The sequence below is a fragment of the Candidatus Nitrosotalea bavarica genome, assembly GCF_900167955.1.
GTDB lineage: Archaea > Thermoproteota > Nitrososphaeria > Nitrososphaerales > Nitrosopumilaceae > Nitrosotalea > Nitrosotalea bavarica.
The window spans coordinates 1-55,929 of record NZ_FUYK01000010.1; the positions used below are offsets into that span (position 1 = coordinate 1).

The window sequence follows — 55,929 nt, forward strand, 5'->3', positions numbered from 1 at the left end:
TGATCATATACCATTCTCAATCTAGGAGCCATCTTTCTGGTTATAGTTCCCATGACAACAATAAGATCACATTGTCTGAGAGAACCAAATGCTTCGATAATACCAAATCTTTCAACGTCATATCTAGGACTAGATGCGGCACCAAATTCTACACTACAACATGCAGTCTCAAGATGAACTGGCCATAAAGAGTAAATTCTGCCCCAGTTTATTGCCATGTCAAATGGTTTTCCGACTGCCTTGATAAGTACATCACCAAGCTTTCCAAGTAAAACATTAGTTGCGTGCGGTGCCGTATCTTGATTAAGTAATTCTTTTAACATTATTCTTCCCTATCCCGAATCTTTTCCGTATTCGATTTAAAAGTTACCAAATGTCTTTTCTCCCTGCCTGATATAGTGCAAAGGCAAAAGCTGCAAAGATTATTGCAAGAAACCCTATAATTGGAAGAGTTTCAGACTTTGGCAAATTAAGTATACTGCTTCCCCAGGCATACAAAAAGATCGATGCCACATCAAATACAACAAACATCAAAACATACGAGTAATACTGCATCATGAAATGAGTACGTCCTTCACCTTGTGGAACTTGACCAGATTCCATTGGAAGGAATTTCACAGGATTTGGAGTACGTCTGGGCGCAATCATCCTAGAAAGAATTAGGGTTGGCCCTGTTGCTACGATTGCAAATATGAACAATAGTAAAATTGGGCTGAAACTACTAGCAGCTTCTCCTACCAAAGTAGCTATCAACCCAGTCGCAGAGTATAAAAATCTATTCACATTATACGATCAAAATTTTCATTGCTAGTAAATTTTTCAACAATTTCTTTGAAATTAAGTAATATCTTCAATTTTTAATAACAATAGCTTTTAACCATTTTAAAATTCCAAAATGATTGATATATGTCAATAATGAAACTTTATCATGGTAAATGTAGGACAAAAGGCACCGCCGTTTACTTTAGTAGATACAGAATTGAAAATGCGAAGCTTGGATGAGTTTAAAGGCAAAAAAGTAGTCCTCTCATTCTTTGTAGCAGCAAGTTCTCCTGTATGTACAAAAGAAATGTGTACCTTCAGAGACGAATGGGATCAGATATCAAAACTTGGAGCTCAAGTAATAGGAATTAGTAATGATGGTCCGTTTGCAAATAAAGCATTTGCAGAAGCACAACATCTCAATTTTCCTGTACTTGGAGACTACAAAAGTCAGACAATAAGAGATTATGACATTTTAATGCCTGACTTGTTGCATGTGAAAGGTTATGATGCAGCCAAGAGATCTGTATTCATCGTAGATGCAAGTGGATCAATAGTCTACAAATGGGTTTCAGATAATCCGTTGATAGAGCCAAACTATCAAGAAATTATAGACTTTCTCAAAAAAGGAAATTAAATTCCTTTTAATTTATTTTTAAAAATATTTATTCAATCTCTGCGAGCACATCATTTTTTGCAACGGATGCACCCTGTTTCAATTTCATTGATTTTACAACACCATCTTTATGAGATTTTATTGAGATTTGCATTTTCATAGATTCCAAGACACATACCACATCTCCTTTCTTGATATTATCTCCAGTAGCCACATTTATCGATACAACTCTACCTGGAATTTGACTTTTGAGATTTATTTGAGAATCTGCAGATGAATCAGCTCCGGAGTTTTTGTATACAATTTTGTCCATCTCGGGGCGTTTGTTAAATGTAAGCTTTACTCCGTCAATAACTAGTGTTATTCGATTAGTACTATTTTCAAGATATTTCGTAATGTGATAAACACTATCTAGCATAAACTCAACTTTATCGTGAGTCATTGTAATTACTTTGAGGTCACGTTCTTTTCCCTGAATTTTCAAGAGAAATTCGTTATTTCCAACTGACTTTATAATTTCTCCATCCAAGTTTTCATCAGTATTTTCTAGTTTGAATTTCATGTCAATGTCTATCCACTTGTGTTTTCCATCTAACACTGTGTTCTTTATGCGATTTTATCCTGTTTTTGAGAAATTCTGAGTGTATCAAGGTTGCAGCTAATGCAGCTTCTGATTTACCTGATGCCTCTTTTTTCATATCAGCGCGTAGTCTGTCAAGAATTTTGAATCTGTCAAGAAAGTCAGTTGATAAATCACCACTAATGAATTCTTTACTATCCAAAATAGTCTTGTATAACGGAATTGCAGTTTCAACTCCTTCGATATAGAAATCAGATAGTGCAAGTGTCATTCTCTGTCTAGCTTCTTCAAAGTTCTGTCCCCATGTGATAAGTTTGCCCATAAGTGAGTCGTAATAAGGCGAAACTGTACATCCCGGATAGAGATAAGTGTCTACTCTAACTCCTGGACCTGAAGGAATATTGACGTCAAAGATTTTTCCTGTTGACGGAGCAAAGTCTAGAAATGTATCCTCTGCATTAATTCTACATTCTATAGAACAACCATTTACTTTTAGATCTTTTTGTTTGAAAGGAATTTCTTTTCCATTTGCGATATCAATTTGTAATTTTACAAGATCAAGCCCTGAAACTAATTCAGTAACAGGGTGTTCAACTTGTAATCTGGCGTTTATTTCTATAAAGTAGAAAGCTCCATCATCTAATCTTAGAAATTCTGCAGTTCCAGCATTATGATAATCTACAGCTACCGCGGCTTTTACTGCAAGTTCCCCAATTTCATCACGTATCTTTTGGTCAACAACTGGAGATGGCGACATTTCTATGAGTTTTTGATGTCTTCTCTGGATAGAACATTCTCGCTCAAAAATATGTACTGCATTTCCATGTTTATCACGTGCTAGCTGAAATTCAATATGACGAATTTTTGGAAGGAATTTCTCAACAAATAGTGCAGACTTGCCAAATGCCGCTTTTGATTCTCCAGAAGCAATCTCAAAAGCTTCTCGTAGTTCTTTTTCATTATGTACTAGTCTGATTCCTCTACCTCCTCCTCCAAAAACTGACTTTAGTAAAACAGGATAACCAATACTATGAGCAACATCTAGTGCTTTCTCAACTTCTTCAACAATTCCCAAACTTCCTGGTACGGTTGGTACTTTAGCTTTTATCATTACATCTTTACATTCCATTTTATCACCACACAGTCTCATTGATTTTCCAGAAGGTCCAATGAAGTTGATTTTCTTTTTCTCACAAAGATCTGCAAATTCTGCGTTTTCAGAAAGAAAACCATATCCAGGATGAATTGCATCAGCTCCAGAGCTAATTGCAGTCTCTGCTATTTTTTCCATGTTAAGATAACTTTGTGAAGGAGATGCCGCACCAATGTGATATGCTTCAGAAGCCATCTTGACATGCTTTGAATTTACATCCTCATCAGAATAGACTGCAACTGATTTTATTCCTAATGCATTACATGTCTTGATGACACGTATTGCGATTTCTCCCCTGTTTGCGATTAAAATTTTCTTGATCATATCATTCTAAAGATTAATGTTCCCATGCTTTCGCGGAATTCTTCTCTCCCTCTTATTTGCTAAAGCATCCAAGGCACGTATTAGTGCAGGTCGTGTTTCAGCAGGATCTATTACTGAATCAATAGTACCATAAGATGCAGCTACGTATGGGTTGGCAAATTTTTCAGTGAAATTATCTACAAGTTGTTTTTTTAGTGCAGCAGAATCTTTTGCAGCATCAAGTTCTTTTCTATTCATTATTCTTACCGCTGCTTCAGAACCTAGTACAGCTATCTGTGCAGTTGGCCATGCATAATTCATGTCTGTTCCTAAATTCTTGCTTGACATTGCGATGTAGGCTCCACCATAGGCTTTTCCTATGATTAGTGTTATCTTTGGAACTGTAGCCTCACAGTAGGCATACAAGAGTTTACTTCCATGACGGATGATTCCAGCATGTTCCTGTTGTGTTCCAGGCATATATCCAGGAGTATCTACAAGAGTTATAATTGGAACACTATAGCAGTCACAGAATCTGATAAATCTTGATGCCTTGTTAGATGAATCAATATCCAAGGCCCCTGCAAGTACCATCGGTTGGTTTGCAACAATTCCTATTGTTCTTCCATGCAGTCTGGCAAATCCAATTATGACATTTGGTGCAAATAATTCATGTATCTCAAAGAATACATGATTATCAACTATGGAATTTATGATTTCTTTCATATCATACGGTTGAAGAGGATTTTCTGGAATTATGTTTATGAGATTATTGTCTAGTCTGTTTGGATCATCACCAGTTTCTACAATCGGTGGTTCTTCCGTGCTATTTTGAGGAATATATGATAAGAGTGTCTTGACAATATCCATGCATTGATATTCATTCTTTGCAACAAAGTGTGCAACACCACTGTTCTTTCCATGTGACATTGCACCACCAAGCTCATCAAAAGATACGTCTTCACCAAGGACTGTCTTGACAACCTCTGGACCTGTTACAAACATTGTAGCAATCTTGTCAGCCATTATCACAAAGTCTGTCATTGCAGGTGAATATACTGCACCTCCTGCAGATGGTCCTACACTAACGGTAATTTGAGGAACTACTCCAGACGCAAGTTGATTATGATAAAAAATACTTGCAAAACCATCAAGACTTAGAATTCCTTCTTGAATTCTTGCTCCACCCGAATCAACTATTCCAATAATTGGAGAACCAACGTTTGTAGCATGCTCCATAACTTTTGTAATTTTCTTGGCACCCATCTCACTTAGTGTTCCACCAAGAACCGTAAAATCATAAGCAAAAAGAAAAACTTGTTTTCCGTGTATAGTTCCATATCCTGTAACAACTCCATCTCCAAAGAACTTTTTGTTTTGCATATCAAATTCATAATAATGATGAGTTGTCATAGCATCAATTTCATTAAAACTTCCTTCATCAAGAAGCAGATCAATTCGTTCTCTTGCCGTTAGCTTGCCTTTATCATGTTGACCCTGAACTCTTTCTTCTCCACCACTTTGTTCTGCCTGTCGCCTTTTATGTAAAAAATTTTTTATCTTTTCAGAATGCATGATTCGAATTAGAACTGTCTGCAACCTATATTAATTTAATCAGTTTTTACTTCTCGAATACCGTCTCGGCCACCCTTGGCGTTACGAAAAACATTCATGCCAATATGATAATTTTGCCACAGTCCATCTATGACTTGAAGTGCTTCTCTTGCAGACTGTAATGTTTCCGGACTAGTCTGTGGATCGGCTTCTAATTTTGCAATCAGATTTCTCCTCTCTGTAAGAAGATCTTCTAATCCTACTTCATAGTTTGATTCCCCATGAAAGGCTGGATCTAATGGTGCTATCTTTGTGGTAGGCTTTGCCATTGATTTCTCAATCTGAAGGGTTAGATTTTAAGGTTTTACAGTATGTTTTGGGTCTAAATTGCACTTTCAATAGCTATAGAATCTTAGAAACAGTGTCCTTTAGATCACTTGCTGCCTTTTTGCCTTTGGTGTTTGTATTTAGATTAACATGTTCTACAAGATCCTGAATTATTATTTCCATTGTACTATCAAGAGCTGCTCTAACCGCAGTAATCTGCTGTACAATATCAGGATAGCCCTTTCCCTCATCAATCATCTTGCTAATGCCTTTGACATGCCCCTCGATTCTTGCCAGTCTTTTCTTTATCTCAGGCAGTTTATGATGAGTCATGCGTTATTCTTCTTACAAGCTTGATATTTATCTAATCGGATGGTTTGTCCAACCTCCAAATAGATATATTTTATCGAATCAAAATTGCAATGAACCATAAAATCATCTTCACCGTACAACAAGAACGTAGATTCCAATAGCCATAATCACAAATCCCACCATTGAATCATTATATTTTTCTGGGATTTTTGCAAGTGTCTTTGCTAATCCTACAGTACCAAGCTGAACTAAAAGTAGAAGCGTAGTGATAGAAGCAACTGCAAAAACAACTGACAACTCTAATGCAAAGTAAAATCCAGCTGATATTGCAGAAAGATAAATTGGAATAATGCTCGGGTCTGGAGAAAGTGCAGCCCCAAGAATTGCAAAATATCCTACTTTCGAGGTAAGTTTGCCAAATTTCTTTTCTTCATTATGTTCGTGTTCATGATCATGATTATGAGGTGCACTCTTTCTTACTAGAGGCATGATTCCAACAACTAATCCTGCACCTACCATAACTAGTCCTATTCCAGTATCAAGATAGTATGAAATTAAATGAGAAAATACAAGTCCAATGACTACAACAATAAGTCCCAAAGCAACAGAAAGAGCTACATGACCGATAGCAGTCACAAATGATATTCCAAAGAGCTTTTTTGGGGCCCATTTTTTGTTTTTTGCAAGAACGCATAGGGTAAGCCAATGATCAGGGGCAGACATGTGTAATATTCCTACTAGAGCAGCTCCAATTACATAAGCAAAGAGATTAGCCATGCAATTACTCGTTCCCTATACTTGGATGAAAATTAGTTCCTAAAAAGCATATCCTCCCCCCCAGGATAGGGGATTCAAAGACATAGTAACTTGAATGTTAAACATGATGAAGTTCATTTTTAGAGATAGAATAAACAATTACAATCTAGTTTAAACTTCTGGGTTTACTTCTTTGTTCTAGTCATTTTGTAGCTTTCAATTATAGTTACTACAAAAGCGGCTGCAAACAAACCTAATGGCATTGACAACCACATTGCCTGTCTAAAAAATGCAAGATTTACTGTTTCTGCTGTAAGTATACATGCACTTTCTGCAGTAACTAAAATGTAAAGACTGGTCTTGATGATGTATTTTAGATTCGGTAACTCGTACAGATGCGGAATCATTTTCATTCCAATCCAGCAATAGCTAAAAGTATTCTTCAAATTTGAAACAAGGCTGATATTGCTTCCCTGCTCTATGGCAGAACAGCACGCACCCAATCCTTGTTTTGAACGGTATCTTCCCAAAATGGTACAAAATGTAGTCAGACTTGCAAGACCATAACCTAGAGTATATGACATGATTATTCCAAATAGATCATGATAACCAAATAGTACAAACGATATGCCTTGTCCTACCTGAGATGATAAAATGCACAGAACTATTATACCAACAGCAGAAGGATATGATTTTTTGATTTGATTGAAGAATAATGTAGATTTTTTTATCTTTGGGACTGGAGCACAACAACATGTTCCTGTAGGACAAATCTCACACATGGAATCTTCTGTGCATTTACAGTCAGTACATGAACAGTTTAGCAACGTATCACTATACTTGAAATTATGATTTAAGCAATTTCCAACAAATCACACTGTGTGAACTTCTAGATAGATGATGAAATTCCCTGTAAAAGGGGTTACATTTTTAGTTCAATACTCATGGTTTAAACTTCTAGATTTAGTAGAGAATATCGTTTCACTACAGAATTTTGATAGAGTGAAAAAGCATCTTTGCTATCGCTACATTTCTTACAAATACACATCTGAGAGACTTTCATCAGATCACAATTATCTGCAAATTCACAGTCAGGACAACCTGCTGGGCCTCCACAGACTAGACATTTTAGTTGCATAACTTCTGCACATGCCTGATGTTTAACACCTAATCCTTTGGCCCACAAGGCAACTTCATTGATTTCAATCTTTTTTTTACAGACTAGACATGTTCCAGGAAACTTCATAGGTATTGCACGCCAGCTCATTTCATCATCTCCAATTCTTTTTGTACAATTTCATAATCTGTCTCGTTTAGGTTCATTTCAAGAGATTTATTTTTTATACAAAAAAGAAGATATGGTAGATAGAAAGTTGAAAACACACTACGTGAAACGTGCATTTGTTTTGCAAGATTACCAGTTAGTCCCTTTATTGCTCTGCCATCCCATCTAATTCTATTAAGGGTAGGCCATGGAAGATTAAATTGAGAATACTTTATTGCTGTTCCTTGTTTGTATAATTTCAATAATATGTTATCTAGATATCGTAAGAGTCTCCATTCTTGATGCCTCATTATTTTTCCGTATAACATATCAGATTCAGAAAGTATTTCCAACATTTCTTTTAGAATATCTTTTGGAAGAGTACTTGTAATTACACTTGAATAAAATGCATTAATCTTTTCTCTAGGATCAATTCGTAAGGAATAAAGTATTATTTTTGCCTCCTCAGATGATTTAGCATTAAAAAATGAATTTATTGATTCTTCCACGTTAGCAGTTAGGTTAGATTTATCAAGTTGAGGCTCAAATCCCCCAGCCAATACTTGGGCAGAATTTAAAATTGATCTAATATCACCACGTGAATCTATAATCATCTTTATCATGCTACCAATTTTTATTGACGCATTTTCTCGCCTTAGAATTTCTTCAAGGTATAATCTCATTAACCTTGGAGGAAGAGGTCTAAGTTTTACAGTAGTTACAGCTTTTTTTATAGATTTCATTTTGTCAGATATATCAGAATTTGCTGCAAGAATTATTGGAACAGTTGGCTCTTTTAGTATGTCAATCAATGCTTCTACTCCACCAAAATCAGATCTTCCATGTATTCCATCCACTTCATCAACGAAGATCATAGGCTTTCCAAGTAGATTCCTATTACCAAGAATAGGATTAAGAATTTCTTGAATTTTCTGCTTGTTTCTTACATCACTTGCATTCATGCTGATTAAATCATAACCAAATTGTTTTGCACTTAGGATTGCCATAGTAGTTTTTCCAATTCCGGGCGGACCAACTAAAAGAAGAGGTTTTGTTCCCTTGATCCATTTTCCAAGCCATTTTACAAAAGATTCCTTTGCTTCTTCATTTCCGACCATTTCAAGTAAATTCTTTGGCCTATACTTATCAGACCACATCATTTCAAATCACTTTGGAATTTTGGATTCAAATTCTTTCCATAATTTTTCTTTTGAAAGTTGATTAAACCAATATAGATTGTAATGCTCTACTGTTAAAAAGAGAAACTCAAGAAAGTCTTTATGTGAGAAACTTTCTGGCAGTAGTTCCAAAGCAAGTCGTGCTTCACTTAGGTAAATGTCACTTTTTTTCATTGTAAAATCAAATCCTTTTTGAACATCACCTGTAAGAAATGTGTAATACAGAGGCCAGGAAGGAACTTTAACAAATTTGTTCTTAATAGAATCTTCAATTTCATTTCCACATCCAACTGATTCTGCAGCTTTTGCCATTCCAAGATAGAAAATTTCTCCAAGTGGAAATCTTGCAAGAGTCATATTTTTTCCTGCAGTTCCCATTACCGCCCTATATTTTTTGTAGCATTGAATCATCTCTTCTTCAGATATGCTCTTAGGATTCATTTTTAATTTAAAATCAACGTATTGCCCGATTCGTGCATCTTTGAAACCCCTCTCAAATTCTTCTAAAACTTCTTTACCACCAACAGAAATCTTGTCTCTTGCAAGCTTCAAGATATATGGATTCATCAACTTGTAATCATCTAGAAATTCTACATCTTCATCTTTGTCCATTATCCTATCCATTGGTTCACTTAGATCAATTGCGATAATATGACCATCAATGATATCTGTTTTTTTCTTACTATCTTCAACATCGCCAAAATATTGAGCTGAAGCATCGTATAATGCACTAAAAACTGGGAATGTCATTTTAACAAAATTAGAATTGAGTATTCTTGAGACTCTATCTAGAAGAGTCTCATAGTTTTCTAGTCTCTTTTTTACCTCGTCTATTTGTGATTTTTGTAGAATTATCTCTGTAGAGCCAACTTCTTTGGCAAATTTTTCCTGAGTTTCAAACGGATTAGGATCAGATTTGATCGCATTTAATAGATCTTCAGTAAATCTTTTGGTGAATTTTGGAAATTCGTCCTCTGCCTCCTTTTTGTACTTGTCAAATAATCGATATCCTTTGCTTTTGAATAATGCCTGCTTGACTATGTCCTTGCCTGGTTTAGTGGATAGAAGAGCCTCTTTACTAAAAATAGAATCATCTTTACTGCTCACACAATGGCACAACTTTTTTGCTATTTATGCATTCAGCCTACTTTTTTATTACTTAAAATAAATTAGGACATGGAAAAGAAAAACTTGTGAGAGTTATCGAAATTTTAGAAGAGGCTGCAAAAAGAGTATACAACAATGTAAAGCATCTTGCAGGAACAGAGGAATCTGGTGCGGATCATGGAATGGGAGCAGGCGGAGACATATCACGACGAATTGACATCGTAGCAGAAAAGACAGTTCTTGATTACCTGCGAGAGATAAATTTTGAGTGTACCGTTTTTGGAGAAGAGTGTGGCATGATAGAATTATCTCCAAATCCTAAAGGATTTGTAATAATGGATGCCATTGATGGCTCTACTAATGCAGTTAGGGGAATACCCTTCTTTTGCTGTTCGCTTGCATTTGCACCTGAAGATAATCTGAGTTCTGTGACAGATGGAGTAATTATCGATTTACATAACGGAGATTTGTATTCTGCGTCAAAAGGCAATGGTGCATACATGAATGGAAAAAAGATTCATGTTCACAAAGACAAACCAATTTACTTTGTTGTTGGGGTTGACATTTCAGGAATTTCGCCAGAGGCCCTACCTCAATTGGCGCCAATTCTTGCAGCATCAAATCATGTAAGACATTTTGGAGCAGTTGCTCTTGAACTTGCAATATTTGCCCGTGGACTAGTTGATGTATTTGTAGATCTTAGAAGGAAATTAAGGATAACAGATGTTGCTGCGGGATATCTCATAGCTTTAGAAGCTGGAGGATATGTGGTTGATGAAAATGGGATGCCACTTGACTCAAAATTAAGTTATGATAAGAGAATCTCATTCATAGCTGCTGCAAATAAGGAAACACTTGATGATGTAATGAAAAAACTTGGATTATCACCTAAGATTTGAGATTTAATTTCTGAGAAAAATTTATGGCGCCCTTGGCGGGATTTGAACACGCGTCGAGGCCGTGACAGGGCCCCATTCTAGACCGGGCTTTACGAGGATTGGAATTAACCGCATCCCCTCTATACTACAAGGGCGTTAAAATATTGTGGAAGAAAATCTGAGTTTAAAGCTTTCTTTTCTTCAAAAAATTTTGTAAAAGACTAAATTATACACAACTATGACGTTTTGCTATGGGTTCGTAGCTCAGCCAGGTAGAGTACCGGACTTTTAATCCGGCTGTCCGGGGTCCGAATCCCCGCGAACCCGCTTAAAATCAACAAATTAATCCAAGGTATGAAAATGTCAGATTTCTACTTGGAGTGTAACTTCAAAAAGAGAGGTTTTCTAACTACTTAGATGCAGTTCTGGAAACTCTGCTTGCTTGATTCCCAAATCATTCTGAAGTGTTCTGATCTTCTTTGCATATTCGGACATTCTGGTGTTGTCGCTCTGAACCTTTGCGATTTTGTATCCTCGCCAGGCTTTTTTGAGTGCACCCCATGTCTGACCTGCAGTGTAGTTAGGGTTTTTTGATTGCGGTTGTACGAATTGATACATACTGAGACGTAATGCGCGAAAATTCATTATTTGCCCATATGTTAAGTAAAATAAATATAAAAGTCAAATTTCCTACATTAAATTCAAGTAATTACAAGTTTTACCTGTAAAAATTTCGATTTTCCTATGTTTCCCACATATTTTAGGCTTTGTTTTTTCAAGAGTTGTTTTGAATGGTTGTTGAATCTTGGTTTGCTGATTAAGCCCAAATTTCACAGAGAAAAAGCTTAATCAATAGTACATTAGTAATTCACAAGAATAATGTTAGAAGCTGTGGATATACTTAGGCAAAGAATTTTCATAGATCATAGCTATAAAGCTAAAACATTCATCAAAGAAGAATTTACTTTCAGAACATTATTTGATGTTGTAACTAATGTATTCATAGTACAAGATCACTTCATGCCAAATCTACACATATACGACTCAGATGGTGAGGAGCTACCATTAGTTAGTAATGAACATACGTTTGCATTACTTACAGGTAGAATGAGAACTGCTGTAGGAACAGAAAGACAGGCAAAAGAGGATTTTTTACAAGAACTTAGAGATAAGAAAAAATTCATTTTATGGATAAGAATCCCCACGAAAAAAGCATTGACTAAAAATGAATTTAGGATAATAACATTAGAATATGATGCCCCAAAAGAAAAGCAAAAAAGTAATCAAATAACCACCGAATACAAGCGTAATGCATTACATTCAGTTTTTTACATAATAAGAAAACCTGAGGATTATGAATTTACTAGAAAACCAAGAATTGCTTGGACTGATAATAAAGATGATTATAAGATATTCACTGACTGGGAAATAAAAAAAGATGGAACTACACCAATGTATGTAAATGAAACTTCTGATACATTGTCTATAACAATTAGACCAGATGTGGTAAAATCTATGGATATTTCTTATTCATTTAGAGCAAACAAACATGTGGTTTTCTTTCCAGTTTTGGCTGCTACAGTTCTTGCTATTGCCACAATACCACTTTATTTTTCACATCAATGCGATTGGTTTAATGCATGCGGTTCTACTGTTCCACCCACAATACAGCAATTAATAGATCATAGATTTGATTTTGCCATAGGTATCATAGCCGCATCATTTGTGACAGCAGGCTTGATAAGAAATGAAGCAATTAGACATTCCCATAACATTCTATTCATAATCCCTCTAGCATTAGCGTTAATATCATTGATTTAATTTGTGCCTAAAATGGATACCAAATCCAGTAGACAAAATCAGTTAGCTTTATACTTTCATACGTTTATAACTTAAGTAAGAAGTGATTTCGTAATGACTCCAAAACCTGAAGAACAGATGATAAAAGAGGCAGAAGCGATTTTTGACTGCCCAAATGACCCTGAAAGCTATATGGTCATTCCAGACGGCAAAGTCAAATTGAGCTAAATCTCAATTTACTTTTTTCATACTAAACTCCAACAAGTCAATCCATTTTGCCCTCTCTTTCATAATCCCTATTTTTTGTGCTGGACTACGACCATCTAACGCCATGTGAGGCTTTACACAGTTCATGTGAATCCTAAGACCTTCAGGAATCATGGTATCCATTGATTTCCATCCTCTCTGAACCTTGATTCTTTCACGCTGTGTTCCATTGCTTCTTTCTAATCTGTTATTGTTGGCGTGTGGCTTGTTTATTCCAGTTCTAGCTTTGTGCCAAACTCCATTATCAAATGTTTTTTTAATTGCTGGAACATAACCATCCAAGCCATCTGTGTTTATGGTATTTGGCAAGTGACCATTGGCATTTTTGATTGCTTCTTGAAATGCTTGGATTGCACCATTAGTATCTCTGCGTTCTGAAAGCTTTGAAGCTAGAATATAGCGAGATTTGTAATCCATGACATTCCAAAGATAAGCTAGATGAGTTCCATCTCTTACTTCATTTCCATCTTTCATCTTGACAAAGACTTCATCTGCTGACCATGTTCTTAATGCTGTATCATTTGGCACAAGTGAATTAACATACTTGGAAATGATTGGCACGTATGTTTTGATCCAGTTGTAAATTGTTGAATGATCAAGCTCTAAACCAAAATGATCATTTACACTTCTTGCTACTTTTCGAAGCGAAAGACCAGAGAAATAGAGGTCTAGTGTAAGTGTAACAATCTTTGGATCATATCTTGCCTTCTTTAGCAAGCTTGGTTCTCTGAACTTGTGCTTACAATCTTTGCAGTAGAAGATCTGTTTGTCTGCACTTTTACCATAGTGAATAGTTCTGATTGAACTACATCTATCGCATTGGACTGAATCTTCTGCAAAGACTTTTGGTTTTGGCTTGTTGTTAAGAAATGTATTAGTTGCAATCCAGAACTTGCAGGCGTAGCCGTGCTTACATGTGTCAATTTTTCTAAAAGTAAAATCTGCACAGTTACAGACGAATTTATTCTCAACAATTTTTACTGTATAAACACCATTCCCCGTCTGAGAAGGGACAGCAAAACTACCATCCTCATTCTCTCTTATTGCTGAGGTTTCGGTTATTGCCATTCCTCTCATCATTCGGGTTTCCGATTGGTTATTTGGGTATTGTACTACCATACTACTAGTATTACAACTACTACTTTATAAAGATTATATTACATATTTATATAATACTTCAAATATTATATTACTATGACAGGTAAAGATCAAGTTAAAAAAGAAACCACATCAATCAAAGTAGATCCTAATCTATGGAAGAAAGCTAAGATTAGAGCAGTTGAAACCGATATGGATCTTTCAGACCTAGTTGAAAAAGCATTGAAGGCGTGGTTGAAAGATGAGTGAAAAAATAATTCCTGATATGTTAATAAAAGGATTGCAGGATGGAATCAAAATTTTTGAGGGGTGGCAACAAAGTGAAAGTGAGTTTGCAAAAAGGCAAGAAGATAAAAAGAATTATGATTTAGAATATCTCTTCCATTCATTCAAGACTACATGGGGAATGTTTTCATTTTGCTATCAAGTAATGATTTTACAATCTAATGCAATTAACAATCTTTACGAGTCAATCGATAAACTTCCAGATAAGAAAGAATTTGATGATATAAAATCAGAATTGCATAAACAGAAAGAAAAGGTAATTTCTACACTTGAACCATTAAAAGATCTTCTTGATCAGACAAAAGAACAAAGTAAGAGGGGTAATCATGTATACCGATAAGAGTGATTATTTTATCGATTTAGGGATTAATCAAAAACTGAATTATGCCATACAGGTTAAGAGAATTAACGATGAATTACTGGAACACCTTTCATCCTCGATAATATGGCTTTTGAGATATTCTCAATCCAATGGAATAGACCTACCCAACAAGGAACAGATATTTTTGCTTATCAATAGGGCGATAGAAATAGCTAGTAAACTACCTTCAGGAGAACCAACCTATTTTCAACAACCGAATAAAACTCCCTCAGACTCGACAGAATCATATTTTAGGCTTTGTTTTTTATCAAGACTTTTAATTTACTTTCAAGGTCCTCAAATGCAGTCCTTACTTCATTTGTTCTTTTAGTGGTCCCAACTACATATGCCTGAATTTTTCTTTTCCTGTCTGTAATCATTCTCTGTTGCTCATGTTTACCAGAAGATCCTTGTGACCTTCTAGCATCTAATGATGATTCAGGAGTTGTTGACTGGATAATTTTGTAGAGTTCCTTTGCATCAATTTCTTTGGATGGAATTGTTTCTTTTATTTCTGACAAAGATAGTTGTAATAGAGATTTTTTTGAATTTGCAGCTATTTGTACTAGATGTCCAACTATTTTGTGTGAGACTCTAAAGGGTATTCCTTTTCGTACCAGATTTTCTGCAATGTCAAGCGATATGGAAAATCCTTCATCTATCGCGTGCCTTAGTTTTTTCTCATTTACATTCATAGTTTTAAGAAGAGAATTGACTACAAGTAATGATGATATTACTATCTTAGAAGTTGGCCAAATAGAGACTTTGATTTGTTGGAGATCTCTGTTGTATCCAGATGGCAATCCCTTTAGATTTGACAAGATAGCCATTTGATATCCTATGACTTGAGCGGTTTTACCACGGATTAGCTCAAGAATGTCAGGATTTTTCTTTTGTGGCATAACACTTGATGTAGATGTAAATTTGTCCGATAATTCAAGAAAAGAAAATTCAGAAGTGGACCATATGATAAAATCTTCTGCCATTCTACTCAAGTTTGTCATTAGGATGCAGCAGTTTCCAACATATTCTGCCACAAAGTCTCGTGATGAAGTTGCATCAATTGAATTCTCTACTAGTCCTTTGAATCCAAGCATTTTTGCAGTATATTGCCTGTTAATTGGAATACTCGTTCCACCAACCGGGCCTGCACCAAGAGGTGATTCATTGACTCTGCCATATGTTACATAGAATCTGTCAAGATCACGAAAAAGTGCATCTGCATATGCAAGAAGAAAATGAGAGAACAAACCAACTTGGGCTTGTTGGAGATGAGTATACAGAGGCATTATGGTATTTTGATATTTTTCTGCTAGTTGTATTAGCGTAGAAATGACTTCATTTAGGCAGAAACAGATGATATTGATGTCATCGCGTATCTTCATGCGTATGTCAAGTGTAACTTGGTCGTTTCTTGAGCGTGCAGTATGCATCTTACCTCCAGATTCTTTTCCTGCTTTTTTTATAACTAGAGACTCGATGAGTTCATGAATATCTTCGGCTTCAGATTTTTCAGAAAATTCTTCTTTTTTGAGTTTCTCTAAAGCACTAAGAATTTTTGCAGCTTCAGATTTTGAAATAATTTTATTTTCTAAAAGCATCATAGTGTGAGCTTGACTTCCTAAAATATCATACAAAGCAATTTGAAAATCATCAGAGATTGACGAGAGAAATTCTAAAGTGTTTTCATCCAATTTCCCTTCTAGTCTTGATCTGTACATCAATTTAAGAATTAGAATGGTTATATATAGCGTAGACGCTTTTTTGATTTATGTCACAGGCATCTCTAGAATTAAGAAGGCAGATTTTTGATGAGCTAACGAAAGTAGTTGATCCAGAAATTAATGTCTCAATAATGGAGCTTGAACTAGTGGACAACGTTGACATTATTGGACCCGAAGTTAAAATCGACTTGCATTTGACAAGTCCTTTTTGTCCAGCAATATTTGGATTCAAGATTGCACAAGACGTGCATGACAATGTGCTCAAGATAGATGGCATCGATGATGTAAAGGTAAACGTCTCAAATCATTTCATGGCAGAGGCCATAAACAATCAAGTTAACACTAGTAAAAATCCCAAAAAGCCTTAGAATACTATTTTGTAAATCCTAAGAGATATCCCCTAAGCAATTGTATTGCCATTGCAGGATCCACACCTTTTGGACAAACTTGACTACAAGATCCAGCAAAGTGACATCGCCAAATTCCATGAGCGTCGTCTACAATTTTCAGTCTATCCTCTTTTCCTTTATCCCTGTTATCTGCTACGTATCTGTAAGCTTGTGCAAGTCCCTGTGGACCAATAAATGATGTATCCGTAGCCATTGTAGGACATGCAGCATTACACAGACCACATTTGATACAGTAGGAGAACTGGAGATACTTTTCAACGTCCTTTGGTGTTTGTATAAATTCTTTAGATTCAGGTGTAACTTCAGAATCTTCTCTTATGATAAACGGCTTCATTTTTTTATGGTTTGAGATTAGTTGTTTAAAGTCAACGGCAAGATCCCTAATTATTGGGAAATTATTCATAGGTTCAACTGTAATAATGTTTGAGTGTAGTTCTGAAACCTTTGTGTAACAAGCCAGTGAAGGTTTTCCATTAATCTTCATACCACAAGAACCACAGGATGCTTGTCTACAAGAGTACCTTACTGCTACAGCGTGATCAAGATTTTGTTTTACGTATAAGATTGCTTCCAGAACTGTAGTCCATTTCTTTACTGGGACCTTGAATTCAGAATAGGTGGTTTCATGCCCTTCTGCAGGATTTGATCTTGCTATTCTCAGGGTTATAGTGTTTAGTTCACCTGATGTTTTTTCAATTGTGATTAATTCTTCGGATGATGTAGGAGCTGTTACAACTGCCATGTCTAAGAAACCCCCATTCCTGCCATCAATATAGTTCTTGAGCCATAAGCAATCAAAATCGCCATAGCTGCAAGAGATCCATAGTTGACCATTTTCTCATAACCTGATCCTTGTTTTAGCTCCAAAAGAATTACTCGAAGACCATTAAAACCATGTACAGATAACAGTATCAATACAGCTTCTAACATCAATGCATATGGTAAGAAATGATAATTTGCAATTACATTTTGATATTGTAATGACTGACCAAAGTTTTGTGTCATCCTCATTAAGATATGAACAGCTACAAGTACTACAGCTCCTAATGCTGTCCCATAATGTATTTTCATGATAATACTTTCTCGCATTTTAATCACCAAACAGAATTGATGCACCATACATCATAGCAAGAGCTGCAAGTCCGATAGAGACCCAGATGCAAAGTCTTTGTTTGTAGTTTAATGATGCTGCTTTGTATGGATATTCTGGTTGTCCAGGTTTTCCAACTCCTATGCCTCCATGACCAAGCATTACTCGAATTCCATTTGCGGTATGAAAAACACACATGCCAATGACCAGTGTAAGTATAATATGCCCTTGTGGCGTCTGTGTAAATTCTAACATTTTATCCCATGCAACTTTTCCATGGACAATTGTACTTGTTTCAAAAATATGCCCTATCAAATAAGCAAGTAAACCAAGTCCAGTGAGTCTTTGTAACCAATATGCAACTCTTTCTATTCCATATCGAGTAGGATTTGCCATTCCCTTTATGCCTTCACGGTTTGACAATCTTTCTGTCACTAGTATTTCCTCTCCACTGGCTTGTATTTAGTAATAGTTACTGGATGTGTCTTAAGAACAGGCTCCTTGGTATCATAGTAAACAAGAGTATGGTGTAAGAAGTTCTTATCATCCCTATCAGGATAATCAACTCTCGCATGTGCACCTCTGGATTCCTTTCTTGCAATCGCACCCATCAGAATAACTTCAGCAACACGAAACATTGAATCAAGTTCCATGACATTTGAAAAGTTAGTGTTATACTCTTTAGCTTTATCATCTACATGCTTCCAAGTTTTTTGGTGTAATTGTCGTACTTGTTTTAATCCTTCAACTAGGTTGTTTTCAGTCCTATAGACATAAGCTTTTGAATTCATGATATCAGTCAACTCTTGACGTACTTCGTACGGGTTTACACTTCCACTTCCTCTAAAAATTTCATCATAGATTCTCTTTTCTTCTGTAGCAATAAGATGCATTGGGAATGGTGGTTGTGATTTACCTTCAAGAATGTATTTTGCAGCAAGATCTCCTGTTATCTTTCCCCAAACAAGACATTCAGATGTTGAATTTGCTCCTAATCTATTTGCTCCATGAACACTATTACATGCAGCTTCACCAGCTGCCCATATTCCTTGAATTTCGGTTGCACCATCTATGTTTGTATGAATTCCACCCATCATATAGTGACATACTGGCCTTACATCAATTGGTTCAGTTACTGGATCTACACCATTAAATTTCAAGGATATTTCTCGGATGGCAGGAAGTTTTCCTATAATCACTTCTTTACCAAGATGTGTCAAATCTAATTTCAAACATTCTACTCCCGTCTCATTTTTGAAGCCTCTACCTTCGTTAATTTCTGTCATCATTGCACGAGAAACAACATCTCTGGATGCAAGTTCAAGTTTGTTTGGAGCGTATTTTTTCATAAATCTCTCCCCATCCTTGTTAATCAGATAACCTCCTTCACCTCTAGCAGCTTCTGTAATTAGAATTCCAGATGGCAATATTCCAGTTGGATGAAATTGAACAAATTCCATATCTTTCAATGCCATTCCTGCACGATACGCCATGTCCAAACCATCAGGGGTTGAAGATAATGAATAAGTTGAGAAACTGTAAACTCGTCCTGCTCCACCAGTTGCAATAATTAGCGCTTTTGCTTTGAATGTGTAAAAATTACCACTTGAAAGTTCGATAGCTGTAATACCACAGAAACTTTGACCGTCATGAATTACAGATGTAACAAACCATTCATTGTAAAATTCTATGTTGTCAAATTTCTGACAAGTATCATAAAGAGTCTGCATCTCATAGAATCCGACTTTATCCTGAGCATATGTTGCTCTGCTAAAGCTGTAACCTCCAAAAGGTCTCTGACCAATTCGTCCATCCTCTCTTCTTGACCAAGGCATTCCCCAATGTTCAAGCTGGTATATTTCAGATGGCATTTCCTGTACAAGTCTTTCAATAACATCCTGATCTCCAAGAAAGTCACTTCCCTTAACAGTATCATAAACATGAGATTCAAGAGAATCTCCATCTTCAGGATATAGAACAGCTGCTGTTCCACCTTCGGCAGATACCGAGTGTGAACGCATAACTTGAAGCTTTGAAATTACTCCTATCTTTAACTTTGAACTAACTTTTGCTGCTTGAATTGCGGCCCTAAGACCAGCAAGACCAGAACCTACTATCAAGAGATCAAGTTCTATGCTGTTAACCATTATTCGAATTCTACTTTTCAGGCTTCATAAATATGTCTTGTGAAGATTCTACACCCTCTTGATACATAATTCTCTGTGTTACCTAGGAATATGAAAAATAATCAGCAGTCAACCAAGTAATAAATAATTGTAGAACATTATAGCCACAGTTGACAAATATTAGAAAATTATTATTAGACAAATCAAAACCTCTTGTTTTTCCAGGAGTATACGATGCAATAACTGCAAGAATAGCCCAGAAAGTAGGTTTTGAAGCAATGTTTCAGACAGGATATGGAACATCAGCAGCACTACTTGGTATGCCAGATTATGGTTTCATCGGCTCTAAAGAGACAATTGAAAATGCAACAAGAATATGCAAATCAGTCTCTGTTCCAGTCATAGTAGATGCTGACACAGGTTATGGAAATCCATTGAGCGTATGGAAACTTGTAAATGAATTGGAGGCAGTTGGAGCATCAGGAATATTTCTTGAAGATCAGAAATGGCCAAAGAGATGTGGACACATGTCTGGTAAAGAAGTAATTCCAAAAGAAGAGTATGTTGAAAAACTGCGTGCTGCAGTTGATGCTAGAAAAAGTAAGGATTTCATAATTGTGGCAAGGACAGATGCCCGAGCTACTGAAGGTATTGACGCTGCAATAGAAAGAGGTTTACTTTATAAAGAAATTGGAGCAGATGCAATTTTTGTTGAAGCTCCAAAATCAATTGAAGAGATGAAAAAAATAGGAAAATCGATTAAAGCTCCTCTGGTTGCAAATATGATAGAGGGTGGAGCAACACCTGTTCTTTCATCCAATGAACTACACAAGATGGGATTTAATCTAATTTTATATCCATTATCAGTGCTTTATGCAAACACATTTGCTACATTAAAGATTCTAAAGGAATTGAAAAAATCTGGAACTACTTTGAAGTTTAAAGAATCTCTTGTTAATTTTGATGAGTTTAACGATATTGTTGATCTTACAAAATTCAAGAAGATGGAAAACAAGTACTCGATAAAATAATTAACAAAAAAGAAAAGTGTTTTTCAAGGTCCTATCTAAGAGTTTGTTCTCTTTACTTCTATTTCTATAGTAGAAACATTTCTAGTACGTCCATCTTGTGATTGCATTTGTTCTGAACCTATTGTGATGTTTCCCACGGCAAAGCCTGCATTTTCTGTCTTTCGTGCTATGATTTGAGCTACGTCTACTGCAGCGCCGATACTAAGTCCTCTTGCCTTGATTGATATTTTTGGTTGATTTGCCAACTGTATGAGCGCAGAAGTAACATACGCCATCAGAGGCTTCTTTCCTATGTAGATTATGTCTCTAGATTCGGACATACATTGAGTATCATTTGGGATAATTTAAATCTAAGAATGAAAAATTCGAGGCATTGAAGTTTTTACTGGTCATATTTTTTGGAATAGCAATAATAGGAATTAGTTCTGCATACGGATATCAAGAGGTTTCAACATCAGATTTCAAAGTAGTAAATTCTCTTGGCGAGGATATCAAATCTCCTGTTGTTGATCAGCAGCTTAACTTACAAACTTCTTTAAAGAATTCAGGTGATAAGAACGTCAATTGGGCATACATAGTACAGGTAATTAATTCAGATGGGGCAATTGTTGATCTAAATTATGCCACTGGATCTATTGTAAAAAATCAGACTCTTAACGCAGCGCTTTCATGGACACCACATACAAGAGGAAATTATAAAATTGAAATTTTTGTTTGGGATAATTTGCGCGACATTAATCCACTTGCTTCCATGTTAACTCATGCAATTACTGTAACTTAAAAAAGTGGACCGGGTGGGATTTGAACCCACGATCTCACCCATGCCAAGGGCGTATCCTACTAGGCTAGACGACCGGCCCATATTCAACCAGAATATTACATCTGATTTGCATTAACTTTTTTTGAGAGGTTATTAACGTTTAGCGTGAATCAAAATTTGTATGCAAAATAATAGCATAAGATATTTAACCTTCTAAATCAAAAACTTCACGTGGTCGTAGACAGTAAAGCGATAATTTCATACATACAAATTCAGAAAGAAGATTTAGCTGTTTTTAGATTCAAGCCAAAAGAAGGTGGCGAAGTTCCACAATACAAAGCTGGACAATTTCTTACACTTGGGGCACACATACCAGCAGAGAATAAAGTTATTCGAAGAGCATATTCAATTGCATCAAATCCAGAGACCAGAAATTATATTGAATTATACATAAGATGGGTAAGAAAACCACTACCAGGACGTCTTACTACAGTTTTGTTTAGTGCAAAAGAAGGAGATGAGATAATTTGGTTAAAACCTACTGGACCTTTCACTATAGAAGAAAAAAAACCAGACGGTGAACCAGACAATAGAAGAATAGTATGTCTTGGCGGTGGCACGGGTCTTGCACCATTTGTTAGTTATGCAAAACACCTTCATGCAATAGGAAGTAAAAGAGAAGTTGTAGTATTTCACGGAGCCAGTTATGTTGATGAATTAGGTTACAGAGAAGAATTAACTCGACTAGAAGAAGAGAGTCTTGACCGAGGAAAAGACAAGTGGAATTTCAAATACAGAGCTACTATTAGTAGATCAGATGAATGGTTTAACAGAACTTGGAATGGTAATAAAGGTAGAGTAGAAAGTTTCTTACAGTCAAAAGATGGCGAAATGTCAACACTTGAAAAGATGGTTGGTGAGAAAATTACAAAAGATAATACTGTCTTTTTCATTTGTGGATGGCAGGGAACTATTGATGGATGCATGGATGTTTTAACACCAAAAGGCTTTGTCACAGAAAGAAACAAGCGAGCAGACAAGAGCTTTGAGATAAAGTACGAATCATACGGATAGAAGAAATCATCTTTGAAAGAATAATATTCTATTACCTTGGCGAGTCTACAGGGACGTAGGTTAGCTTGGTAGACTGCCAGCCTCGGGCGCTGGATGTCGTGGGTTCAAGTCCCATCGTCCCTATGTTCGTGAGAATTTTATCACAATTCCAAATAAATGATTGAAATATGCCATAAAAACACAGAAGCCAGTTGACAATCGCAATATATCTTGCACATTTGAATCCCGTTACCAAGGCCCACGTAGAAATTATCAGTGAATTAAAAAATGAAAACGAGGTAAGAGTATTGCCAGTTATATTCATGAAGGATGATAAAGAAATCAACAGCAAAAGTTTTCCATTTAGTTATGACTTGAGAAAGAAAATGCTCGAGGCGGTGTTTGGTGATAGTATTACAGTTTTACCAAATTATACGTTTTATGCACCATTTTTAAAATACATGCCTCCGATGTTATCACCTTATTCATGGAAAATAAAAAAACAAATTCTTGATGAAATAACTAAAGACTATTTCACTTACACCGGAGACAAAGCTGAGGGTTTTGTCCTTAAACTCTATGGACTTAATCCCAAAATAGGAAAAAGAAAGGAAACTTCTGCATCGTCTGTAAAACAAAAGATGTTTGAGGCAGCTATGGGAAAAGATACAGATTGGGAAAATTATGTTGAGTCTGAAGTAGTACAAATAATACGCGAAAACTGGGATACCGTAAAGAAATTTGCAAATGCTGAGGATCTTACATATCGTGTATTAGGAATGAAATTTCCAAGCATTGGATTTTGGTAGAAATAGATTAATTATAGACGGATTGGGTTTTTTAATATGAAACCTTTTGTAGCAAAATTTGTCTGGTTTGATGGAAAAATAGTAAAGGACGAAGATGCAAAGGTTCCAGTTATGACCCATGCCATACATTATGGAACTTCGGTTTTTGAAGGGCTTCGCGGATATTGGAATTCTAAAAACTTGTATATTTTTAGACTTGATGATCACATAAAGAGATTTAGAAATTCAGGTAAGGTGTATTCAATTTCTTTGAGATTTACAGATAAAGAAATAACTAATGCCATAATGGATCTTTGTAAAAAAAATAATGTAAAAGAATCATGCTACATAAGACCATTTTATTTTGTAGGCAGACATGGAATTAATCTCCATGTCACTGAAAATACTCCAACACATGCAGTTGTAGTTATGTTTCCTTTTGGAGAATTGTTCAACAAAAATGGAATAAAGACTGGCATATCTTCTTGGAGACGAATTAGCGATATGTCTACACCACCACTTGCAAAAATGGGTGGAAATTATCTTAATTCCATACTAGCAACACAGGAATCAAAGAGAAATGGTTACGATGAAGCCATATTATTAGATCATCTAGGAAACATAAGTGAGGCACCTGGCGAAAACATATTCATTATAAGAAATGGAAAGTTGCTAACTCCTCCACCTAGCTCATCAGCATTGGAAGGGATAACAAAGGATTCTGTTATTGAGATAGCAAAAGATCTTGGTTATCAAACAATTGAGCGAGAAATTCCTAGAACTGAGATTTATTTTGCTGATGAAGTATTTCTGACAGGAACAGCTGCAGAGATAACTCCAGTTATTTCAATAGATGGTAAAAAGATCGGAGATGGTAAAATAGGCAAGATTACGGGAAAGATTAGAACGATCTATTCAGATATTACAATTGGCAAAAATAAAAAATACTCAAAGTGGATTACAGCGGTATATTGAGATGAAAATAGTTCAAATAGGTACTGGTGGCTTCGGAAAAAATCACGCTAGAATTCTTTCTCAACTTGGAGTTCTTTCTGCAATATGTGACATGAATGAGTCCCGTGCAGAAGAATTTGGCAAAAAATATTCTGTAAATTATTATTCATCCCTAGATTCCCTTATGGATTCAGAGCAATTTGATGCAGCATTTGTTTGTACACCTACTTCAACTCATTTTGGCATAGCAAAAAAACTCTTAGAGCAAAAGAAAAATGTCTTTGTAGAAAAACCTATGACTTATCTTTCACATGAGGGTGAAGAGTTACTTGAGCTAGCCAAGAAAAACAAGGTGATTCTCACAAGTGGCTACATTGAGAGATTCAATCCTGCTGTCTCACTTGTTAAAGAATATGTTAAGGCAAAGAAGTATGGTGAATTGATAATGCTTGAATTTCACAGAGAAAACAGAATGCCCAATCACATAAAAGATGTAGGAATTATTTATGATACTTCAGTTCATGACATAGATACTGCCATGTGGTTGTTTGATGATGTGCCAGAAGTTGTATTTGCAAGATCTGGAAAAATAAGACATGAACATGAAGATTTTGCAACAATTATGCTAGGCTTCAAAGATAACAGAGTTGCAATCATATCATCAAACTGGATTACTCCAATCCGTGTAAGAAAATTCATTGCTGTATGTGGAGATGCAATAATTTCTTCGGATTTTATTACACAAGAAGTAAAGATTGAAACTAGTTCCGGAGCTGAAATACCTCGCAAGGAAATGGAAGAGCCACTACTTTTAGAGATAAAGAATTTCATTTCGGCAATAGAGGGAAAAGATACCATAAGAGTAAAAGCAGAAGATGCTGTAAATACCACCAAAATTGCAGAAGCGGCACTTTTATCTAGTCAAAAAGGAACTCCAATCTATCTAGACCTAAAATGAACAGAAAACTGATAGAGATTTTAGCGTGTCCAATAGACAAACACTTTCCACTTGAGCTTGTAGAATTTAATTCCAAAGACGAAATTGTTTCCGACGGCGTAATATTTTGCTCAAAGTGTTCAAGATATTATCCAATAATAGAAGAGATTCCCATAATGTTACCTGATGAACTACGTGACAAAAATCAAGATATTGAATTCTTAAACAAGTACAAAAATACTCTTCCTGACAAGATAGTTTCAAAAGGCTTTCCATGGCATTTGTGATAAAAAATGGTAACAAATTTTATTTCTGAAAAAGCAAAACTTGGGAAAAATGTAAGAATATGGCATTTTGCTTACGTAGGAGATAATGCAGAGATTGGAGATAACGTCAAGATTGGTTCTCTTGCACATGTAGATTACAATGTAAAGATAGGAGAAAATACAATGATAGAGGGACTTGTCTACATACCGCCTCTTTCCATAATTGGAAAAAATGTTTTCATTGGTCCAGCCGCAGCGTTAACCAATGATCCGTATCCTGCCAGTAAAAAGATGATGGGAGTAATCATAGAAGATGGAGCTGTCATAGGCTCCAGGGCAGTAATTAAGGCAGGAGTTAGAATAGGTAAGAATAGTGTGGTGGCAATGGGTGCAGTAGTAACAAAGGATGTTCCACCCAATTGTGTTGTAGTTGGAGTTCCAGCCAAAGTCAAGTATTCAAGAGAAGAATACGATAAGAAGAAGAAGAAGTGGGAAGAAAGCTAGTGACTCATTTGTTTTTGAAAAATCCAGTTCTTTATTTTTGACATTAGTAAAACCCAAAGCACCACTAGTATCATAGCAATGGCTGCTTTTACAATAGAATCCAGTATATGATCAAATACACCAAATCCATGTATTGAGAGCGGTGCTATAATTGTGACAAGTAATCCACCACCGCCAATAATCAGTGCCCACATTACAAAAATGTAGAAAAAGATAGAGTTTCCTTTCATATTTTGATCTCCATCATAAAAGCTGTAATGATTGCCAATGCTGCAGAAAACAAGGCTAGTCTAAAAATCACAAACCCTACTTGCTTTTCAGTCATAGGTCCATTGGCTAAAATCAATCTCACAAGAGTTACTGGTGCTGATTTGTCATCACTTGCCATTAGCTTAAAGTCTTCAGTATGAATTACAGGCTTTGCTTTAATCTGTCTATGTTCAATCACTCTTTTTACACTAGAGAGAAACAGAAAAGAGTTTATCACTGCAGGAAGTAATGCAATTGCTGCAATAACTTCAACGTGACCTACAATAGCTAATGTACCAAACATTGCTCCCATAGTTAGAGCACCAGAATCTCCAGGAAATATCCTACTAGGAACTTTATGATATTTGTAAAATGCTAGAGAGACAAAGCCCAGAGGTAAACTTGCCAGAGCAATATCATAATTATGTACAATTACAAGACAGATTGTAAGTGCAAAACTTGCAATTGTCATAAATCCACTTGCAACACCATTGAGTACATCAATAGAGTTTATCGCATTCCCCGTTATAGGAATCATAAAAATTATCAATGCTAAATAGAGTTCCGGTAAACGTACTGATCCAAATAATGGAAATGCAAGATGTGGATAATACACTCCCAGCAAAATAATAGGTATTGCGGATCCCGCAAGGGCTAAAGGTTTGAACCAACCACTAAGGACTTTACGGTCATCAGCAAAACCTACAAGAAAAGCAAGTGAAGTTGTAATTATGATTGCCATTATTGCAGTAGAAGGGAAAAATGTATAGAGTACAAATTCAGAAGCCAAAATTCCTGCAAGTATAGAAGGTCCTCCAGGGCGAGCGACCATTGTTGCAACCTCTTTATTGTAGTCTTTTACAACCATGTTTCTCTTTGTTAGTACGTTAATCAGACTAGGAGTAATTGCATAAACAGTAACAAATGCTATTGCTGAGATCAGTATTCCTACGATTGTTCTATCCAGCATTATCTTATCTTTTTCAGATGCGTCTTTATGTTTTCTGCGATAACTGGTCCTATCTTGTCCATTTTTGCTAGTTTTTCAGTAGGTATTTCATTTAGTTCCTCAGTAGTTTTTATGCCATTTTTGAAGAGTATTCTTGCTCTGACTCTTCCAATTCCTTTTACACGTACCAAATCAACAAGCTCTTTTTTGATTCCATAGGCAATTCTAGACCTTAAAGTATCAATCTCAATTAAGATTTCATCTTTTTTCTCTAGTTTTGCAATCTCATAAAGCGCATGGACAAGCCAGTCAGCAGTTTCTGCTATTCTATGCATGTCCCCAGATTCAATACCAAAGTTATCAGAGAGAAATATTTCACTTGACTCATTAATCCAAGCATGTATTGCAAGAAGACTTCTATTACAATCATATTCTGAGATATTTTCAATTAATTGATCAGCATAATTTTCAATCAAAGTACCTACAAGTTCATAATCTTTGTTTCTCAGTGAAAACTTTGGGAAAAAATCTTCAGAGCTTGTAATAACATGTAACAAACCAAGAGTATGTCCTTTCGTTGAAATTTTTTCTAATGATTTTCTAAACAGAACTGCAGTTAGTGGATCAATATACAATGTAGAAGTTTTTTTGCCAAATTCTGTTGCAATGTACCTATTTCCTTTTTGTTTTACAAGTTCTTCAGATTCAAGATATCTTAGAGTAATTTGAATATGGAATTTTATTGTAGTCTTTCTTTCTTGAGAGCCTGAAAGTGTCTTTGAAAAAAATTCTACTATGTCTTCTCCTTTGATACCAGGACTAGTAGATACAAAGCTAAGAAGATGTATCCTTAATGCCTTGTCTCCAGTAAGCTTTGAAGAAATCGGTTCCGGAATTCCATTTATGTAATAATCAAAAATTTCTTCACTATTTGAGTTAGCAACGATGATTGCTTCTCCATATTCATCATATTGTGGTCTACCTGCACGACCACATAGCTGCTTGTACTCAAGTATGCTAATTGGTTTGTTAGCCCCATACTTTGCATCAAATCTAGTCACATTAGCAACAACTACTCTTCTTGCCGGAAGATTTACTCCTGCAGATAAGGTAGGAGTGGACGCTAGAATCTTTATCCTCTTATTTCTAAATTCAGACTCGATTAGATCTCTGCAGTTTTGATTAAGACCGGCATGATGAAAAGCTACTCCATTTTTAACTAGAGTTGCCAAGGTCTTGACAAGTTCAGTTTGTTCATTATCATTTAGAATTTTTTGTGAGATTTTTTCTAATGATTCTTTTTCATCGTTGTTTAGAGTCCTGTATACTGCTTCTGATGCCTTTGTAGCAAGTGATACTGAACGAGTTCTTGTTTCTGCAAATAAAATGGCTTGACCTCCATTCTTCAGTGAATCCAACCCCAAGTCAACTGGCGGACCTCGGACACTTGTTTCAATTTCAAATTTTTTTCTATCTTGCATGGTTATTACGCCTTGATCATAAACTCCTTCTGACAAAGGAACTGGTCTCCATTCACTATGTACAAGTTTACATTCTAACCAGTCAGAAATTTCATCAGCATTTGTAACAGTAGCACTAAGAGCTAGTATCTGAGGTTTTTGCGGTAACAATTTTAGTTTTGTAAGTATAATTTCAAGAGTAGGACCCCTATCATCATCACCTAACAAATGAACTTCATCAGCAATTACAAGACTTATTTCATCTATCCATTCCGCACCTTGCCTTATGATAGAATCCATTTTTTCATTAGTTAATACAAGAATGTCATTTTGACCTAGGCTTTTGTCAGATATGTCAAAATCACCAGTTGATATTTGAATTTTTAAATTTTTTCCAAGGTCAACAGATTCAAGTTTTTTGAATTCATTAAATTTTTCTGATGCAAGAGCCTTTAGAGGACTAAGATATACCATCTTACCTTTTTTTTCAGACAGATGTTTTATTATTGCAAGCATCGCAAGTAATGTTTTACCACTTGCAGTTGGAGCAGAGACTAAGATACTTTTCCCTTCAAGCAATCCAGCTTTGATTGTTTTTTCTTGAGGAGGATATAGATTTACATATCCATTTTTTTGCAGAAATTCAATTGCGGAGGAAGGAATGTCTAACTGCTCTATTTTCATACCCGGTTATAATGACCAGGTTTTGATTCATAAATAGCTGACTCTCTTTGCAATTTTTTCATATATTTTCTTGCTTCTTCTTCTGTGAACTTGCCAGTCTTGACCAATTCTTTGACAAATGTTTTTTCTTCAACAGGTCTCTTTTCATCTCCCTCAAGTGATTTCATTACATCCATGAATAATTGCATCTTTGAGACTTCACTGTGAGGACGGCCCTGAAGTACACCAAGATCAACTTTTCCAGTATTCACATCAACTCCTGCGTCTTGCAACATACTTTGTATGAGAAAGATGGCTCTTTCTGCATCTTCTCCATCAACTTGTGTTTTCATTAATAGTCTAGCTCTTGCTGTGGCTAATCTTACAAGTCCTTCTAGTTGTCTAGGTGTAACTGTTATCATTCCTTCAGATTCCACATTTCTCATTGTCATATAGTAATTCAGAATTTTATCTTCTGCCTCGGGAGTAAGATTTGGATCAGATCTTTTTGCATATGACAGATATTTTGTAAGAATATCAACATCAATTAGCGATTTTGTATCAGTTCCCGAAGCCCTGTGTAAATTCAATATGTGTCGTGCTATTATCGTATCTTTTTCTTTTGATGGAATATCTCTCACAACAAAGATAAGATCAAAACGTGTTAGAAGTGGAACTGGAAGGTTAACGTTCTCTGTAATGTTCTTGAAAGGATCATATTTTCCATACATTGGGTTTGCAGCAGCCAAAATTGATGTCCTTGCATTCAATGTTGCAACGATTCCACCTTTTGCTATACTTACAGACTGTTGTTCCATAGTTTCATGTAATGCACTTCTATCTTCTGGTCTCATTTTATCAAATTCATCTATACAGACAAGACCTTGATCACCCAAGACTACGGCACCTGCCTCAAGCATCATTATACCAATTTTATCCCTTACAACTGCTGCTGTGAGTCCTGCAGCAGTTGAACCTCTTCCAGATGTATATAGTCCTCTAGGGGCAATTCTTGCACAGAATTTTAACATCTCACTTTTTGCCGTACCAGGGTCACCCACCAAAAAGATGTTGATATCACCACGAATTTTAGCACCATCAGCAAGAAGTCTTTGAGTAGACCCTACAATTAACAATAAAATGGCTTCTTTGATTATATCATGTCCTTTTACATGAGGCGCAAACGAAGCTATAAGCCTATCATAAATATCAGCATTTTGGACAAGTGATTTGATTATTCTTTCTTCATCAGGAGAAATTTCCTCTCGCTCAGTACTTCTAGAAGCCTTATTTCCACGTCCCCGATGAAACTCGATATTATTTCCCTGAATTCTTAATCTGTAAATCCCACTCTTCCCTCTCATAGTAGGGATATGTTCCTGTTCAATTCTTACAATTCCTGTCAGGATAATACGATCTCCAGGTCTTGCGTTGTCAACCAAATCTTGCAAGACTGTCACATCAAGGTAATGTGGCAATTGTCCTGGAGGCAAATCCTCTGGTAATTCTTGTAGTCTCACCATCTGGAAATCAATAAACTTGCTTTGCTCAGGACTTATCTCAAGATCTCTATGAGTACATTTGCCATTATCGCATTTGAGTGGTTCCTTAAACTCTAGACCTTTTTCCTGAACTCTTACAGTCTTGTGATTATCTGGACAAAAATAGACTAGTTCTTTTGCAAGAGGTTTAATTTCAGAAGATCTAACAACCATTCCAGATACACTTATCATTTTTCCAATAACTTCTGCATTTACTTCACGCAAACTACGTTGAGATGGATAATTTGAGATTCTGGCTCGAATATCATGACGAATTTTTTCTGCGTATTGTGGAAATCTTTCTTTAAGAATATCTTTTATTGCACCACCAAAGGCTCGAAGAATTTCATCAGGATCAACATTAAATACTGATTCAATTTCAGGGTTTGATACTAGATCATTATAATCAGCTACAATGTATTGTGTTTTCTTTGCCATCATTTGATCTATTTCATCAACATATTTGTAAGAACCAGATTTGTCTTTGAATTGACTTAAAAATTCTCTCACTTGATCTTGAAGTTTACTTTTTGAAATTGATTCAGATTGTGCAGTCAATTTTTATCACCCAGTATTTGTTTTTTGAATTCAGTGCTATTATTATGAATATAATCAAATAATGTACGTTCTTCAATTGTCAATTTCTTTGCTAAATCAGATGTCATCTTGGATGAATCTGCTAATCTGATTATTTTTCCCTGTCTTTTACGAATAAGAGAGTTCAACATGCTTTCTATTTTATCATGATCTTCCTGTGGAAGTCTTTGTGTGAATGAATTCACTTTGATGTAAAAGTCCAATTCTAGCGTAGAAAGATCAAAATCTCCTTGGACATTTTCTTTCATAACTGCTTGTTTCAAAGCTACTACCATATCCGTATCTTGTACTTGAACAAGTTTTTCTGCTGATAATACTTCGGCTACCCATCTAGAGACGCTCATTATCTCACCTTGCTTAGATTCTACTGTTACTGTGGGTGCCTCTATTTTGAGATCATATACAAAATTGACTTTAACGTCCTGTAATCGATATCCTATACTATGTACTTGTATGAGTTCTGATATGTTCAATTTACTCGATCCTACTTCAGGCCTCTAAAGGGATCGATCGATCAATTCTGTTAACCATTTACTTTGATCATTTGATCTAGATTCTATTTGTACAGATCCATGTCTCTTCATAACTGAAATACCTTTTTTCTCATTCATCATTAGAATCTGAGTTATCATCCTTGCAATGTAAGTCTTTTTCAAACATAATAACAACAGGTCATAGAGCAATACCCAAGTGCCTGATTTAGATCGATATTAGTAATTTACAATTTGATTTCCTAGACTTAATTTTATTAGTAGGTGAAAGACGTATGTTCCTATGATAGAATCTTCGATGTGGGTAGAAAAATATCGTCCAACAAAGATCGCATCTATAATTAATCAGAAAGAGATAGTTGGTAGTCTACGATCGCTTCTAAAAAACACATCAGAAATGCCGCATCTATTATTTTCTGGCTCGGCTGGAGTTGGTAAGACAACTACTGCATTATGTCTTGCAAGAGAAATTTTAGGAGATGCATGGCGTGAGTATACTTTGGAGTTGAATGCATCCGATGAACGTGGTATCAATATGGTAAGGGAGAGAGTAAAGAAATTTGCAAGGTTCTCGGGTTTGGATACTAACATTCCATTTAAACTTGTAATTTTGGACGAAGCTGATGAGATGACTTCAGATGCTCAGACCGCCTTAAGAAGAATTATTGAGGATACGTCAAAACATTGTAGATTCGTCATGATTGCAAATAACATATCAAAAATCATAGAACCTCTTCAAAGTAGATGCGCTGTTTTCAAGTTTACAAGGATATCAGAGGAAGATGTAGTAAGCCATTTAGAAGAAATTTGTAAAAAAGAGAAGATAAAGTATAATGAAAATGGTCTAAAAACATTGTATTTGTATTCAGAAGGTGATATGCGTCATTCCATAAACATGTTACAAGCAACTGCAAGTGTTGGAACTATAAATGAAGAGAATGTAAAATCTTCTGCTGGACTTGCTAAAACAAGTGACGTTAGTGTTATTCTAAAACTTGCACTTGATGGAAAACTTTCAGAAGCTAGGAGCAAGATGATTGAACTCATCAAAGTATACGGAATGTCTGAATCAGACTTTCTAAAATATCTCAATGAAGAATGTTACAGAATTAAGACGCCTCACTTGTCAGAGATTTTAGAAGCCATAGCAAAATATGACTATAGATTAATCATAGGAGCTAATCCAGAGATTCAGCTTTCAGCTTTACTTGCAGAAATTGGAAATATAGAAAAATAATAACGCAGAGAGAGGGATTTGAACCCCCGCGTGCTTGCGCACATAGGCTCTCAAGGCCCACGCCATGCCGGGCTAGGCGACCTCTGCAAGTTTTTTTTGTAAGGACTTGTTAAAATTTGTTTAAGATCACATGTTTTTTAGACATCCGTAGGGATTATCAATAAGAAAAAGAAAAGGGACGAAAAATTCTAGTGGTGTGCGTGTGGATTTTCAGAACCAGATTCCATTTTTACAAAGGTTCCGGCTGCTTTCTCATGGTGTTCCAAGTTAGATTGGTCTACCTTAATGGCTTGTGGAGGACAAACTGAAACGCATGCCATGCACCATATACAGTCATGTTCTCTAATTGGATCAGCCTTGTCAGTGTAGTCCTTTCTGTGTTCTTTTTCAGATTCACCAGTTCCAGCAAATGTTGCATCTATTGTCTTATTTGCAGGAATGTCTTGTTCTGTTCTATACCATTGGAAAACTTGTACTGGGCATGCTTCAATGCATGCACCGTCTGCAACACATGAATCCCAGTCTACTGCTACCATTGTACCACTAACACCTACTGGTTCGATTTTTTCTCCTCGAGCCTTGAAGGACTCGATGCAATTTTCATCTTTTGAGGCTTCTGCTAATTTACCAGGGCCCCATCTAAAGTGAAAATGCTCACCATCGGAGTGATTTATTTTTCCAATTGGTTTGAAACCTTTTGGAAAGTCTTCTGCTATCGGCATAGTTTTTTGTCGCAGGCTATGTTATTTAAACCTAGATAAAACTAAGCAAGTTTTGCAATCTCTTTTTCGTGAATATCCTGATTTAACTGATCAACCTTGATTGCCTTGGTCGGACAAACTTCAACGCAAGCCATGCACCAAATACAATCTGCTTCTTTTACTGGATTTGCTTTGTCAGTGTAATCTTTTCTGTCATTTCTACCTGTTTCGCCAGGATTTTTGTACCATTCAAAAACCTTAACGGGACAACTTAACAAACAGATGCCATCAGCAACACATGAATCCCAGTCTACTGCTACAAATGTACCATGTACTCCTATCGGTTTTATTTCTTCACCTGAAGCTTCCGAGTCAGATTTTACTTTAGGATCAGATGCAGCTTCAGCAAGACGTCCAGGACCCCAAACCAGATGATAGTTTTCACTTAATGGATCTTTGAATTTTTCAATCACTTTGTGATTTGCTGGAAAATTTGAATCTATAGGCACATTATCAGAAGTTCTTGTTTGTTATTTAAAGTGTGTACAAGATAAATTCATATCTTTAACAAATCCCTCTAAGTTTATTGGGAATTTTCAAGTATGATGTATATCGTAATCCTAATGTAGGAATATATGCCAAGTGTAACGACAAGTTTGTTTTCATACCAAATGGATTTGCTCCTACGAAAGCAAAGAACTTGGCAGAATTTTTGAAAACTGATTATATCTTTACGTCAGTTGCAAATACAAGATTACTCGGACCACTAATGGTTGTAAATAACAAAGGACTTTTGCTTCCACATAATTGTTATCAAGAAGAGATAACTCATTTAAAAAAATCAACTGGACTTAATGTTGGTGTCCTAGACACAAAACATACCGCATTAGGAAATTTAATTTGTACAAACGATAAAGGAGCAGTAGTATCTCCACTCATTCCATCAGAATATGTCAAACAAATTGAAGATGTATTAGGAGTAGAGGTGATAAGAAAAAGAGTTGCAGGATATCATCAGACTGGTGCAATGACAGTGGCAAATTCCAAAGGTGGAATTATTCATCCATCTACAGAAGAAGAAGATATCAAAACAATATCACAAGTACTAGGTGTAGAATTAGAGCCTGCCACAGTCAACGGTGGATCGCCGTATCTTGCTTCAGGCACTCTTGCAAATAATAATTCGTTAGTTGTAGGAGGTCTTACAAATGGTCCTGAGCTTATGATGCTTACAAAAGCCTTCAGAGTGGAAGACTAGATTTTAGATCATTTAACATAACAACTATCTTTACCTGTTTTTCAGAACCATCTCTCATATTTCGAATTATAACAGAATTATCAGCATATTCCTTTGGAGCAACTATTACAACATATTTCGAGTTGGAGGCAATTTCCATCTGTTTTTTAAGTGATCTTCCTAATAGATCTACATCAGTCGGAATACCTTTTAGACGAAGTTGTGATGTAAGATTAATCGCAATTTTTTTCATATCATCATTTATGAAAACTACAGATATTCGATCTTCTTTAGATAGTATGTTTACATTCTGTTTCTCCAACAATAGAACAATTCGCTCTACTCCTCCAGCTGCGCCTGTAGCACCAAGATCATTTCTTCCGAAGGCTTTAGTCAGTGCATCATATCTTCCACCCCCTACAAGTGCACCTACATCATTGTTTTCAAATACCTCAAAAACTATTCCGGAATAATAGTCAAGACCTCGTACTATTCCAAAGTTTATTCTAACATTATCAACACCGCGATTTTTTAAAGTATCAAACAATTGCAAGATCTTGTCCCAATTTTTTAGTTGACTGACATCAACTTCTTTTTCAATTTCTTCAGGCAATCCCTTAATTTCAGAAAATTTGAGAATTTGCTCTAGTGCAGGTACTGAGTATCCCTTTTCTTTGTATTCATTAATTATATCCTGTCTTCTCTTTTTTTGAATCTTATCAACAGCCCTTAGAATATCACCAATTACAGCAGAAGAGTCAGATTTGAATATACTTCTAACATACGATTCAATAAGTTCTCTATCACAGATATCAATTACAATATTTTCGAGTCCTAATTTTGTAAGAAATTTAGATGTAAAATCAATTATTTCAGCATCTGATTCGATGTTTGGTTCCCCATAGATCTCTATATCCCATTGATGAAAGAATCTGTATCTGCCCTTTTGTGGTTCATCATAACGCCATACACCACCAAATGTTGAGATTTTAGCAGGCAATCTCATTGATTTTTGAGATGCAGCATAACGTGTTAGACCGATTGTAAAATCAAAACGTAGTGCTACTTCACGATTTCCTTTGTCAGTAAAATAATAAATTTCATTTTTTATTGATGGACCACTCTTTGTTTCTATCACTGATAGTAATTCAATTGGAGAAGATTCCATAAACTGAAAACCAAACAAATTTGAGGTCTCAATAAATTTCTGTCGTACAAATTCAATTTCAGAAGATTCCTTGGGTTCTATATCTCGCATACCGCGTGGTAGTTCCAATTTCAAAACTCATTCTTTTTCCAATGCATTTAGACTTTCTGATTGCAAAAAATCATGGTTAGAATAAATTAATAGTGTACTTTAGACCCACCAATCCATGGCATACCGATATCTGGATCATATGACAGATGCATTTATCGAAGTAGTTGGAAATACAACTGATGAAGCCTTTGCTAATGCAGGCATATCTGTGGTAGACACAATTGTAGATATCAACTCAGTAGAGAATAAAGAGGATAGAAAATTAGAAGTTAGTGCAGATGACCTGAAAGGGTTACTATATAGCTGGCTTGAGGAGATAATCATTCTTACCATAACAGATGGATTTGTAGGAAAAATATTTAACGTAAAGATAACAAAAAATGGAAAATATCATATTTTAGCAAAAATTAGTGGAGAAGAAATTAATTTTGAAAAACACCATTTTAAGATGGAAATAAAGGCACCAACATATCATCTCATGGAAATTAAAGATGAGAAACCAGTTTTGATGCGATTCATTCTTGATCTCTAGGCTAAATTATTAAAGAGCTTTTATCTATTATTAATCAGATTTGGTAGACGAAGAATTAGAGAAAATTATGAAAAAGAAATTAGAGGAAATGAAATCTCGTAAAGAACAAGAGATTCTAGAACTTACTGATTCTAATTTTGACAAAGCCATAGTTGGTGATACACCAGTAATTGTGGATTTTTGGGCTACATGGTGTGGTCCATGTCAGTTCATGTTGCCTATTTTTGAGAGAATTGCAAAAAAATACAAGACTGTGAGATTTGCACGTCTAAATGTAGATGATGCACCTGGCATATCTCAAAGATATGGAGTATATTCAATTCCCACATTCATTGTTTTCAACAATGGTGAACCTATTGACAAGGCTATGGGAGCAATAGGAGAACCAGGTCTTCACATGCTTGCTCAGAAATACGCCTAGTAAGCATAAAGCGGATTAACCTTTCTCTGAATTTCAATTATTTCTCGTAAGACTTGAAATTCTTCAGGACTAAGCTTATGAGAGAATGTTTTTAGCAACAATTTTGCTTCTGGAGATGGTGGAAAAGAATAGAAAACTTCTTCTTCAGATATTTGTCTACCCACGGTTACATTTTGAATTGAAACTGCAACCTCCTGACCTTTTTTTGCAACATCAACATTTTTTCCGTTGTCTTGTAACTGATGTATCGTACCAACCTTTCTACCCGCTTTATTCATAACAGATACTTTTTGTTTTAGAACACCTGCATCTACCTGTACTCCAAAAACTGCAGGATTATTTTTTCTGAATACATAGCCTTTAAGAAATGTAAATTTAGCAACAGGTGTAAGTTCTTGAAAAATAGCATTTTCTGCATTTGCAGTATCATCTTGAACCCAATTAGTATAATTATCAATCAGACTATAGATTACTTGATCATGAAAAATCTTGATATGGTTAGATTCTGCTTCTTCTTGGGCATCTTGTAAAACTTTAACATTAAATGCTATTATTACTCCTAAATGTCTATCATGTTCTTTTACGGCTAGCGCCTCCATTACATCTCGTCTTGTAACTGGTCCTATGTCTGCCATCGATATAGTCACGTTTTGTTTTTTTAACATTTCAGTCAAGGCCTCAAGAGATCCTATAGTATCACATTTTAGAATTACTCCTTTTGTATCAGTTTTGATAAATACTGATTTCATCTCAGACTCGATTAATTTTTTGAATTCCTCAATCTTTGATTCATCAGTAGTTGCATATACAGGACTTCCTGGAAGTACTCCCTCTAAATCTGGTGATGCAATTTTTATGCCAGCAGCTGCATCTACTTCATTTACAGGTCTGAATTTATCTCTAGGATCACGCATCTCATCAAGAGGTTTTGGAAGGAGTATTGCTTTTGGTTTTGTAATTATTACAGAGTCTCTCTTGGCAACTAGTATAGAGTCGCCCTTTCTTAGAGTACCGTCAATTAAGATAATGTTAGCAGTCATGCCAAGACCAATCTCTTCCTTTACCTCAAGAACTATGCCTCTTGTTGGTTTTTCAGCCTGTTCCAATTTTTTTTGCATGTATTGTTGTGTAAGTCCTACCAATACTGCAAGTAACTCTGGCATACCTTCTCCACTTCTGGCACTAACTGGTACTATCGCAACTTCTTTTAAGAAATCTTTTACTCTGTAAAATGCCTCCGAGTTATATCCTAGAACAGATAATGTGCCCACTACATTATACAATAACTCATCAAGTGCAGTCTGGACAAATGGATCTTGTTCTTTAACAGATTGTGTAATAAATTTAGTTGTAGGATTTTTTTTCCACCCAGAAACCATATCCACTTTATTCAAAGCTATAACAAATGGAACTTTTCTGCTCTGTAAGATTTTGAGACTTTCATTAGTTTGTGGTTGAAATCCTCGGTTTACATCCACAACAAGAATTGCAATATCAGCAGCAGAGCCTCCTCTCGCTCTAAGATTTGTAAATATTTCATGTCCAGGTGTATCAATAACAAGTAAACCTGGAATTTCTTGATTTGCTCCTCCCATTTTTGCAAAAAGAGGTCCACAAACTTTCTTTAATGTTTCAGTCGGAAGAAAACTTGCACCAATATGTTGTGTAATTCCTCCAGCTTCTCTTGCTTGTACACCCGTACCTCTTATCTTATCTAAGAGAGATGTTTTACCAGAGTCTACGTGACCTAGAACTGCGACTATAGGCTGTCGTATTTGCAACCGCTTTCACTTGAATACCACAGCTATTTCTTTTTCAAAACTTTCTTTGGAATCAGAAGCATGGATTATGTTATCAGATATACCTAGTCCAAAGTCTCCTCTTATTGTTCCTGGTGTGGCATCAAATGATTTTGTTGAACCTATCATCATCCTTGTAGTTGCAATCGCATTATTTCCCTCAATTATAGTAGCAACAACATTTCCTGATGTGATAAAAGAGACCAACTCTCCAAAGAATGGTTTTGTGTTATGAGCAGAATAGAATTCTTCTGCCATTTGTTTTGTGAAAGTAAACATTTTCAATTTCATTATATGAAATCCTCTATGCTCAAATCTAGAAATAATATCTCCCACTAATTTTCTTTCTACACCGTCAGGTTTTACTATGAAAAGTGTTTGCTCAGTCATTTTATTTTTTGACCTTTATTCCGCCCTTGACGTATTTGTTGGTCCACTTTAGTCTTCTTGGATCACGTTTCAGGATTAGCATATTCTTCTTGCATTTTGAAGAACAGAACCAAAATACTGAACCGTCATTTTTTACAAGCATAGTACCAGAACCCTTTGCTACTGGTCTATTACAAAAACTGCAAGGCTTAACAAGAACACTCAATTTTTATCACTTTATCTTTCTCGCTTCACGTTCTGTCTCTCTCAATATGAGAATGTCTGACATTCTGACAGAACCTTTTACGTTTCTTGTTAGAATTCTGCCTCTATCTTTACCATCTAGAATTTTTACTCGCACTTGAATAACTTCTCCAGCAATTCCGGTTCTTCCCACTATTTGTATAACTTCAGCGGAGGTTGGAACTTCAGTACTCATTTGCTAGCTTGACCACCTTTTATCTGCGACAATGATGCCACAATTTGGTCTACTATATGTTGAGCATCTCCCGAATCCAATATCGCAGCAGCGGCAGAGGTAACATCAATTCCCAAAGACTTTCCGAGCTCCTGTCTACTTGGAACAAAGCCATATGGAATTCCGTGTTCCTCACACAGTATAGGAAGGTGAGCAACTACCTCTGGTGGTTCTACATCTTCTGCAATAATCACCAGTTTACTTATTCCTCTTTCGATTGCTTTTGTAACTTCGTTGGTACCTTTCTTTACTTTGCCACTTTGTTGTGCAACTCTTATAGCTTCATAGATTGGGCTAACCAAGTCAGTGGGCACCTGAAACTTTACGTAATAAGCCTTAGCCAGATGTATCACCCATTGGGATCATTTCCATTCTTTCTGTGTTTTCAATTGGTTTTAAAAGTGTTATCTGTCAGCTGTAGTCTTTACTTTTTGTAGGTATTTTGCAAAAATATCATCCAATCTAGATTGTGAGGAGGATTCAGCATAGATTCTAGCTATTGGTTCAGTACCGCTCAATCTTACCATAACCCAGCTTGACTTGTCTAGAAATAATTTGATTCCATCAGTAAGATCTTTTTTGTAAGGTTCTGCTTTTAGAATTTCAAGTATTTTTTTAAAATTATCTTTTGAACATTCTATTTTTCCTTTTGTTGTAAACGATGGCGGTAATGCATCCATCTCTTGTGACAAAGAGTTTGCACTATTTGCTAAAAGATCAATTAAGATAGCCATGGTCATAGAACCATCTCTTACATGATTATGTTTACCATACATGAAGCCACCATTTTCTTCAAAACCAATTAATGCATTTTCTTGTATCATCTTACGCGAAACCTCAACACTACCAACTTTAGTTCGTAGTACTTTAGACCCTGAATTTGATGCTATTTTTTCTATCACATATGTAGAATTAACTGAAGTAATTATCTTGGACTTTGGATATTTTTCTAAAAGATATTTGGATAAAAGTAATGCTGATTTATCACCTGTGAGAATTTTTCCTTTCTCATCACAAAAAATACTTCTATCTCCATCCCCATCAAATGCTATTCCAAAATCAGCTTTTGATTTAATCACCATACTTGAGAGTTTATCTAGATTTTGAAGTGTTGGCTCTGATCCTCTTCCTGGAAAAGTTCCATCTATTTTTTCATTTATTAAAACTACCTTACATCCTAGATCTCTACATAGAATAGGAGCTGTTACTGCTTGGGCGCCATTACCAAGATCTAGTATTACTTTAAGATTTCTTGATTTGATTTTTTTTATGTTGACATGTTTTTTAATTCCAGAAAGATACGTGTTGATAGTTTTTGGTTCATTTTTGATTGAGCCAAATTTATTTGAAATTTTCCATTTTTTCTTAAAATAGAATTCTTCCACCTTGAGTTCATCCTGTCTTGAGATCTCAATTCCATCTCTTGCAGTGACCTTTATTCCATTATATTGCGGCGGATTGTGGGATGCAGTAATCATAATTCCTCCATTGTAACCAAGTTGCTTTGTAGCAAATTGCAAACAAGGTGTAGGAACTAAACCACAAACTGTAGAATCTAGACCAGCAGAGCTTAGTGCAGCTATTACTATTTTTGATATAATGACACTAGATTCCCGTCCATCATAACCTACTAAAATCGGTCCTTTTTTGAAAAGATTTGCAAGTGATAGAGTAATTTCAGAGATAAACTCAAGTGTAATACCTTCTCCAAATACCCCTCTGATACCATTAGTTCCAAATAATTTCGCCATACAGACCATCAACAATAGATAAATTTGTCTTAAAAGTCATGGTGCATGCGGGAGTTGCCAAGCCTGGTCAAAGGCGCAGGGCTTAGGACCCTGTCTTTTAGGAGTTCGTGGGTTCGAATCCCACCTCCCGCACTTAATGAATTATACAAAGTTGCATTTCTTTGTGATTGCGAAAATGAACACTACAAAAGTTATTTGAGCATTCATAACAGTGCCAATCACCAATTGTTGAACACACTTTACAAATTTTTATAGGATTGTTATGATCATAACTATTTCCCCTATTATGTGCCCTGTGAGAACTTTTTGGTTTATCCATTATTTTTCCTCATTTAAGTCAAAATTTAAAAAACTTCTATCTATCATTCAACAACACATTACAGATTTAGGATATCTAGTTGGACTAGCATTCTTACAATACGTCATATTTCAAAAGGCTATTTAAGTATTAATAAGTGCAGTATGTCTAACAATTAGAATGGATAAGACAATAGTAGAACTTGTTGTAGTTGGAAAAGACCATGAAGGTGTAGTAGCAGGTTTTACTAATTTCATTTTTCAAAATAATGGTAACATAGAGAAGATTAACCAAAATGTCGTAAAGGGACTTTTTGGAATGTATTTGGAAGCATCTTTTGTAAAGAAGATAGACATGGCAAAATTCAATAAAGAAGCAGAGAACTTGGCAAAAAAACTCAAGATGGAAGTTAATATTCATTATGAAATATCAAAAAGAAAAAGAGTGGCAGTACTTGTAACAAAAGAGTCCCATTGTCTACAAGCTATTCTTGATGCAAGAGGAAAAGGTAAGATAAGAGGAGAAATTGTAGTGCTAATAGGCACAGAAAATACTTTATCATCACTTGCAAAGAAGGAAAAGATTCCATTTGTTGTGATAGATGAAAAAGATCAGTTAGAGGCAGAAGAAAAAATAATTTCTACCATAAAAAAATTTGATGTTGATCTAATAGTACTTGCAAGATACATGCGAATACTTTCACCTAACTTTGTATGGAGGTATCCTAATAGAATTATTAACATACATCCATCACTTTTACCTGCATTTCCAGGTGCCTTTGCATATGTTCAAGCTTATGAGCGCGGTGCAAAAATTGTTGGATGTACTTCACACTATGTAACTGAAGATCTAGATCAAGGCCCCATAATTTTTCAAGATGCTTTTTCTATAGATGAGAACGAAACTCTAGAATCCTTGAAAAAGAAAGGTCAAAAGTTAGAAGCTACAACACTTTTAGAAGCTGTAAAAATGCATCTAGATGGAAGATTAGAAGTATATTGGGGCAAGGTACATGTGAAACCCAAGAGATCTAGATGATAGTACGAGACCTTACAAATACCGATATTCTCAAACTGACAAAAAGGAAAATAGTTGCTTTAATCCCAGTTGGATCAATTGAACAACATGGTCCTCATCTTCCCGTATCCACTGACTCGGATATAGTCTCACATATTGCAAAACAGGTCTCAGATAAAAATGGGTTTTTGCTATTACCTACTCTTCAATATGGGGTATCTTTTGAGCATCACCCATTTTTCAATATGAGTATATCAACTTCCACATTACAGAAAATTTTGATTGAATTATGCATATCATTATCAAAAAATCATATCAATACAGTCATTATTCTTAATGGGCATCATGGAAATCAGGATGCCTTAAAAAAACTACAAAACAAAGTCTTCAAGAAAACAGGTATCAGACAACACATTTTTGTCTATTCATATTGGCATTTTATGAAAAGGAAGTTTGATCATGCAGGATTTGTTGAAACATCAATAATGTTGGCAATTTCAGATAAAGTACTCATGAATAAAGCCAAAAAGGGACTGATTCCTGATAATTTGTCAAAAAAGAAATTGAATCTACTAAACAAAAGAGCAAACAAGTCGTTTATTTCAGTAACAAAAAATGGCATTTGGGGAGATCCGACTAAAGCTACTATAAAAGATGGAAAAATCATTTTAGGCGAAATAATCGCAAATATTGTAAAAAAGAGTCAAACTTGCCTTACTGGAACAGGTTGAAGATTACACCAATGAAATTTTAATATATACCCTCCATAGAGTGTGTAATAAGTGAAATAGATGTCAGTAGATATGGCAGTAAAAGTACTTGATGAAAGCCTAAACAAGGTTGTCCTTATCAAGCTGAAAGGCGGTAAAGTGATAAGAGGCAATCTTCATGGTTTTGATCAACACATGAACCTGCTACTTGAATCTTCAGAAGAGATCCCTTCAGAAGGAGAGACGAAGAGTCTTGGAACCATAGTTGTCCGAGGAGACAACGTAGTTATCATATCTCCTCCACCAAAGTGAGTGTATTATGACTAAGGGTACTACCTCAATGGGAGGCTTTACACGAAAGCACGTACACATCAGATGTAGAAGATGTGGAAAGAATTCTTATCATGTAAGACACAAAAGATGTGGTAGTTGTGGTTATCCAGAGGCTAAGATAAGAAAATACAACTGGATCAAATGGTATACGTAAATGGAAGAAATAGTGCTAATGTTTAGCTCTGTCGCAGGTGCCTGCACCGCAGTAGCACTTGACAAGGTTCCAAAAATAAAACGCACTAAACAAACTCCAACTATCAATTCTGCCATTACAAATCAATTACATTCACTTAGAATGGAAAAAGAAATACTATCAAAGACCATTGCAAGACTTCATCAACAAGAATCACAAGTCTCAATGATTCAAAAAGACAAACTTTTACTTCGTTATCAGCATCAGCTTGGAACTGTTATTTCCAAGATTGAAAAACTTGAATTAGCAAGCAAGTATCCTGATTTTGGTCCAGTAGGTGATAGTTTGATATCATTAATGGATAGCAGACTTTCACAATTAGATCAGAGGCTACATGAAATTTCTGCAAAGATTACAATTAGTACAATTACTCAAACAAAACAAGTAGAAAAACCAATTGAAGTATTAGAGAAAATTCAAACTAAGAAGAACGAGTCCAAATTAGAAACTCAAATAGAAAATATTCAAGTCCAAAAACAAAAAGTACAGATTCAAAACGAAATAGAAACTCAAAGTGTCATATCAGAGATTCAAGAAGAGAAAACACAGGAGTGGTTACCCCCTATCGAGGTTCCAATGTATGAAAAGCATAGAATGGTTGAGCTTAGCACTTTAACAGAGATAACAAACAAGGTCCCACAATTCCCTGCAGATCTAATCAGACCTTCTACTCAGCTAGAACCACAAATTCTAGATAAATTGATAGAGTCAGAAGTAATTCAGGAATCAGTTTTGATACCACAATCAAATATTCATGAAATAAGAGAAAAAATTCTAGAACTACCAAAACCTGAAGTTGTACAACAAGAACCAGAAAAGAAAATTCAGCTTCCAGCAGCAATCAAGATACCTGAAGAAGAGAAATTGGAAGATGATGACAAGGATTTAGATAAAATAAAAAGCGAAATAATGAAAGCATTATCAAAACTTGAGCAAGTAGAGGTAGAATAATTGACATCAGATGATGCCATTGAGGCATTATCACATCAGGCCTTAAAAATGGTAAAAGCGAATTATGTCATAGGACTTGGAAGTGGAAGAGCTGCAACTGCCATAGTGAGATTGCTATCATCACATATTAAAAAAAATAAATTCACAGTCAAAGCAGTACCGACATCCCTACAAATTAAAATGGAAGCTGAAAAGGGCGGGATCCCGATAATAGAAGCAGACCAAATTGATCATATCGACCTAGTTTTCGATGGTGCAGATCAAATAGATACTAAAGGAAATATGATAAAAGGTGGCGGGGGAGCTCTTTTACGAGAAAAGATTTTGATAAGCATGGCAAAAAAAGTTGTAATAATTGCTGATGAATCAAAGTTTGTAAAGAAACTAAAACGAAGTGTTCCTGTAGAGGTCCATCCTTTTGCAAGAAATACTGCTGCAATTCAAATTCGAAAATATGGAGGAAAACCACATGTCAGATTATTAGAACGCGGTTATCCTTTTGTTACTGAAAATGGAAACATCATACTTGATTGTGATTTTGGTGAAATATCAAATCCAAGGGAACTTGCAACAAAAATAATAGAAATTCCAGGAGTAATTGAAGTTGGAATATTTCCAAAGCCAGATATAATTTACAAAGCAAAAGAAAATGGCAAATATGAAGTTTTACGATAATACAGGTCTTGAAACAAATTTACCATAGCCTGGTTTTTCAATCATTTTGAAGTCTTCAGCAACAATGTTTCCTCTTACCATAGTCTTTACAGGCCACCCTTTTAGATTCCAGCCCTCGTAAACACTATAATCAGAAAAACCATCAAGAGTTTGGGCAGAAACTTTGGCTTCCTTTTTTAGATCTACTAAAACAATGTCTGCGTCAGAACCTTTTTGGATGATTCCTTTTTTTGGATACATGCCAAATATTTGTGCAGTATTGAAGCTGGTCATATTAGATAATTGTTGAAGATTGATTTTTCCTTTGTTTACTCCTTCACTTAATAAAATAGGCACCATCGTACCAATCCCTGGAAATCCAGCAAGAGCATCCCATACAGTTTCTCCTCCAACTTTTAGTTTTAGACGGTTTGCTACATGATCAGATCCTATAGAATCTATTCTGCTACGTTGTATTTCCTTCCATACATATTCCATGTCTTGAGAAGAACGTATGGGTGGCATGACTTTAGCAAGGTAGCCTTGTTGAGATTCATGTGATAATGTAAGATAATGTGGACATGTTTCAATGTGTATTTTTGTTCCATTTTTCTTTTCTTCATAGATTGTATCAATAGCTGCTTTTGATCCAATATGTACAAAATAGATAGAACAACCATATTTTCTTGCAAATTCAGATGCAGTCTTGATTGACTTGACCTCAGATTCAACAGGTCTACTTTGCGACCATGCTGCTAATCCATCCATTTTTTTCTCTTTTGCAGTCTTGATTCCACAAGAGCATATTTGATAATCTTCTGCATGAACTAAAACTGTACAATTTAGAGAAGATGCTTTGGCAATTATTTTTTCAATCATCTCCTTTGTCATCTCCACTCTTTCTTCCCTGAGAGATTTTTCTCCAGGTTGCATGTCCATATAGATATGGCCTACTTCATCCCCAAGATTCATGTATATTTTAAACGAGTTGATTCCTTTGCTTTTACAAAATTCCATTTCATCAATCTGATTTTTATGAAGTATGGATGCATGAATAGAATAATCAACATAATGAGCTTTTGAGCTTGCAGTAAGATGAGATTCTAGATTTTTCTTGTATGAACCACTTAGCCTGAGCATTCTCATCATTGTAGTTACTCCACCTATTGCTGCAACTTTTGATTCAGTAATGGCAGCTTCATCAATTGGAGAATAAACTCCATAATGTACATGAGGATCAATTGCTCCTGGAAGAGAAACAAGACCGTCTCCTTTTATTTTAACATCACATTGTGGAATATCATTTGTCAAAGCAACAATTTTACCTTCATCAATTACAATGTTTTTGTCTACCATTCCATTTTGAAGAATAACGTGTGACCCCGTAATCACAGCATCAACAGTCATCAGGAATTTTGCTTGAAAACCTAGTATTATTCTTTGAGTAAATGAATAAAAGCAGATACTATTCTTGATAACAAAAGGGCCGGTAGTCTAGGGGTAGTGATGCCGCGTTCGCAACGCGGATGTCGGGGGTTCAAATCCCCCTCGGTCCACCTCATCTGTCGGTGCAAATTGGTTTACGGTTCACTACATCTTCAAATCAAAATAGGTACCATTTTGCCATAATTTTTTTTGCTATATGTATTTCATAAATTAAGAAATTGGAAAATTTTTACAGATGCCCGATAAGCTTAAGGGAGGATCTGTCAGAACTCAGTTAATTTGAGTAGTAAAATGCGCACAATTTTTTCTGAGAATGTGGAGTCAAGATGGTTTTTACCTATTCTATTTTTGTCAGGTATTACACTTTTCATTTTGAGAAAATCAATCTTTGTGTTGATTCAACCGGGCAGGGTTGAAGATGTTGATGTTCTTTTGAGAGAAGCTATTCAATATTCGTGGGGAAGTATTTTTGTTGTTTACAACTTTTACTTGCATTTCATTCCAAGACTTGTAACAATTTTTTCTCTATACTTGTTTGGCATTGCCAATGTCAACCTAGCAATGAATATTGCCGCAATAATTATTGCAACACTTTGCGCAGTATTTTTTTCTACCAAACAATTCCGATTTATAATAAAAAACGATACGCTGCGAGCTCTTTGTTCTTTATTCATCATAGCAGCTCCAGGCATGAGTGAAATCTATTCAAACATTTCAAGCATCCAATGGTTTTTGAACATATTCACAATGCTATTTACACTATTGTTATTATTTAGATATGAAGAGTATCAAAAACAGTCAAAGAAGAAAAAGTATCTCTATGCATTTTTCTGTTCCGCATCATTTCTGTCTTCTGCCTTTTCAATCGTTTTTCTTCCTGCATTAATTTATGTCATAATTCGTGAGATTAGGAAAAAAAGGGGAGAAATAATTACAATAATTAGCTATGCAATACCAACAAGTCTACTATTATTACAAACATTACTTTTATACTTTAATTATTCTCAACAATTCAAGTCCCCCATTGTTCAGGTTAGTACAGATATTGTTAGATCAACAATTCAGATATTTTCTGCAAGTGTAATCAAGGTCTTCTATTACAACATTTTCCAATATTCTGGAGAGTGGATGTATCTCATACCGATTGGAGTAATTGCATTTATTTTATTGAATTCCATTAGAAATGGATTGAAATTTGAAATTTTCGTTTTATGTTGTGTAACTGCTACATTGTTTTGGTCTGTAATAGTCAGAGGAGGAATGGCAGAGAGATTCATGTCATTTGCAATTGTATTTTTATTCATACTCGTTGTTAGACAATTTGACAAGAAAAAATCACTACTTTTTAGATTGATTTTTTTTGCTGTAATGATAATTGTTATTTCAAATATTGCCTCTGGATTTTTCATATCATCTTCTGCTGACAAAAACTGGAAATATGTTACAGATCTTTATGATCCATCGGGCAAATACCAGTGCTATGTTGGAGAAGTTCCCCATGGTTGGGCAATTTTAGTTCCATGTTTAAAACCAATGTCAAACAATGCAACTACAATACCAACAAGTTCTTCATCTACATCATCCGGTCCTTTGATAACATTTACTCCTCCAGTAGTATCAACAACTACATCAATAATGTCAAGTTCTTCATCTACGATATCTGGTCTATTAGTAACATTTACCGCAACAATATTACCAACACCCGACTATGGCACAGTACAATTCTACATTGATGATACCGTAACAGGAAGGCCAGTAACAATTTTCGGGGGTCAAGCTACCTTTAGCATATCTTCACTGTCAGTAGGTTCACATCATATCTCTGCATCATATTCTGGCGCTCCCAACTTTTACGCCAGTATATCAGATCAGACTACTATCACAGTATTATCAACTTCAAACCTAAAAGGTGCAAACCTTTCGGGTATCAACATACAAGGCATCAGTCTATCGGGGGTTGATTTACAAGGTACAAATTTGTCTGGAGCCAACATGCAAGGAATTGATCTTTCCAATGCCAATCTCCAAGATGCAGATTTGCATGGAGCCGTACTCCAAGGGACCAATTTGAAAGGAGCAAACTTGATGGGTGCCAATCTTAATGGTGTTGTTCTCTCAGGTATTGATCTCTCAGATGCCAATCTCAAAGGTGCAAATATCAAAGGAGCTAGTTTTGCAGGTGCTATTACTAATGGTTGTAATGGATGTCCATAAATTAAATAAAAAACAATATACATCTATTCCAATTAGTGCATTTGATGAAAGTATTCAACGGTAAGACAGCAGCTGATGATTACATGTCTAGTCATACATTGACTTTTTCAACACCTGAGCTTACATTAACCAGATTTGCATTGTGGTTAGGCGACATGGTACCTGATTCAAAAAATCCAGGACAGCAGATGCCTAGAATTATGAATTTTGTGGAAGAGAAAGATTTTGCTCCAACTCCATTAGTAGATGATGACAAGTTTGTACCAACAGGAGCTATGAAATCCATGGGTGGTCTTTACGGTAGTGTAAACACTCAGACTGATTCAGATTCAAAATTTTGTTCAGAGTGTGGCTCAAAATTATCATTGATTGCAAAATTCTGTACTGAATGCGGTGCAAATCAAGATTAATTCCAATAGTAGAATTTTTCTTTTATTACTAAATCTTATTTCCGCACTTGGGACAAAATTTTGCATTATCTTTTACAGCAGACCCACAAGAATTGCATGCAAGACCGCTAGCTGAACTTTGTTTTGGCATGAGTGCAGGATCTGGGGGTGGTAGAATGCCAGGTGTTGAGAAAGCTGCAGCAGCTGAGATAATAGATGGAGGTTGACCAAGTCCTGGTAAAGTTGATGCTTGCTGTCCCATACCTGGAGGCATTGGACTTACCATAGTTGAACCAGAAGTACGACCGCGTGATATTTTATCAAGTGATTTCTTTAACTCAAAGATTACTTTGACAGATAAAAATTCTAATGATGAATATGATACAACATAATCACCTAGTTTCTCAAAAAATTCCTTGTCTGTCAGCTTTCCTTGTTTGTACATTGTATTAGCATCAAGAAATGATTCATAGTATCCTTGGGTATCATTTAGTAGATTTTGTAGTTTATCAAATAGAAGGTTTAGAGTATCAATATCTCCAAATGACATGTGGATTGTTTCTCTGACCGGTATTAATTATTTTAGATTGAAAAAAGAAGATAAGATTTAGATTTTTGATAGAGCACTATCTATCATATTTTTATAGGATCCCTTCGATGCAGCACCTACCTGTTGTGCTACAATCTGACCTTTACTGAATAATGCAAGAGTCGGTATACTAAAGACATTATACTTTGATGCAAGCTCGTTGTTTTCATCAACGTTAACCTTCACAAAGTTGATCTTTCCTGCATATTCACTTGCTAGTTCTTCTATTACAGGACTTACCATCCTGCATGGGCCACACCATTCAGCCCAAAAATCTACAAACACAGGAATCGAAGAAGCCATGACTTCTTTTTCCCAGTTCTTAGAATCTACTGGTTTTGCTTTATCCATGCATTATAAAATTCTGAATCCCTAAATATATTGAACGGTTTCTTACCAGCGACTTCTTAGACCATAGTATTTCTTATCGTCAGTTCGTCGACGATCGCCCCTTCTATCATCCCGTCTATCATCACTTCTACCATAGCCACCACCGCCTCCACCAGATCTACCATAACCTCCACCAGATCTACCATAGCCACCACCGCCTCCACCAGATCTACCGAAACCTCTCCTATGACTTACTTCTCTCTTCAATGGATCAGGAATATTGACTACAATGCCTAGCTCTTTGTTTAGATCTATCATCTGAACCTTAGTTTGACGTGATATTGCCTTGAAATCACCAATTGAAGAATATGATACCAAAGTGATTGCCCTACCTTTTTCTCCTGCTCTTGCGGTTCTTCCAATCCTATGGAAATATACCATGTCTTGATTTGGAACATCATAGTTTATCACTAGTGCAACTTTTGGGACATCTATACCTCTAGCTGCTACGTCAGTAGCCACCAAAATGTCTGCTTTGCCTTTTTTAAACATGTACATTGCTTTATCTCTTCTAAATTGGGACATGTCGCCTTGAATTGAAACTACGTTGAATCTTCCTTGCTCTAGTTCATGAGCAACTCTTCTTGTTCTATCTTTTGTAGAACAGAAAACTATTGCTTGACCAGCACCATTTTCTTTTATAAATTTAAACAAGTAATCTGTTTTTTCTCTATCTTTTATTACAAGAAATGCTTGTTCTATTCCCTCTCCACTTAGATCATCGGAATCTATGAATATTTTTTGTGGATTTTTCATATACTTTTCTGCCAACATTAGTATTGTAGCTGGCATCGTAGCTGAGAATAGAGCATTTACATGATCTTCTGGAACCAAATCCAAGATGAATTTAATATCATCAATAAATCCCATGTCAAGCATCGTATCTGCTTCATCAAGTATAACCCACTTTACTTTCTGTAATTTTATTGATCCACGTTTGATATGATCAATAAGACGTCCAGGTGTAGCAACTACAATTTCTACTCCCCTATGAAGTTCGTCTAGTTGTATATTCATGCTTTGACCACCGTAGATGGTCACACTTCTAATTCCAATATGCCTTGAAAATTTTACAATTTCAGATGATATCTGTACAGCAAGTTCTCTTGTTGGAGCTATGATGAGCGCTTGTATTCCACCTTTAGGAATAACATTCTGAATTATGGGCAAAGAGAATGCAGCTGTCTTTCCTGTTCCGGTATGCGCTTGACCTATAACATCTTGGCCTGAAAGAAGTACTGGAATTGCACCTACTTGAATAGGAAATGGCTCTTTGAAACCCATTTCATTAAGTGCAGTAAGTATTGTATCCTTTAGTCCTAGTTCTTCAAATTTTGTCAAATTTATTCATCATCTTTTTATTGAAACGACAGAGAGAAGTTTGATTACCTATTTCCGTCTATTTTTGTTTAACATAGCCCTCTGGCTCTAATAACTCTTTCCAAATTATTGAAAAAAAGTAGATAATTTTTAAAAATTGTATAATCTCTTGCTCTGATACGTAGTATAGATTTGACCAATCAAAATGATATACATAATTATCTGACATCTTGTAGGTTAAAGCATGAGTAGCGAACTTCGATTAAAAAAATTGAGAGGATCTGGAGGTTTTATCATGGCAACAGTAAATGATGATCAGCAAAGAAAAGGCAACCTTGGTGGACCAGATTTGTTTCTTGCTCCGATTGGTCGTCTAGATTCAGAAAAAATTTCAAAATATTCTTGTAATACATGTGAGAAAGAATACGAAGGAAGTCCAAAGATAGAATTTGAAAATCCTAACGAGACAGTAGCAGAAAATCTGGTTCTACTAGAAAAAGGTCAATACATCTGTACTACTTGCGGTTCAATTCTTGCAGAGTATAGAAATTTTAGTAAACCCGATGAAGCTGCTTCAGTGGGAGTTGCAATACCTGTTACTAGTACTAATGTTGTTACATCGCCTTCAGCTCAAAACGTTGAATTACAAAATCAGCCAAAAACTTCTAGTGTAAAGACATTCAGTTCCATTACAGGTTTAGGGGTGTATGATACTGAGGCAAAAAGAGTTGGAGTGGTCAAAGAGATGGGTATTCAGCCAGATCAATCAAGCATAGTTCTAGTTGTAACAAAAAATGATGGAACAGATGTTACAATAAAGTGGGACGAGATAAGAAAGATTGGTGAGATTGTGTTACTTGGGGGCTCACTTGGTGAAAATAATTTAAAATGTATCAAGTGTAATTATACCAATAGCCAAGGCTCAAAATTCTGTGAAAGTTGTGGTAACAAGCTAAAATAAAGCATCATTGTTAAGTAAGATTTATCTTACGATTTTAGAGAACTAGAAACAATTGAGTAAACTTTCTCTTAAATCAGGCATTGTAAAGGACATCATAATAGTAGTAATAGGTATTGCAATAATTTGGATTGGTCTTCGAGTAGCCTTTGGAACAGAAAATCCATTTTATGTGGTCTCAAGTGGAAGTATGATACCAAATCTGAATATCTATGACGTTATAGTGGTTCAGGGACATGTAAATTTTGATCAATTAAAAGTTGGAGATATCATAGTGTTCAATAGGCCAATTGTGCATGATAAGGTAATAGTTCATAGAGTTGCAGAGATACTAAACAAAGATCCTTTGGTAATCAGAACAAAAGGAGATGCAAATCCTGGTTCCATACCTGGAACTGACTTTCCAATTACAAAGGGTGACTACATTGGAAAAGTAGAATACGTTGTTCCTCAGATAGGTTATGTCACAAGAATACTAACACCTCCAATAAATTACATCATAATAGCTGTCATTGTTGGGATAATGCTAGTAAAACAATTTGGAAAACCAAAGTCCAGCATAGAAAATTGGTCTGATAATAATCCAGATCAACCAAAGGATTCAAACGAGTTGACAAAATCTGATATGAAAAATTTGTCAAATGAACCATACATAACAAAGGATTCAAATGAATTTGAAAGTAAGTCAGATGATAAACTTGGAAAAAGTCAGACTACAGAAGATAAAGATTCAGATAAAAAACAAGATTGAATAAATTTTAACTATTTTCTCATCTTGAATACACGTTGAAAGTAATCAGATTGTTCAGGCTCTGATTCTGAATTTTCTTTAACATTTGCAAGATTTTTAGCAAGTTTTTTCTTGTATCCAAGCTGCATTTGACGTGCAATGTTAATTCTTTGAGCTTGTGGCGAACCTGCACCATGCATTGATTCAGTAAGATATCCTACTGCATTTCTGCCCAAGGTCATGTTTTCTATGAGTCTTAAGATTCTGAACCTATCTTCAACATCAACTCCCTTGCGTCCTTTCAAATATTTTTTCAATATTGGACCTGTAATTGGATTTCTTAGATCTTTCTCAGATGGAAGTGTAACAACAAGACCACCGGCAATATCCTGGGCAAGTCTACCAATTTCATATGGAAATCTAGTTACATTATGTTTGGTAACATTTGCTAACATATCATCATTTATCCATACACCGGATTTTGTTTTATGAGCTTGAAATGAAGAAGCAATACCAGATGCATATATTGTTTCATTGAGATGAGTCATTTCGATTAGCTTGTCTTTAATGTGAGAAACATTAGGCACTCCATTGTAATCAGCAATTGCAGCAGCTGCACCAATTAGAACATCGCCCAAGCCTGTCTTGCACACATAACTTCTTCTATGATAACAAGTAAACCTCTCTACAAGCATTGCAGCAAATTCGTATTCACCAAACATAAACACCTTATCCCATGGAATGAAAACTCTATCAAAAATCATCAATGCCTCTTGTCCTGCAAATTTTGAATTTCCTGAATCAATATCTCCTTCCTCCATACTTCTTGTATCACATGACTGACGACCATAGATGTATGATATACCAGGTGCATCAGCAGGCATTGCACCCACTATTGCATAGTCTTTGTCTTTTTCTTGCAGTCTCATGGTGGGCATTACTATAATCCAGTGTGAGTTTATACAACCAGTCTGGTGAGCCTTGGCTCCTGTAACAAATATTCCCTTGTCATTTTTTTCTACTACACGTAAAAATACATCAGGATCTTCCTGTTCATGTGGTGCTTTACTTCTATCTCCTTTCGGATCAGTCATGGCACCACCTATGACAAAATTCTCCTTTTGAATCATCTTGATAAATTCAACTAGTCGTTTATGATAATCAGTCTTGAATTTTTCATCAATTTCAAAAGTAACAGAATATAATGAATTTAATGCATCCATTCCCACACATCTTTGGAAACATGTTCCAGTAAGTTGCCCAAGTTTTCGCTGCATCTTATTTTGGTTTACTAGATCATCTGCACTTTCTGCAATATGTAAGAATCTATTAACTTGTAAACCAGTTATAGATGACTTTGCAGTTGCAACCTCACTTTCCTTTTCAGCAAGATCATATGTCTCCGCTACTGCATTAATTGAAGGTCTAATCATTGGATGATCCACAGGTTCTTTCACAAGTTCCCCAAAAAGGTAAACCTTCATGTTACGGCCTCTGAGACTTTGGATATACTCAGAAGCTGTCCTAATTGGCATATCTGCTATACCCTTTAGAAGTAATATAAATATTATAACAAATTTGTGAGTCTTTAAGCAAGTCCAATTCTTACATCAACGACTTTGCAACCTTTACCCTTTTCAAATACAAGAACTGGATTCATGTCAAGCTCTTTAATTTCTTGGAAATCAGTCACTAGTTGAGAAATTCTTTGAATACAATCAGAAAGTTTGTTTATATCAGATGGTTTTTCTCCTCGTACA

At 35.6% G+C, this 55,929-nt stretch carries 68 protein-coding genes and 7 tRNA genes (1 of these 75 only partly in view); 32 read left to right on the forward strand and 43 right to left on the reverse strand.

The genetic code is table 11. The features are described from left to right. Together C0Q33_RS06825 and C0Q33_RS06830 are read right to left on the reverse strand one after the other, a co-directional pair. Positions 1-323, reverse strand: a 323-nt coding sequence (locus tag C0Q33_RS06825) for an NADH-quinone oxidoreductase subunit B (protein WP_394336918.1), incomplete at its 3' end; no start/stop codon positions are given. Between the two features lie 43 nt (positions 324-366). Then, on the reverse strand, positions 367-741 hold the full coding sequence (locus tag C0Q33_RS06830; RefSeq protein WP_281258839.1) for an NADH-quinone oxidoreductase subunit A: 375 nt from the start codon (positions 739-741) through the stop codon (positions 367-369). A gap of 184 nt (positions 742-925) precedes the next feature. On the opposite strand from C0Q33_RS06830, the gene C0Q33_RS06835 reads away from it, so the two are divergent. Beyond that, complete coding sequence (locus C0Q33_RS06835; protein WP_101477863.1) at positions 926-1,399, forward strand: redoxin domain-containing protein; 474 nt, start codon at positions 926-928, stop codon at positions 1,397-1,399. 28 nt (positions 1,400-1,427) lie between these two features. Here the strand turns inward: C0Q33_RS06835 and C0Q33_RS06840 are convergent, their stop codons facing one another. The 10 genes from C0Q33_RS06840 to C0Q33_RS06885 all read right to left on the reverse strand — a co-directional run bounded on the left by C0Q33_RS06840 (position 1,428) and on the right by C0Q33_RS06885 (position 9,912). After that, the gene (locus C0Q33_RS06840; RefSeq protein WP_101477958.1) at positions 1,428-1,940 is read right to left on the reverse strand and encodes an acetyl-CoA carboxylase biotin carboxyl carrier protein subunit; all 513 of its coding nucleotides are present in this window, start codon (positions 1,938-1,940) and stop codon (positions 1,428-1,430) included. A gap of 1 nt (position 1,941) precedes the next feature. After that, positions 1,942-3,435, reverse strand: coding sequence for an acetyl-CoA carboxylase biotin carboxylase subunit (locus tag C0Q33_RS06845; protein WP_101477864.1), 1,494 nt, complete (start codon positions 3,433-3,435; stop codon positions 1,942-1,944). Positions 3,436-3,441: 6 nt separating this feature from the next. Further along, positions 3,442-4,989, reverse strand: coding sequence for an acyl-CoA carboxylase subunit beta (locus C0Q33_RS06850; protein ID WP_101477865.1), 1,548 nt, complete (start codon positions 4,987-4,989; stop codon positions 3,442-3,444). Between the two features lie 35 nt (positions 4,990-5,024). Next, complete coding sequence (locus C0Q33_RS06855) at positions 5,025-5,297, reverse strand: MCP four helix bundle domain-containing protein (RefSeq protein ID WP_101477866.1); 273 nt, start codon at positions 5,295-5,297, stop codon at positions 5,025-5,027. A 73-nt stretch (positions 5,298-5,370) separates the two neighbouring features. Further along, positions 5,371-5,628, reverse strand: coding sequence for a metal-sensitive transcriptional regulator (locus C0Q33_RS06860; protein WP_101477867.1), 258 nt, complete (start codon positions 5,626-5,628; stop codon positions 5,371-5,373). Between the two features lie 108 nt (positions 5,629-5,736). Then, a complete protein-coding gene (locus C0Q33_RS06865; protein WP_101477868.1) occupies positions 5,737-6,384 on the reverse strand; it encodes a hypothetical protein in 648 nt (215 codons plus the stop codon). Between the two features lie 164 nt (positions 6,385-6,548). Beyond that, positions 6,549-7,190: a hypothetical protein gene (locus C0Q33_RS06870; RefSeq protein ID WP_133121033.1), complete on the reverse strand. Its 642-nt coding sequence runs from the start codon at positions 7,188-7,190 to the stop codon at positions 6,549-6,551. A 122-nt stretch (positions 7,191-7,312) separates the two neighbouring features. Further along, positions 7,313-7,630 (reverse strand): hypothetical protein, encoded by a 318-nt coding sequence (locus tag C0Q33_RS06875; protein WP_101477870.1) that lies wholly within the window; start codon positions 7,628-7,630, stop codon positions 7,313-7,315. Next, positions 7,627-8,784: an AAA family ATPase gene (locus C0Q33_RS06880; protein WP_101477959.1), complete on the reverse strand. Its 1,158-nt coding sequence runs from the start codon at positions 8,782-8,784 to the stop codon at positions 7,627-7,629. Before C0Q33_RS06880 ends, C0Q33_RS06875 begins: the two co-directional genes overlap by 4 nt. A 9-nt stretch (positions 8,785-8,793) precedes the next feature. Continuing rightward, positions 8,794-9,912 carry a hypothetical protein gene (locus C0Q33_RS06885; RefSeq protein WP_101477871.1) on the reverse strand — a complete coding sequence of 373 codons (1,119 nt, stop codon included), beginning with the start codon at positions 9,910-9,912 and terminating at the stop codon, positions 8,794-8,796. Positions 9,913-9,998: 86 nt separating this feature from the next. On the opposite strand from C0Q33_RS06885, the gene C0Q33_RS06890 reads away from it, so the two are divergent. Next, entirely contained in the window at positions 9,999-10,811 is an 813-nt protein-coding gene (locus C0Q33_RS06890; RefSeq protein WP_101477872.1) for an inositol monophosphatase family protein, read from the forward strand. Between the two features lie 24 nt (positions 10,812-10,835). On the opposite strand, the gene C0Q33_RS09310 is transcribed toward C0Q33_RS06890, so the two are convergent. After that, a tRNA-Asp gene (locus tag C0Q33_RS09310) sits at positions 10,836-10,945 on the reverse strand. Positions 10,946-11,043: 98 nt separating this feature from the next. Between C0Q33_RS09310 and C0Q33_RS06895 the strand changes: the two genes are divergently transcribed. Next, positions 11,044-11,117: transfer RNA gene (locus C0Q33_RS06895), tRNA-Lys, on the forward strand. Between the two features lie 78 nt (positions 11,118-11,195). Here the strand turns inward: C0Q33_RS06895 and C0Q33_RS06900 are convergent. Next, positions 11,196-11,435, reverse strand: coding sequence for a hypothetical protein (locus tag C0Q33_RS06900; RefSeq protein WP_133121034.1), 240 nt, complete (start codon positions 11,433-11,435; stop codon positions 11,196-11,198). A 234-nt stretch (positions 11,436-11,669) separates the two neighbouring features. On the opposite strand from C0Q33_RS06900, the gene C0Q33_RS06905 reads away from it, so the two are divergent. Continuing rightward, a complete protein-coding gene (locus tag C0Q33_RS06905) occupies positions 11,670-12,611 on the forward strand; it encodes a hypothetical protein (protein WP_101477874.1) in 942 nt (313 codons plus the stop codon). A 210-nt stretch (positions 12,612-12,821) separates the two neighbouring features. Here C0Q33_RS06905 and C0Q33_RS06910 read toward each other — a convergent pair whose 3' ends face one another. After that, positions 12,822-13,976: a DDE-type integrase/transposase/recombinase gene (locus C0Q33_RS06910; RefSeq protein ID WP_101477875.1), complete on the reverse strand. Its 1,155-nt coding sequence runs from the start codon at positions 13,974-13,976 to the stop codon at positions 12,822-12,824. A gap of 75 nt (positions 13,977-14,051) precedes the next feature. Between C0Q33_RS06910 and C0Q33_RS09315 the strand changes: the two genes are divergently transcribed. Both C0Q33_RS09315 and C0Q33_RS06915 read left to right on the forward strand, forming a co-directional pair. Then, on the forward strand, positions 14,052-14,204 hold the full coding sequence (locus C0Q33_RS09315; RefSeq protein ID WP_165776467.1) for a hypothetical protein: 153 nt from the start codon (positions 14,052-14,054) through the stop codon (positions 14,202-14,204). Then, positions 14,197-14,580 (forward strand): hypothetical protein, encoded by a 384-nt coding sequence (locus tag C0Q33_RS06915; RefSeq protein WP_101477876.1) that lies wholly within the window; start codon positions 14,197-14,199, stop codon positions 14,578-14,580. Before C0Q33_RS09315 ends, C0Q33_RS06915 begins: the two co-directional genes overlap by 8 nt. Before the next feature lie 272 nt (positions 14,581-14,852). On the opposite strand, the gene argH is transcribed toward C0Q33_RS06915, so the two are convergent. Then, on the reverse strand, positions 14,853-16,322 hold the full coding sequence (gene argH / locus C0Q33_RS06920; RefSeq protein ID WP_101477877.1) for an argininosuccinate lyase: 1,470 nt from the start codon (positions 16,320-16,322) through the stop codon (positions 14,853-14,855). 50 nt (positions 16,323-16,372) lie between these two features. On the opposite strand from argH, the gene C0Q33_RS06925 reads away from it, so the two are divergent. Then, complete coding sequence (locus C0Q33_RS06925; protein WP_101477878.1) at positions 16,373-16,693, forward strand: metal-sulfur cluster assembly factor; 321 nt, start codon at positions 16,373-16,375, stop codon at positions 16,691-16,693. A 4-nt stretch (positions 16,694-16,697) separates the two neighbouring features. Here C0Q33_RS06925 and C0Q33_RS06930 read toward each other — a convergent pair whose 3' ends face one another. The 4 genes from C0Q33_RS06930 to C0Q33_RS06945 are packed head-to-tail and all read right to left on the reverse strand — an operon-like array spanning position 16,698 to position 19,972. After that, positions 16,698-17,477, reverse strand: coding sequence for a succinate dehydrogenase/fumarate reductase iron-sulfur subunit (locus C0Q33_RS06930; RefSeq protein WP_101477879.1), 780 nt, complete (start codon positions 17,475-17,477; stop codon positions 16,698-16,700). A gap of 2 nt (positions 17,478-17,479) precedes the next feature. Beyond that, entirely contained in the window at positions 17,480-17,824 is a 345-nt protein-coding gene (locus C0Q33_RS06935) for a succinate dehydrogenase (protein ID WP_101477880.1), read from the reverse strand. Between the two features lies 1 nt (position 17,825). Next, positions 17,826-18,221, reverse strand: coding sequence for a succinate dehydrogenase (locus C0Q33_RS06940; RefSeq protein ID WP_101477960.1), 396 nt, complete (start codon positions 18,219-18,221; stop codon positions 17,826-17,828). A gap of 38 nt (positions 18,222-18,259) precedes the next feature. Continuing rightward, complete coding sequence (locus tag C0Q33_RS06945) at positions 18,260-19,972, reverse strand: succinate dehydrogenase/fumarate reductase flavoprotein subunit (protein ID WP_101477881.1); 1,713 nt, start codon at positions 19,970-19,972, stop codon at positions 18,260-18,262. Between the two features lie 149 nt (positions 19,973-20,121). Between C0Q33_RS06945 and C0Q33_RS06950 the strand changes: the two genes are divergently transcribed. Continuing rightward, positions 20,122-20,982, forward strand: a complete 861-nt coding sequence (locus C0Q33_RS06950; RefSeq protein ID WP_101477882.1) for an isocitrate lyase/PEP mutase family protein — start codon at positions 20,122-20,124, stop codon at positions 20,980-20,982. 35 nt (positions 20,983-21,017) lie between these two features. Here C0Q33_RS06950 and C0Q33_RS06955 read toward each other — a convergent pair whose 3' ends face one another. After that, positions 21,018-21,302, reverse strand: coding sequence for an AlbA family DNA/RNA-binding protein (locus C0Q33_RS06955; protein WP_101477883.1), 285 nt, complete (start codon positions 21,300-21,302; stop codon positions 21,018-21,020). A 53-nt stretch (positions 21,303-21,355) separates the two neighbouring features. Between C0Q33_RS06955 and C0Q33_RS06960 the strand changes: the two genes are divergently transcribed. Continuing rightward, the gene (locus C0Q33_RS06960; protein WP_101477884.1) at positions 21,356-21,763 is read left to right on the forward strand and encodes a hypothetical protein; all 408 of its coding nucleotides are present in this window, start codon (positions 21,356-21,358) and stop codon (positions 21,761-21,763) included. A 5-nt stretch (positions 21,764-21,768) separates the two neighbouring features. On the opposite strand, the gene C0Q33_RS06965 is transcribed toward C0Q33_RS06960, so the two are convergent. Continuing rightward, positions 21,769-21,842: transfer RNA gene (locus C0Q33_RS06965), tRNA-Ala, on the reverse strand. A gap of 131 nt (positions 21,843-21,973) precedes the next feature. Here C0Q33_RS06965 and C0Q33_RS06970 point away from each other — a divergent pair. The 7 genes from C0Q33_RS06970 to C0Q33_RS07000 all read left to right on the forward strand — a co-directional run bounded on the left by C0Q33_RS06970 (position 21,974) and on the right by C0Q33_RS07000 (position 26,244). After that, positions 21,974-22,816: an FAD-binding oxidoreductase gene (locus C0Q33_RS06970; RefSeq protein WP_101477885.1), complete on the forward strand. Its 843-nt coding sequence runs from the start codon at positions 21,974-21,976 to the stop codon at positions 22,814-22,816. 49 nt (positions 22,817-22,865) lie between these two features. Beyond that, positions 22,866-22,939 (forward strand) — tRNA-Pro (locus C0Q33_RS06975). Positions 22,940-23,007: 68 nt separating this feature from the next. Continuing rightward, entirely contained in the window at positions 23,008-23,604 is a 597-nt protein-coding gene (locus C0Q33_RS06980) for a nucleotidyl transferase family protein (protein ID WP_101477886.1), read from the forward strand. A gap of 36 nt (positions 23,605-23,640) precedes the next feature. Continuing rightward, on the forward strand, positions 23,641-24,558 hold the full coding sequence (locus C0Q33_RS06985; RefSeq protein WP_101477887.1) for a branched-chain amino acid transaminase: 918 nt from the start codon (positions 23,641-23,643) through the stop codon (positions 24,556-24,558). Position 24,559: 1 nt separating this feature from the next. Next, complete coding sequence (locus C0Q33_RS06990; RefSeq protein ID WP_101477961.1) at positions 24,560-25,495, forward strand: Gfo/Idh/MocA family protein; 936 nt, start codon at positions 24,560-24,562, stop codon at positions 25,493-25,495. After that, positions 25,492-25,761, forward strand: coding sequence for a Trm112 family protein (locus C0Q33_RS06995; RefSeq protein WP_101477888.1), 270 nt, complete (start codon positions 25,492-25,494; stop codon positions 25,759-25,761). The genes C0Q33_RS06990 and C0Q33_RS06995 overlap by 4 nt, the downstream gene beginning before the upstream one ends. Before the next feature lie 6 nt (positions 25,762-25,767). Beyond that, positions 25,768-26,244 (forward strand): acyltransferase, encoded by a 477-nt coding sequence (locus C0Q33_RS07000; protein WP_101477889.1) that lies wholly within the window; start codon positions 25,768-25,770, stop codon positions 26,242-26,244. Here C0Q33_RS07000 and C0Q33_RS07005 read toward each other — a convergent pair. From C0Q33_RS07005 to C0Q33_RS07025, 5 genes are read right to left on the reverse strand one after another with little or no spacing between them, the layout of a single operon-like run. Then, positions 26,241-26,474, reverse strand: a complete 234-nt coding sequence (locus C0Q33_RS07005) for a hypothetical protein (RefSeq protein WP_101477890.1) — start codon at positions 26,472-26,474, stop codon at positions 26,241-26,243. The genes C0Q33_RS07000 and C0Q33_RS07005 overlap by 4 nt on opposite strands. After that, positions 26,471-27,463: an MraY family glycosyltransferase gene (locus C0Q33_RS07010; RefSeq protein ID WP_101477891.1), complete on the reverse strand. Its 993-nt coding sequence runs from the start codon at positions 27,461-27,463 to the stop codon at positions 26,471-26,473. The genes C0Q33_RS07005 and C0Q33_RS07010 overlap by 4 nt, the downstream gene beginning before the upstream one ends. Continuing rightward, a complete protein-coding gene (locus C0Q33_RS07015) occupies positions 27,463-29,586 on the reverse strand; it encodes a DEAD/DEAH box helicase (RefSeq protein ID WP_101477892.1) in 2,124 nt (707 codons plus the stop codon). The genes C0Q33_RS07010 and C0Q33_RS07015 overlap by 1 nt, the downstream gene beginning before the upstream one ends. Further along, positions 29,583-31,664, reverse strand: coding sequence for a minichromosome maintenance protein MCM (locus tag C0Q33_RS07020; RefSeq protein ID WP_101477893.1), 2,082 nt, complete (start codon positions 31,662-31,664; stop codon positions 29,583-29,585). Before C0Q33_RS07020 ends, C0Q33_RS07015 begins: the two co-directional genes overlap by 4 nt. Continuing rightward, the gene (locus tag C0Q33_RS07025) at positions 31,661-32,176 is read right to left on the reverse strand and encodes a DNA replication complex GINS family protein (protein ID WP_245867372.1); all 516 of its coding nucleotides are present in this window, start codon (positions 32,174-32,176) and stop codon (positions 31,661-31,663) included. Before C0Q33_RS07025 ends, C0Q33_RS07020 begins: the two co-directional genes overlap by 4 nt. A 301-nt stretch (positions 32,177-32,477) precedes the next feature. Here C0Q33_RS07025 and C0Q33_RS07030 point away from each other — a divergent pair, with 301 nt between their 5' ends. Beyond that, positions 32,478-33,431 (forward strand): replication factor C small subunit, encoded by a 954-nt coding sequence (locus C0Q33_RS07030; RefSeq protein WP_101477894.1) that lies wholly within the window; start codon positions 32,478-32,480, stop codon positions 33,429-33,431. Positions 33,432-33,434: 3 nt separating this feature from the next. Here C0Q33_RS07030 and C0Q33_RS07035 read toward each other — a convergent pair. The 3 genes from C0Q33_RS07035 to C0Q33_RS07045 form a co-directional block, all read right to left on the reverse strand. After that, positions 33,435-33,518: transfer RNA gene (locus C0Q33_RS07035), tRNA-Ser, on the reverse strand. A 101-nt stretch (positions 33,519-33,619) separates the two neighbouring features. Then, positions 33,620-34,153: a 4Fe-4S dicluster domain-containing protein gene (locus C0Q33_RS07040; RefSeq protein ID WP_101477895.1), complete on the reverse strand. Its 534-nt coding sequence runs from the start codon at positions 34,151-34,153 to the stop codon at positions 33,620-33,622. Positions 34,154-34,194: 41 nt separating this feature from the next. Beyond that, positions 34,195-34,641 (reverse strand): 4Fe-4S dicluster domain-containing protein, encoded by a 447-nt coding sequence (locus C0Q33_RS07045; RefSeq protein ID WP_101477896.1) that lies wholly within the window; start codon positions 34,639-34,641, stop codon positions 34,195-34,197. Positions 34,642-34,718: 77 nt separating this feature from the next. On the opposite strand from C0Q33_RS07045, the gene C0Q33_RS07050 reads away from it, so the two are divergent. After that, positions 34,719-35,390 carry a translation initiation factor IF-6 gene (locus C0Q33_RS07050; RefSeq protein WP_101477897.1) on the forward strand — a complete coding sequence of 224 codons (672 nt, stop codon included), beginning with the start codon at positions 34,719-34,721 and terminating at the stop codon, positions 35,388-35,390. Here the strand turns inward: C0Q33_RS07050 and hisS are convergent. Next, positions 35,374-36,645: a histidine--tRNA ligase gene (hisS, locus tag C0Q33_RS07055; RefSeq protein ID WP_101477963.1), complete on the reverse strand. Its 1,272-nt coding sequence runs from the start codon at positions 36,643-36,645 to the stop codon at positions 35,374-35,376. The two genes, C0Q33_RS07050 and hisS, sit on opposite strands and share 17 nt — an antisense overlap. A gap of 97 nt (positions 36,646-36,742) precedes the next feature. Here hisS and C0Q33_RS07060 point away from each other — a divergent pair, with 97 nt between their 5' ends. Together C0Q33_RS07060 and trxA (C0Q33_RS07065) are read left to right on the forward strand one after the other, a co-directional pair. Continuing rightward, positions 36,743-37,159, forward strand: coding sequence for an archease (locus tag C0Q33_RS07060; RefSeq protein WP_101477898.1), 417 nt, complete (start codon positions 36,743-36,745; stop codon positions 37,157-37,159). Positions 37,160-37,199: 40 nt separating this feature from the next. Further along, positions 37,200-37,580: a thioredoxin gene (gene trxA, locus C0Q33_RS07065; RefSeq protein ID WP_281258840.1), complete on the forward strand. Its 381-nt coding sequence runs from the start codon at positions 37,200-37,202 to the stop codon at positions 37,578-37,580. Here trxA (C0Q33_RS07065) and infB read toward each other — a convergent pair. Genes infB through glmM form a run of 6 tightly spaced genes read right to left on the reverse strand, consistent with a single transcriptional unit; the run spans position 37,577 to position 41,977 of the window. Beyond that, positions 37,577-39,361, reverse strand: coding sequence for a translation initiation factor IF-2 (infB, locus tag C0Q33_RS07070; protein WP_101477899.1), 1,785 nt, complete (start codon positions 39,359-39,361; stop codon positions 37,577-37,579). The two genes, trxA (C0Q33_RS07065) and infB, sit on opposite strands and share 4 nt — an antisense overlap. A gap of 6 nt (positions 39,362-39,367) precedes the next feature. Continuing rightward, complete coding sequence (gene ndk, locus C0Q33_RS07075; RefSeq protein ID WP_101477900.1) at positions 39,368-39,769, reverse strand: nucleoside-diphosphate kinase; 402 nt, start codon at positions 39,767-39,769, stop codon at positions 39,368-39,370. 1 nt (position 39,770) lies between these two features. After that, positions 39,771-39,974: a 50S ribosomal protein L24e gene (locus tag C0Q33_RS07080; RefSeq protein ID WP_101477901.1), complete on the reverse strand. Its 204-nt coding sequence runs from the start codon at positions 39,972-39,974 to the stop codon at positions 39,771-39,773. Positions 39,975-39,980: 6 nt separating this feature from the next. Continuing rightward, entirely contained in the window at positions 39,981-40,187 is a 207-nt protein-coding gene (locus C0Q33_RS07085) for a 30S ribosomal protein S28e (RefSeq protein WP_101477902.1), read from the reverse strand. Next, positions 40,184-40,570 (reverse strand): 50S ribosomal protein L7Ae, encoded by a 387-nt coding sequence (gene rpl7ae / locus C0Q33_RS07090; RefSeq protein WP_101477965.1) that lies wholly within the window; start codon positions 40,568-40,570, stop codon positions 40,184-40,186. The genes C0Q33_RS07085 and rpl7ae overlap by 4 nt, the downstream gene beginning before the upstream one ends. 60 nt (positions 40,571-40,630) lie before the next feature. Next, positions 40,631-41,977 carry a phosphoglucosamine mutase gene (glmM, locus tag C0Q33_RS07095; RefSeq protein ID WP_101477966.1) on the reverse strand — a complete coding sequence of 449 codons (1,347 nt, stop codon included), beginning with the start codon at positions 41,975-41,977 and terminating at the stop codon, positions 40,631-40,633. A 47-nt stretch (positions 41,978-42,024) separates the two neighbouring features. On the opposite strand from glmM, the gene C0Q33_RS07100 reads away from it, so the two are divergent. The 7 genes from C0Q33_RS07100 (at position 42,025) to rpiA (ending at position 46,154) form a co-directional block, all read left to right on the forward strand. Further along, positions 42,025-42,109, forward strand: a tRNA-Leu gene (locus C0Q33_RS07100). A gap of 346 nt (positions 42,110-42,455) precedes the next feature. Further along, positions 42,456-43,313 (forward strand): phosphoribosylglycinamide formyltransferase, encoded by an 858-nt coding sequence (gene purN, locus C0Q33_RS07105; protein WP_101477903.1) that lies wholly within the window; start codon positions 42,456-42,458, stop codon positions 43,311-43,313. After that, on the forward strand, positions 43,310-44,023 hold the full coding sequence (locus C0Q33_RS07110; RefSeq protein WP_101477904.1) for a creatininase family protein: 714 nt from the start codon (positions 43,310-43,312) through the stop codon (positions 44,021-44,023). The genes purN and C0Q33_RS07110 overlap by 4 nt, the downstream gene beginning before the upstream one ends. 60 nt (positions 44,024-44,083) lie before the next feature. Next, positions 44,084-44,314, forward strand: coding sequence for an LSm family protein (locus C0Q33_RS07115; protein WP_101009335.1), 231 nt, complete (start codon positions 44,084-44,086; stop codon positions 44,312-44,314). A gap of 7 nt (positions 44,315-44,321) precedes the next feature. Continuing rightward, complete coding sequence (locus C0Q33_RS07120; RefSeq protein WP_101477905.1) at positions 44,322-44,489, forward strand: 50S ribosomal protein L37e; 168 nt, start codon at positions 44,322-44,324, stop codon at positions 44,487-44,489. Then, positions 44,490-45,479, forward strand: a complete 990-nt coding sequence (locus tag C0Q33_RS07125) for a hypothetical protein (RefSeq protein ID WP_101477906.1) — start codon at positions 44,490-44,492, stop codon at positions 45,477-45,479. Further along, positions 45,480-46,154: a ribose-5-phosphate isomerase RpiA gene (gene rpiA / locus C0Q33_RS07130; RefSeq protein WP_101477907.1), complete on the forward strand. Its 675-nt coding sequence runs from the start codon at positions 45,480-45,482 to the stop codon at positions 46,152-46,154. Here the strand turns inward: rpiA and C0Q33_RS07135 are convergent. After that, positions 46,146-47,540 carry a dihydroorotase gene (locus C0Q33_RS07135; protein ID WP_101477908.1) on the reverse strand — a complete coding sequence of 465 codons (1,395 nt, stop codon included), beginning with the start codon at positions 47,538-47,540 and terminating at the stop codon, positions 46,146-46,148. The genes rpiA and C0Q33_RS07135 overlap by 9 nt on opposite strands. A gap of 76 nt (positions 47,541-47,616) precedes the next feature. On the opposite strand from C0Q33_RS07135, the gene C0Q33_RS07140 reads away from it, so the two are divergent. The 3 genes from C0Q33_RS07140 to C0Q33_RS07150 all read left to right on the forward strand — a co-directional run bounded on the left by C0Q33_RS07140 (position 47,617) and on the right by C0Q33_RS07150 (position 50,203). After that, positions 47,617-47,689, forward strand: a tRNA-Ala gene (locus tag C0Q33_RS07140). Between the two features lie 280 nt (positions 47,690-47,969). Beyond that, positions 47,970-49,793: a pentapeptide repeat-containing protein gene (locus tag C0Q33_RS07145; RefSeq protein WP_165776468.1), complete on the forward strand. Its 1,824-nt coding sequence runs from the start codon at positions 47,970-47,972 to the stop codon at positions 49,791-49,793. 44 nt (positions 49,794-49,837) lie between these two features. Continuing rightward, on the forward strand, positions 49,838-50,203 hold the full coding sequence (locus C0Q33_RS07150) for a zinc ribbon domain-containing protein (RefSeq protein ID WP_101477910.1): 366 nt from the start codon (positions 49,838-49,840) through the stop codon (positions 50,201-50,203). A gap of 28 nt (positions 50,204-50,231) precedes the next feature. On the opposite strand, the gene C0Q33_RS07155 is transcribed toward C0Q33_RS07150, so the two are convergent. From C0Q33_RS07155 to C0Q33_RS07165, 3 genes are read right to left on the reverse strand one after another with little or no spacing between them, the layout of a single operon-like run. Then, positions 50,232-50,732 carry a zinc ribbon domain-containing protein gene (locus C0Q33_RS07155; RefSeq protein ID WP_101477911.1) on the reverse strand — a complete coding sequence of 167 codons (501 nt, stop codon included), beginning with the start codon at positions 50,730-50,732 and terminating at the stop codon, positions 50,232-50,234. A 57-nt stretch (positions 50,733-50,789) separates the two neighbouring features. Beyond that, the gene (gene trxA, locus C0Q33_RS07160; RefSeq protein WP_101477912.1) at positions 50,790-51,122 is read right to left on the reverse strand and encodes a thioredoxin; all 333 of its coding nucleotides are present in this window, start codon (positions 51,120-51,122) and stop codon (positions 50,790-50,792) included. A gap of 42 nt (positions 51,123-51,164) precedes the next feature. After that, a complete protein-coding gene (locus tag C0Q33_RS07165; RefSeq protein WP_101477913.1) occupies positions 51,165-52,502 on the reverse strand; it encodes a DEAD/DEAH box helicase in 1,338 nt (445 codons plus the stop codon). Between the two features lie 223 nt (positions 52,503-52,725). Between C0Q33_RS07165 and C0Q33_RS07170 the strand changes: the two genes are divergently transcribed. Together C0Q33_RS07170 and C0Q33_RS07175 are read left to right on the forward strand one after the other, a co-directional pair. Further along, positions 52,726-53,442 carry a PRC-barrel domain-containing protein gene (locus tag C0Q33_RS07170; RefSeq protein ID WP_101477914.1) on the forward strand — a complete coding sequence of 239 codons (717 nt, stop codon included), beginning with the start codon at positions 52,726-52,728 and terminating at the stop codon, positions 53,440-53,442. A 52-nt stretch (positions 53,443-53,494) separates the two neighbouring features. Further along, positions 53,495-54,190: a signal peptidase I gene (locus C0Q33_RS07175; protein ID WP_101477915.1), complete on the forward strand. Its 696-nt coding sequence runs from the start codon at positions 53,495-53,497 to the stop codon at positions 54,188-54,190. A gap of 11 nt (positions 54,191-54,201) precedes the next feature. Here the strand turns inward: C0Q33_RS07175 and C0Q33_RS07180 are convergent, their stop codons facing one another. Then, positions 54,202-55,704 (reverse strand): 4-hydroxyphenylacetate 3-hydroxylase family protein, encoded by a 1,503-nt coding sequence (locus tag C0Q33_RS07180; RefSeq protein ID WP_177996825.1) that lies wholly within the window; start codon positions 55,702-55,704, stop codon positions 54,202-54,204. Between the two features lie 53 nt (positions 55,705-55,757). Then, positions 55,758-55,929 carry the 3' end of a 4-hydroxybutyrate--CoA ligase gene (locus C0Q33_RS07185; RefSeq protein WP_101477917.1) on the reverse strand. Its footprint extends 1,934 nt past the window's final position, so only the last 172 of its 2,106 coding nucleotides appear in the window; its start codon lies beyond the right edge, outside the window — the gene reads right to left on this strand; it ends in the stop codon at positions 55,758-55,760.

Excerpts from the sequence above, each read along its gene's own strand:
- C0Q33_RS06840 (WP_101477958.1), bottom strand. The coding sequence starts at position 1,940 with ATGAAATTCAAACTAGAAAATACTGATGAAAACTTGGATGGAGAAATT.
- C0Q33_RS06845 (WP_101477864.1), bottom strand. The coding sequence starts at position 3,435 with ATGATCAAGAAAATTTTAATCGCAAACAGGGGAGAAATCGCAATACGT.
- C0Q33_RS06850 (WP_101477865.1), bottom strand. The coding sequence starts at position 4,989 with ATGCATTCTGAAAAGATAAAAAATTTTTTACATAAAAGGCGACAGGCA.
- C0Q33_RS06855 (WP_101477866.1), bottom strand. The coding sequence starts at position 5,297 with ATGGCAAAGCCTACCACAAAGATAGCACCATTAGATCCAGCCTTTCAT.
- C0Q33_RS06860 (WP_101477867.1), bottom strand. The coding sequence starts at position 5,628 with ATGACTCATCATAAACTGCCTGAGATAAAGAAAAGACTGGCAAGAATC.
- C0Q33_RS06865 (WP_101477868.1), bottom strand. The coding sequence starts at position 6,384 with ATGGCTAATCTCTTTGCTTATGTAATTGGAGCTGCTCTAGTAGGAATA.
- C0Q33_RS06875 (WP_101477870.1), bottom strand. The coding sequence starts at position 7,630 with ATGAGCTGGCGTGCAATACCTATGAAGTTTCCTGGAACATGTCTAGTC.
- C0Q33_RS06880 (WP_101477959.1), bottom strand. The coding sequence starts at position 8,784 with ATGTGGTCTGATAAGTATAGGCCAAAGAATTTACTTGAAATGGTCGGA.
- C0Q33_RS06900 (WP_133121034.1), bottom strand. The coding sequence starts at position 11,435 with ATGAATTTTCGCGCATTACGTCTCAGTATGTATCAATTCGTACAACCG.
- C0Q33_RS06905 (WP_101477874.1), top strand. The coding sequence starts at position 11,670 with ATGTTAGAAGCTGTGGATATACTTAGGCAAAGAATTTTCATAGATCAT.
- C0Q33_RS06910 (WP_101477875.1), bottom strand. The coding sequence starts at position 13,976 with ATGGTAGTACAATACCCAAATAACCAATCGGAAACCCGAATGATGAGA.
- C0Q33_RS09315 (WP_165776467.1), top strand. The coding sequence starts at position 14,052 with ATGACAGGTAAAGATCAAGTTAAAAAAGAAACCACATCAATCAAAGTA.
- C0Q33_RS06915 (WP_101477876.1), top strand. The coding sequence starts at position 14,197 with ATGAGTGAAAAAATAATTCCTGATATGTTAATAAAAGGATTGCAGGAT.
- argH (WP_101477877.1), bottom strand. The coding sequence starts at position 16,322 with ATGTACAGATCAAGACTAGAAGGGAAATTGGATGAAAACACTTTAGAA.
- C0Q33_RS06925 (WP_101477878.1), top strand. The coding sequence starts at position 16,373 with ATGTCACAGGCATCTCTAGAATTAAGAAGGCAGATTTTTGATGAGCTA.
- C0Q33_RS06930 (WP_101477879.1), bottom strand. The coding sequence starts at position 17,477 with ATGGCAGTTGTAACAGCTCCTACATCATCCGAAGAATTAATCACAATT.
- C0Q33_RS06935 (WP_101477880.1), bottom strand. The coding sequence starts at position 17,824 with ATGCGAGAAAGTATTATCATGAAAATACATTATGGGACAGCATTAGGA.
- C0Q33_RS06940 (WP_101477960.1), bottom strand. The coding sequence starts at position 18,221 with ATGGCAAATCCTACTCGATATGGAATAGAAAGAGTTGCATATTGGTTA.
- C0Q33_RS06945 (WP_101477881.1), bottom strand. The coding sequence starts at position 19,972 with ATGGTTAACAGCATAGAACTTGATCTCTTGATAGTAGGTTCTGGTCTT.
- C0Q33_RS06955 (WP_101477883.1), bottom strand. The coding sequence starts at position 21,302 with ATGTCCGAATCTAGAGACATAATCTACATAGGAAAGAAGCCTCTGATG.
- C0Q33_RS06985 (WP_101477887.1), top strand. The coding sequence starts at position 23,641 with ATGAAACCTTTTGTAGCAAAATTTGTCTGGTTTGATGGAAAAATAGTA.
- C0Q33_RS06990 (WP_101477961.1), top strand. The coding sequence starts at position 24,560 with ATGAAAATAGTTCAAATAGGTACTGGTGGCTTCGGAAAAAATCACGCT.
- C0Q33_RS06995 (WP_101477888.1), top strand. The coding sequence starts at position 25,492 with ATGAACAGAAAACTGATAGAGATTTTAGCGTGTCCAATAGACAAACAC.
- C0Q33_RS07000 (WP_101477889.1), top strand. The coding sequence starts at position 25,768 with ATGGTAACAAATTTTATTTCTGAAAAAGCAAAACTTGGGAAAAATGTA.
- C0Q33_RS07005 (WP_101477890.1), bottom strand. The coding sequence starts at position 26,474 with ATGAAAGGAAACTCTATCTTTTTCTACATTTTTGTAATGTGGGCACTG.
- C0Q33_RS07010 (WP_101477891.1), bottom strand. The coding sequence starts at position 27,463 with ATGCTGGATAGAACAATCGTAGGAATACTGATCTCAGCAATAGCATTT.
- C0Q33_RS07015 (WP_101477892.1), bottom strand. The coding sequence starts at position 29,586 with ATGAAAATAGAGCAGTTAGACATTCCTTCCTCCGCAATTGAATTTCTG.
- C0Q33_RS07030 (WP_101477894.1), top strand. The coding sequence starts at position 32,478 with ATGATAGAATCTTCGATGTGGGTAGAAAAATATCGTCCAACAAAGATC.
- C0Q33_RS07040 (WP_101477895.1), bottom strand. The coding sequence starts at position 34,153 with ATGCCGATAGCAGAAGACTTTCCAAAAGGTTTCAAACCAATTGGAAAA.
- C0Q33_RS07060 (WP_101477898.1), top strand. The coding sequence starts at position 36,743 with ATGGCATACCGATATCTGGATCATATGACAGATGCATTTATCGAAGTA.
- ndk (WP_101477900.1), bottom strand. The coding sequence starts at position 39,769 with ATGACTGAGCAAACACTTTTCATAGTAAAACCTGACGGTGTAGAAAGA.
- C0Q33_RS07085 (WP_101477902.1), bottom strand. The coding sequence starts at position 40,187 with ATGAGTACTGAAGTTCCAACCTCCGCTGAAGTTATACAAATAGTGGGA.
- glmM (WP_101477966.1), bottom strand. The coding sequence starts at position 41,977 with ATGGCGAAATTATTTGGAACTAATGGTATCAGAGGGGTATTTGGAGAA.
- purN (WP_101477903.1), top strand. The coding sequence starts at position 42,456 with ATGGATAAGACAATAGTAGAACTTGTTGTAGTTGGAAAAGACCATGAA.
- C0Q33_RS07110 (WP_101477904.1), top strand. The coding sequence starts at position 43,310 with ATGATAGTACGAGACCTTACAAATACCGATATTCTCAAACTGACAAAA.
- C0Q33_RS07115 (WP_101009335.1), top strand. The coding sequence starts at position 44,084 with ATGTCAGTAGATATGGCAGTAAAAGTACTTGATGAAAGCCTAAACAAG.
- C0Q33_RS07120 (WP_101477905.1), top strand. The coding sequence starts at position 44,322 with ATGACTAAGGGTACTACCTCAATGGGAGGCTTTACACGAAAGCACGTA.
- C0Q33_RS07125 (WP_101477906.1), top strand. The coding sequence starts at position 44,490 with ATGGAAGAAATAGTGCTAATGTTTAGCTCTGTCGCAGGTGCCTGCACC.
- C0Q33_RS07135 (WP_101477908.1), bottom strand. The coding sequence starts at position 47,540 with ATGACTGTTGATGCTGTGATTACGGGGTCACACGTTATTCTTCAAAAT.
- C0Q33_RS07150 (WP_101477910.1), top strand. The coding sequence starts at position 49,838 with ATGAAAGTATTCAACGGTAAGACAGCAGCTGATGATTACATGTCTAGT.
- C0Q33_RS07155 (WP_101477911.1), bottom strand. The coding sequence starts at position 50,732 with ATGTCATTTGGAGATATTGATACTCTAAACCTTCTATTTGATAAACTA.
- trxA (WP_101477912.1), bottom strand. The coding sequence starts at position 51,122 with ATGGATAAAGCAAAACCAGTAGATTCTAAGAACTGGGAAAAAGAAGTC.
- C0Q33_RS07170 (WP_101477914.1), top strand. The coding sequence starts at position 52,726 with ATGAGTAGCGAACTTCGATTAAAAAAATTGAGAGGATCTGGAGGTTTT.
- C0Q33_RS07180 (WP_177996825.1), bottom strand. The coding sequence starts at position 55,704 with ATGCCAATTAGGACAGCTTCTGAGTATATCCAAAGTCTCAGAGGCCGT.